We start from the raw sequence: 57671 nt of genomic DNA, 5'->3' as shown, positions 1-57671 counted from the left end.
CGCTTCTCGATAATCGCCTTGCTCGTAATGTTCCACGCCTGCGCCGTAAGCCGATCTTCCGTCTGCGTCCATGTGTGCGACCTCAAATCTGGTTAGAATAGGTTAGAATTTGCTGAAATGAAGGCTGTCCGGCTCTTCATGCTCTGAACATAACCATAACGCCGAATACATGTAACCGCCTCCATCTTCTCCCTATTTTTCTTATTAAACATTCGGCGGTCGTTCTCTACCTTCGGCTGCAAAATTCGATCAACGAATGCTTACAGCGGTTCTTTCGGTAAGCTCGAATCCGATTTTGTCGCGATCAATCTTGCTCTAACGGATCGTCATTCCGTTAGAGCAAGATTTTATTGCGTTTCGGATCGCTAACGGATCCTCATTCCGTTAGCCGCGCAAAAAGGGGCAAAAAAACCGAAAAAACCGCTGTTTTCCGTTCTAAGCGTCATCTGGTTCCGTTAGAATTCCGAAAAAGCCGAAAATCGGCTCTAAGCGTCGCCTCGTTCCGTTAGAAGCGAAGCATCGAGACAGACGCCGTTACGCCGCAAAAACAACAGCAAAAAGCCCGACCGGGAGAGGCCGATGCCTCGCCCGGTCGGGCTGCTGCTCTTATTCGTCGACCGCTGGGCTGTCGACGATGCCGTACCGTTCCCCGTCGACGGTTGCCGACTTGACGGGGGAAGGCAATTCCGCCGCGGGCCGATAGACGGCCGCATAGCGGTAATCGCTCGGGTCCGCCTGCGCGGCGGCGGACCCCGTCGATCCTTCGGCGCCTGCGGCCGCCGAAGCGTCGGTGCCGTCCGCGCCTGCCGCAGCGGACGAATCCCCCGGCGCGGCCGGATCCGCCGCGCCCGAAGCGTCCGAACCGGCGGCGTCGCTGCCGGTTCCGGCACTGCCGTCGGCACCCGAATCCGTGCCGACATCACCGTTCGTTCCGGCGCCCGCGTCGCCGGAACCGCTGCCCGCGGCCCCCGGATCGGCCGCATCGGTTCCCGTACCGGAAGTTCCGCCGGCTTGATCGCCGCCGGCCGCGCCTGCCCCGTCTCCGGCAGCCGCTCCGCCCGTACCGGTCGCATCCGAGCCGGTTCCGCCCGTTCCGTTTGCGTCAGTTCCGGCCGCATCGCTGCCGGTCGCACCGGAACCGGCTCCGTTCGCATCGGTTCCCGTACCGTTCCCCGCTTCGCCGGTCGTTCCGGCATCCGAACCCGGAGCCGGATCGTCTCCCGCTTCAAGCTCTGCCCGATCCAGCGTCGCGGTCGTGCCGTCTTCGAGCGTCAGCTCGATCGCGGACGCCGAAGCCAGAAAAGCATCACGCTCTTCCGCCGTGCGGAAATTGAACGCCAGCGCTCCGTCCTTCGCGTCGGCCGGAACGGTCAGCAGGAACTTCGGCTGCGCGGCCGCGTCGTCGGCCGGCTCCGTTTCTTCGTCCGTACCCGGCACGGCCGCGCTGTTCGCTCCGTTCGGATCGGAAACCTGCGCGGTTTCTTTCTCTCCGCCGAGCACGCCCGTGCCGTACAGCACGCCGACGGTCGCTCCGCCGACGATCAGCAGAGCGAGCACGCCCATCAGGAGCAGCGTCAAACCGCGGTTGCGGCGCATCCAGCGCACCAGCGGCGAAGCCTGCTGCGCCTGAATCTTGCGGTACACCGCCGCAAGCGGTCCCGGCGCGCCTTCGAAATAATCGCGCCGGTTGTTCTTGTCTTTGAACGCTTCGCGGTCATGCGCCGCGAAATAGCGAACGATCTCGGCTTCGTACGCCGGATCGAACTTGCGTCCATGCACGTAAGGCTCCTGCGTCGCCGTCCAAGCGAAGAACGTATACAGCGCTTCGCGCCCGCCCGAACGGGCGGTGTTCGTGCGCACGGATTCCACGAGCCGTCGGTAATCGACGTCTTCGCCGCCGCCGCTTAAGCTGCGCGAGAACGCCGGCAGCAACCGTTGATACCGCCCCGCCGCGATCTCCGCGGGCAGCAGGCGTTTGCCGAGCATCTGCACTTCGTCCATTTCCCGCATGCCGAGTTCTTCGAGCAGTCCCGCATCCGGCCGCTGCTGCGTGAACCACAGGTACGCGGCGCGCAGCGCGGCGTATTTGCCCGTTCCGCGCGGTCCGCGCACTTTCTTGCGGCGTTCTTCTTCCGTCTCGCCTTCGAACAGGAAACCGAGTCCGGTCACCTGCTGAAGCGTAACTTTGTCCCATTCCCATTCGTCCAGCAGATATTGGATCGCTTCGTCCGCCAGCGTGACGCACAGCGGATGGTTCATCAGCTCTTCGCCGACGGGACCGTCCACCGGATGCGCCATCGGGCCGCCGTCGCCGCGCAGCGTCTCGACCACGCCGCGCACCGCCGCTACCGGATCTTCGGCATGACGCAGCTTGCTGCCGAGCATTCTTCGGGACGTATCGCAGAAATGCTCGTTGTTCAGCAGCCCCGGATGATCGTCCGACCACTGCTGCACGATGCGGATCAGCTTCGAAGCGTCTTCCGCCGCCTGCATTTTCCGCTCCAGATACGGTTCGAACAGCATGCCCGCCGTCTGGCGGTTGCCGATCACGGTCGAGAAGAACATGTCCGCGAGTTCGGGATCGCTTTCGATGACCGCGTAATACGCCATGCCGCCGTCTTTGCGTTTCTGGCGCGTGACCATCGGCATCAAGATCAGCAGATAACGCATGACCTGCGCCGTCGCGCCTTTGCCTCCGACCCGGAAATAAGCCACGATATCGCGCAGCAGCTCCGGCTCCGGCACGCTGCCGCCCGTCAGATCCTGCATCTCCCGATCGAAACGGCCGCCGAGCAGATCGAACATCCGCGCTTTGAGCCGCGTGTTGCCCGCCCGTTCGATCCAGCGGAACAAGAGTCCCAGCACGCCTCGACGATCGTTCTCGTAAGGCGACTCGTCGCCTTCTTCGATCCGCAGCAGCCGGGACAGTTCCAGATACCGTTCGACATTCAGCGCGTCCGGCGTGCTGCCGAGCGCTTCGTCCGCGAACGCGAAGAAACGTTCCAACCGCTGAGGATCGCGCAGCCCGTCGTGCAGAAAGTCCGCCAGCTCCTGCAAACTTCCTCCTTCGGCCGCGTTGACGATCCGGCCGCGCGAGAAGTCGAACAAGAAATCTTTTTCGATATTCCGGTCACCTGGACGCATCGAACCCTGTTCCACGAACGTCAGATTGACGCCTTTGCGGCTGTGCGGTTCGCGCGAATACGTCAGGAATCCGAGACGTCTGCGGAATTCCGGCGGCAGCGCGGCATACAGCACTTCGAGCAGGCGCAGCGCGCGCTCGCTCGTCTCGGCGATCGGAGCGTTCAGCGTGACGTACACTTTGCGCCGTCCGCTGACCGATTCCATTACGGCGAGCAGCAGCCTTTTGAACGAAGCGCCGTCGATGCCCAGTTCCGCCAGCTTCTCCAGACCCGTTTTGGGCTGCGGAAGATCCGCGCGGATCGGCAGCGACTCCAGCTCGGGAAGCGTCCTGCCGCGAGCGGCTCCGGCGTTTCGTTCGGCGCGCGGCGAAACGTCGGGTGCGTCGCTGTCCGAGACGCGTTCCGCTCCGAAAGCGTCCATGCGCGGCAGACCGTCCGAAGCAAGATCGGTCTCCGCCGTATCGACGACCGTTTCCGCCCCGTTTTCGTAAGCTGCGTAGAGGAAATTCATGTACTCCGACGCCAGAAGCTCCGCTTTCTCCGCCGGCACGACATAGTTATGCGTGAAAAACGTGCTCCGCAGCCCCGTAAAGTCCGCCGACTTGTAGAGACTCCGTCCGAGCACGACATCGCCCGTCTCGAGCTGCACCAGATGCACCGCGTCCGGATAAGCCGCTTCTTCTTTGACTCCGGAAGCCGTCAGTTCGGCCGGCGCGTCGTAAGCGCAGAGCGGGTGCAGCGTTTTTTTGACGAATTGATCATCCAGACCGTTCGAACGCGCGATCGTGTCATAGCCTTCGGTATCCCGGAAAATGCCGCTGCGCGCGCGCGTGTACAACTGCTGGCCGATTTTGTGGGAGGAGAATGTACTCACCTGCTATTCTCTCCCCTCGATGTATTTCAATTTGTAGAGCAGCCAGATAAACGGTTCGTCGACGCGGATCGGACTGACCACGCCCTGAACTTTCTGTTCGACCGGATTGCTGCCGAGCGCCGATACCGCGAAATAGCCGGTCTCGTTGAAGTAGACGTCCATCGTGCCTTTGAACGGCCGATCGACCTTCTCGATGAAGCGCCGCACTTCGCCGTCGATATTGCCGAACTCGGTCAGATCGAAATAGTCGTGATGCTCCAAATTGTTGAAAATATTGCTGTTCGCGCGCAGGTAATCGCCGTCTTCTTCCGCCAGCGCGCGCAGCATGTCGCTTTTGGTCAGCACGACCGCGGTCGGGATATCGGTCTTGCCTTTCTCCTGATGCGCGATAAAGTCGCCGAACATGGTCAGTACCACGTCGCGCGGTTCGTCGTACACGCTGGTCCATTCGCCCGGCTTGTCGCCCTGCATGATGCGCAGCCGCTCGCGGATCGAACGGATCTGAAGCGGATCGACCATGAACAGGATGCCCGCGGAATTCTTGATATGTCGGCCGTGCAGATTCAGGTACTCCTGATCCACCATGCCTTCGCCCGCCACGTCGAAAAATACGAGCGTCAGCGGCGCTTTGCGTTCGTCCTTGAACACGAATTGGAAAATGAACGGTTCCTGCATCCGCTCCTTCTGCGTGGACGCGAGCAGATCGCCGCGTTCGAACAGCGGATCTTCGTAATTCATGCGGAACTTGCGGCTGATCTCCGCGTTCAGCGGCATGCAGGCGGCGTCGAAACGATCGGCCGTCGTCTGCTGAAGCGTATGGATCAGCGACGTCATGTAAACGGACTTGCCGACCTGCGACGCGCCCACGATCGAGATGATGTTGCTCGGCACTTTGCCAGCCGTGATCGGCAGTTCGTTATGGCAGTGCGGGCACAACCGGCGGCGCGTCGTTTCTCCGTAGCGGTCCGTCAGTCCCGTCAGCACGTTGTCCGTATAGATGCGGTGCTCCGGCAGGATATCCTGCGGTTTCAGAATCGCTTCCATATCGTACAGCGAATCCAGCCCGAACCGCGCCCGATACCGGTTCAGCGGCTCGTCTTCGCGCAGCGCGAAATCTTCGTCGTCCTCCCGATAATGCGACGCCCGGAAGACGACTTCTTCCGGCGAAAATTTGCTGAAGCAGTACGGGCAGACGATGTCGTAAAACAGCGGCCTCGGTTCTTCTTGAGACTTGCGCATAAAACGACTGAAAAAACCCATCCCCGTTCCCCCTAATGATTATTATTGATCCATCGAATCTGTGCGTTCGCCGCGCGCCTTATTCGGGCAGCAGCTCGTAGAGTTGGCCGTACTTTTTGCCGTCCGTGAAAAATACCCGGACATAATCGTTTTTGCCGACCTCGATCTCGGGCAGAGCCGTGCGTCCGGCCGGAAACGGCGCGGCGAACGGATAGACCGTGCCGTCCTGCGGGCCGGTCGGGTAAGCCCCGCTTTTCTTCACGTAGCAGAGCACGCCTTCGCCCAGCGGCACTTCGCAAGACAGTTCGATCCTTACCGTCTTGTAAGCGCGGAACAGCGGCTTCTTCTCCCGCACGGCGTAGCGGATCTTCGCTCTGCCCGCAGGCGTCTCCACCGTGTTCTCGCTTGGCGGCTGGCGTACCAATACCGGCTCGCCGGAACCCGGCAGCGCGGCATATACCGTATAAGCGTAACGTCCGATCCCGTCCAGACGGTCCCGGTAACCGCCGGAAGCTTTGTATTCTTCGCGCGTGTACAGCTTCAACTCGGAGATCCCGAAGTCTTCGCCCGCCCCGAAATTCTCGGGTTCCGCGGCTCCGAACGGCAGCGCCCCCGGGTTCGACGCTTCGGCATGGTGCGCGTCCAGCGCGCGGCGGCCGATATAAACCGAATCCGTGCCGACCGGCCAATGCCATTGCAGCGTGCAGACGTCCCCGCTCACGCGGCGCGTCAGTTCGCGAATGACCGGCGTGTCCGGACCCGCTTCGATATACCGCATCCCGGATGTCCCCTTTCGTCAACTTGTCTTGATTCGTCAACTTCCGATCGATCGGCAAGGCGTGGAATCCGTTACCGCCTCGGACGTTGTTTCTCTCTTCACAACTTCTCCCATTATAACACAGCCGGCTGCTTGCATCCCCCGCCTTGAGCCGGGGCCTCAAGCGGCCGGCCGCCATCGGCCGAACGCGTCTTCCCGCGCAAAAACGGCCGATTCCGGACAGCCTTGCTGTCGGATCGGCCGTCTGCGCGTTCGGGAGTTCGAAGCCGAAACCGCTCCGGCGAGTTGACCGCATTTCATCTAAGGTTTGAGCCTTTCGGAAACGCGCACGGTTCAAGCGGGTTTGCCGTAGGAGACTTCGTACACGGGTTAGGTACGAAATCTCGGGGGCGAAAACCAACATCTCAAGCGGTCAGCGTACTCGATTACGACTTCGCGCCTTGATGCAGCAGTCCCGGGATCGTCGACTCGAACGAAGGGAAAGCGTAGACCAGACGGTCCGCCTGCTCGGCCGTCAGTTTGAGCGTGATGACCGGCGTCAGCGCATTGATCACGTCCAGCGCTTCGCGGCTGTAGACGGCCGCGCCGACGATCCGGTCTTCGCTATCGTAGACCAGCGTCATATGCGCGTCGGTATCGCCGCGACCGGCGAAATCCCACTGTTTGCCGAGTTCGACCGGCTTGACCGTATAAGCGTCCGAACCTTCCGCTTCGGTCGGCGTCACGCCGATCTGCGCGATGCGCGGCAGCGTGAACGCGATCGTGGCGATCGGCGGATAATCGATCGGCGCGTCGGACGCGCCCGACAGCAGGCCGCCCAGATACTTCGCCTCGAAGACCGAAGTCGGCGTCAGGCGCGGCTGCTTTTTGTCGATCACGTCGCCGCTGGCATAGATATGCGGCTGCGACGTGCGTAAGTATTCGTCGACGACGACGCCTTTTTCCGTGTACTCGACGCCGGCCGCTTCCAGACCCAGTCCGTCCGTGTTCGGAATGCGCCCCGTCGCGTTGATGACCAGATCGGCGGATAGCGACAGTCCTTTTTCCGTGGTGACCGCGAACTCTCCGCCGCGTTCTTCTACTCGCAAGGCGCGGTCTTCGAAGTTAAAGTTCACGCAGTCTTCGCGCATCTTGTCGACCAGCTTATCGACATACGGCTGATGGAATTCCGACAGCGCCCGGTCGGAACTCTGCACCACGTCGACCCGCGAACCGGCTTTGGACGCGATCGACGCGATCTCCATCGCCACGTAACCCGCTCCGATCAGCACGATCCGTTTCGGCAGCTCGGGAAGATGCAGGAAGTCGTCGCTGGTCTTCAGCAGTTCCGCGCCCGGAATATCCGGCAGCATCGGACGCTGTCCGGCCGCGATGACGAATTTCTCCGCTCCGTAACGCTCGCCGTTGACGACGATCGTATGCGCGTCTTCGAAGGTCGCGTCGCCGCGCAGAATCGTCACGCCCGCGTCTTCCAGCCTTTTGCCCAGAAAATCGGGCAGCGGATCGAGGATCGAGTTCTTATGCTCCATCAGCTTGGACCAATCCAGTTCGAAGCGGCTGTCCATGCCGATGCCCCGGTATCGCTGCGCGTCTTCCATGACTTTGATCGGGCCGTCCAAGATGATCTTGGGATTGCAGCCGTAGGTGGTGCATACGCCCGCGATCTTGCGGCGCTCGACGAGCGCGACTTTCTTGCCTGCCGCCGTCAGCGGCAGCGCCGCGTTCCAAGCCGCCTGTCCGCTGCCGATAAACAATACGTCAAATGAAGTCATCTTGTCTCTTCCTTTCGGGTTCGGGATTCGGGTTGGGTGAAATCGGATTCGCGATACGCGTAAACGTGGCGAAATCCAACATTCGATAGGATGTCATTTAATTACACACAACATTCCTTACCCGTACCCGAAATCCGTCAACCGGAAAAGCGAGCGATTCTTGGCGGAAAACCTGTCGCGACCGGATCGGCCTTCCGTTCCGAAAACGAAACATCGAACACGCCGCCTGGCCTCGCCGAAAAGACAGAACCTTCCGCGGCTCCGCTTCGGCCGAAGATCAGAAGCCGCTGCTCCGGTCGCCCGGACGTCGTCCCATGCCGGCCGAAGGGTTCAGCTTTGCCCCTTTGTTTCCACGTTCGCGGCGGCGATGGTCGCTGATCGGGACGATCACGGTGAACAGCGCGATGATCGCGGCAAGCGTCAGATCCGCCAACAGTCTGACCGAAGGCGCGCCGAGGCTCTCGCCTTGCAGTCCGAATTCGAGGATCAATCCGGCGATCAAACCCGCGAACGCGCCGCCGATTCCGAAACTTTTGGCGAGGAAACGATTGTCGAACATCAAGCCCAGTGCCACGCCGAGCGCGGCTCCGATCAGCAGGATCAGCGCGATATGCAGAATCTGCAAATACGTGCTGGCCGCCGGCGCGCCGGTGCGTTCGGTGAGCAGCGTGTGATCGTCGAGATTGCGGTAGATGTCTTGGAACGCCAGCGAGATCTGGTCGGCGTTGGCGACATCCGTATAAGTTCCGCCGGTACGCTCCGCGATGTTCCGGAGCAGCGCGAAGTTGCCGGAACTTTCCGTACCGAGCCCGAGCGTGTTGACCGGAATGCGTTGGTCGCGATAATCGGATATCACGGAATCGATCTCGTTTTCCGTCGCGCCGTCGGAGAGCAGGATGACCATGGAACCGCTGTTCGAATCGCCTTTTTCCTGAATATGCTGCATGGTCTCGGTCAGGGCTTTGGCAATATTGGTTCCGTACATGGCCTCTTCGATATTGTCGATCTTGGCGTATACCTGCTGCTTCTCCGAGTCGGTTGCTACTGAAGCAAAAGGCTGCACCAGAAGCGGTACGTCGTCGAAAGCGACGACGGCAACCCGTTTATCCGCGTCCATCCGCGCGATCAGGTCTTTGGCAGCGGTAAAACGTTGATTATTCGGATCGTTCGTAAGCATACTCTCCGAATTGTCGATGACCAGCACGATGTCGTTCACCCGCTTCACGCCGCCCAGATCCAGCTCGTAGACGAACTCGAACAGCGAACCGAGCGCGAGAAAAGCCGCCAACGTCACGGGCACGATCAATTTCCACGACAATCCCGAATACCGTTCTCTCCACGATCGGCCGTTAAGCTTCGGCGAGATCATCTCCGCGACCAGACAGCCCAGTCCGATGCAGAAAGCCAGCACGCCGAAATAGATGCCGACCAGCAGAATGCTGGACATTTCTCCTTCATATCGGCTCAGCAGCCATTCTCCGATGCCGAATCCGACCGCGCCGCCGACAAGCGCCAGCAGCAGAAGAAGCAGATTGATCTTGCGCTGCATTCTTCTTCCCCCTTTTCTGTGTCTGAGTACCCTCTCAACTCTTGATCAGAGATTTATGCTTTCCTGCAACGCACACGTTTCAAGCGCGATTTAGGGGAGCGTAACCTTACCTGTAGTGTTGACAAGATACCGAGTCTTTGCGTACACCTTAATTCCTTAGCTGCGCTAAAGTTAAAGTGATTAAGTCCATAAATCCGCTTATTTCGCAGCCAATCGCCAGCTCAGAACGAATAAGGACTTAAATCCCTTTATTTCCGTCATTGAGTGCGTAAAAACCTCGGACGAGCCGAAATTAAGAGGATTCTTGTACTTATTTTCGATAAATGGCGGTATTCGATCAAAATAAGCGGATATTCGGCCTTATTTTGAACAAGGATTTTCGATTCCCCATGTTTCCGCAGCGCTTCCTTACGTTTTTTAGCACTTCATGCCTTCGCTTCGCTCCTGCCCTTATGCACTCACACTTCCGGCAGACTCTCCGCGTCGATCGCGTGGAACCGATAGCCGGCTTTGATATAAGCGTCGTAATAGACGCGGCCGTTACGGTAATACATCAAGTCTTCGATATGGAAACCGCCCATCAGGTTCAGCTTCTCGACGCCGTCGCTGCGGCGTTCATGGACGTAGCCGACGCGATAGATCCGCGACGTCTCTTCTTCGTTCAGCGCGTAGCGCATAAATTCGCCGTTCGCGTCGCCGAAGAAATACTTCTCTTCGTGGCGATGCTCCTGCGTGTAATCGAACAAACGCAGATTGATCGCCGCCCGTTCTTCCAGCGTCCGGTAGAGAATGCGGAACAAGTCTTCTTTGGTCATCGTCTCGCGGTTCTCGTATTCGACCGCCACGTTCGCCCGGCGCAGCAGCTCCTCCTCGTACGTCTGGACGAGCGGTTCCGCGCCCAACAGTTCGCGGGCGCAGAGTTCCGTCAGCCGCGCCAGCAGACGGCGCTCGCCGCCGTGCATGGCGGACAGTCCGGCTTCGCTCATGCCGGACAAGACGCCGCCCGGGTAAGCGCCGCCCGAACCTCCGCTGCCCGTCCCCGATGCGCCCGAATCCGCGCCGTACGCGTCTTCCGGACGTTCCGCGACCAGCGCCGCGAGGTCGCCGAGCCGGCGCTCCTCGAAGTAATAGTCGCGGCCCCGCCGGTCTTCGGCGTCGCGCATCAGATTGTCGACGACGCGTTCGTAATACGGCATCAGATTCTGCCCGATATAATCGTCGGCGCTCCGCGCGCTGTATTCCGCGGCGCGGCGCAGCCGCTCTTCGAGCTGCTCGACGCGGCGGACCCTCGCCTTGTACTGGCCGTGCAAAGCGATCAGCGCGTCTTCGTAGCGCCGGTACAGCTCGATCTCCGTCTCGAGCCGCAGGATGTTCAGCTTGAGACCGTAGACGGTCTCGAAGAAATACCGCGCGAAGTTGCGCACGTTCTGGCTGTCGCGCAGCAGCGCTTTGCGGAACGGCTGGTCTTCGACGATCCCGCCGTAGAGCCGGTCGAGTTCCTGTCGCGCGCCCTCGAGTTCCAGCATCGCCTCGCGCATCCGCTCGAGCAGCGCCTGCGCCGCTCCTCCCGCGGATTCGGCCGGATCGCTCCAAGCGGCGATCCGGTACAGCCCGTGCCGCGCGTCTTCCGCCGCGGCCCGGGCGGCGTATTCGCGCAGCCCTCGGCCGATATCGGCTTCGACCATGTTGCGCTGCGCTTCCGCCTCGAAGTTGCCGCGGAAGAAACTCTCCGCGGCCTTCCCGAACAGCGCTTCTTCCGCTTCGTACAGCGTCATCCGACGAATGGAGCCGTAGGACGCGGACGAACTCATGATGCCGTTCATGTCCTCCAGCCGCCCTTCGTCCGGCGCGAGGCGCGCCGCCCGCTCCCGCATATGCGGGCGGTCCAGTTCCAGCCGGGCGAGCTGCTCCGCGGCCGGCGTCTCGGGGATCTCGCGCATGCGGCGGTTCAGGCCGCGCGCGAAGTGGTACAGCACGGCCAGCGCGATCGAGCGGTCCGGCCGGGTCACCCGGGCGAATCCGCCCGAAGCCAAGCCGCGGCGTCCGGACTCGCCCGCCAACCCGCTCTTGAAAGCGGAGTTGTTATATTGGCCGGCGCCGGTCTTCAGCCCTTCCAGCGGCTGGTCTTCCGCGGTTCCCGCGGCTCCGGCGAGGCCGAGCGCCGACGAACCGCCGTCGCGGCGGCGGTTCTTGAGCAGATGCGCATGGCAGACGATCTCGTAGCCGCTCCGCAGCCCGCCCGGCTGGGCGATGCCGCGTTCGTTTTTGTCGGACAGGATGTACACAAGGTCGAACAGCGGCGACGGCGCGTGGTTCACGTCGATCTTCAGCCGGTTCTCCGTGACCTGAAGCGGCGCGGAGAACGCGTATTCCGGGCGCTGCATCCGATCCAGCTCCCGCAGGAAAGACACCCCGACCGAGCTGGAATACCCGAACGAATCGGATTGTTCCTGATCGCTGACCAGCACGTACAGATCGGTCTGGACCGATTTGAACGATTGGCCGAACACCGCGCCGGCGAGCATCGCGATCTCCGGCGTCAGCACGTTCATCACGTCGTCGGCATGCACGACGACCGACAGATGCAGCCGGTCGAACGACGCGAACAATCGGCCGTTCTCCGACAGCATCCGGCTGGCCCGGCGCAGATCCCGGTTCAATTCGAACAGATGGTCCGCGTCTTCGTCCAAGAACGCGCGGTGCAGATCGCGCCGCAGCGTATTCTCCTGCGGCTGCCTTCCGCCGAAAGCGTCCCAGCGGAACCGCACCGCCTGACGATGGCGGTCCAGCGCGTCCTGCGGCAGCTTCGCTGACGCGATATGGAAATACGCGATGCCCGCCGCGTTATCGTACTTGCGGTCGTTCAATTCTGTCAGGGCCGACGCCGCCTCGGCCGCCCGATCGCCGACGAACAGGAAAGCGGCCGGATAATGCAGGCCGCTTCTTCCTTCCGCGAAGCCGGGCAGTCCTTCTTCTCTGGCCGCGTACGCGGCCGCGAATTGCTCCAGCAGCTCGTTCATGTTATTTCAACCTTTTGCGCAGCTCGTTCAGCTTGGCGGCCGTTTCCCGGTAGAAGCGGTACACTTCTTCGCCGTTGACCAGCTCCATGCGCTCGTATTCGAGCTGCTCGCGCGCTTCGATAAACGTCTGATATAGCTCGTCCAGCTTGCCGACCAGCAGCGATACGTCTTCCGACGCCGTCAGCTCGGCCGAGCGGCGGGAAGCTTTGCGCAGCAGCGTCTGACGGTCTTTTTCGCCCAGCGAACGGAAACGGTCGTAGATCTCGAAGTGCGGATAGCTGCGGCTTTTCATCAGATTGACGAACGGCTCCCAGCTTTCTTCGTCTTCTTCGCGGTCGTAGACGTACAGCGCGCCTTTTTTGACGATGGTCTCGGTATACAGCGCTTCGAGGTATTGATCCAGCAGTCTTTCTTCGCCGGCATGCTGGTTCATCAGCGCTTCCAGCTCGGCGACTTTGGCCTGAATCTGTTCGTATTTCGCCAGTTCTTCGCGCACGCGGCGGATCTGTTCCGGCGAACGGATCAGGTTTTCTTTGGCCAGTTCTTCGTTGATGCTGCCGAAAATGTCTTTGACCGATTCGCGGCCGATGCCTTCGCTCAGCAGACGCTTGAGTTCGGCATACGCGCGTTTCACTTCGCCGAGGTTCGGCTTGGCGCTCTGAAGCTGCATATCGAAGCCCGACAAGACGGCGAACAGATCGAACGGCCGCGTCGTGACGACGGAATAGCGGCTGCTGGTCGTCTGGTCGATGTCTTTTTCCACGATGACGCCGAATCCGCGCGCCCGTTCGAATTCCCCGCGAACGCGTTCGTTATAGCCTTTCACGCGCTCGTTGCGGTACACGTCGCCCCACGACTGCTGCGGGATCGGCGACGGCAGATACGTCCAGTTCTCGCGCTCGGTCTGCACCAAGTGGCGTCCGACGCCTTCTTTGCCCAGAATGGTGCGTTCGTAGTTCTCTTCGTACACTTGCAGCGGCGTGTAGACGAACAGCGGCACCCCGTTGCGCGTGTTGAGCCAGAAGATCCGGTTCTTGACGCGGCTTTCTTTGACCGTGAAGTTCGATTTGCCGATCGCGTTCTCTTGGTAATTGCGAATCCCTTTGAGGATGCCCGGCGCTTGAACCGGCACGGACACGAAGCCCCACGACGGGAAATGCAGATTGCCCGAGCTGTTGCTCAGATGGAATACCGGAATCGCTTCTTCGTCCAGTTTGCCCGCGATGTTGCGTTCCACGAATTTCTCGATCGACTCGTCTTCGCCGAACTTCATCCGCAGGAAATCTTCCATCGACTGCGTGATCAGATCGCCGAATTTGCCGGTCAGGAAGTCCGAGATCGAACCGACGATATCGACTTCCTGCTCTTTGATCCAGCGGTCGGAATGGTCGAGCAGCTCCTGCGCGAAATCGCGGATCAGATCGTCGGCGTCGCGGCTTTCCATCAAGCTGGTGACGACTTTCGAGATATCCGGCACGCTGACCACGTTCCAGTAATACGTTTTGTTGCCCTTGTGATCGACCTGCTCGTCGCCGCGCGTCAGAATCTCGCCGTTGCGTTCGAAGATCGAGCTGAGCGCGTTCAGAATCTCGGTAAACACGCCGTAGATCCGGTTGTTTTCGCGGTTCAGAATCTCGTAGAAGTCTTCGTAGAACTCGATCATCTGCTCGGTGCGTTCCACGTCGGCGCGCAGCCAGTATTCGGTCATTTTGGCTTCGATATACGCGTTCTTTTTCTTCTCTTTGGAAACGAAAGCGCTCTTCGCGTCGCCCAGACGTTCGTTCGCCTGCTCTTCGGCCGCTTCGATGTCGCGCGGAATCCGCAGCAGGCTCTCGCGCAGATTTTCGATATACGCCTGAACCATCTTAAGCAGCGAGAAGCCTTTTTCCGTATAGATCAGGCGCGACACGTAGAAAGGACCCTGCTCCGGACTCAGGAAAGCGCGGCGCACCTGCTCCGAGAACCGCTCCATCATCTCGCCCGGAAGCTGCTTCTTCATCTTGATGTATTCTTCGCGCGCCCGCGTCAGGAACGTCTGCTCCAGCTCCACGTCCATGCTGACGTTCTGCATCTTGACCACGTTCGCGTAGCTCAGACGCTCGCTGTTCTGGTAGCCCGGAATCGGTTCCGGCACGCGGGACTCGAACGTTTTGAGCATCGAATCGGGATCGAGCATCAGTTTCTGCGCGAACCGTTCGATCTCTTCTTGGTTCGGCGCGTGCTGGAACATCTTCTCCATTTTCTTGAACAAACGGTACGCGAGGTAGGTGGTCATCTCTTCGATCGGCAGCACCGCCGACGAAGCGCCGATGATGTTGTAATCGTAGTTCGCCGGATACGCCTTCGTCATCTGCGCGATGTTCGTGCGGATATTGCTGATATAGTCGTGGATCGCGAATTCTTCGCCGGAAGCTTTCTCCTCGCTCGCCATGAAGTTGGTGATATTCTCGGCCGTCACGTTCATGCAGTAATCGTACGCGTTCTCCAACAGTTTGCCTTCGGTATTGGTCGCGGAGATCAGATGGCACAGGTTAAAAGGCGGCAGCGGCGAATTCACGGTCAGAATGCTGCCGTACTGCTGCTTGAACCGCTCCCCGCGCGCGTCGACGTTCATCCAGTAATCGAGTTCTTTCAGCGCGGCATAGCCGTTCTTCCGGACGTATTCGCGCGTATGTTCGCTGAGGCTTTTGTTCGACAGATTGACGTCCGGGGTGAACAAATAGCCGAGCATGTTGAGCCGGTCCACGCCGCCCGCGCCGTAATCGCGTTCGACGAGTCCGCGGATGATGTACGAGATATCGAGGAACGAACCGCTGCCCGTACCGCCGGACAATCCGGTCAGCAGGAACACGGTCAGTTTCTTGTTGGTGCCGACCGACAGCGTCTTGATCTTCTTGTCGATGGCCTGCACCACTTGGTTGATCTTCGTGAAAAGGAGCAGACGTCCCGCTTGGCGTACGCCGGCCGCGCCGTTCATGCCGTCGGTGATGCTCAGTTCGGGCGACAGCCATTCGGTGATATACGGCTCGAGGATGCTGCGGTTCTGAAGCAGTCCGCCGATCTCGGCGTTGGCGAGCAGCACGAATTCGTTGATCGGGTCCAGCCCGATCCCTTTGTAGCGTTTGCCGCGGTCCTGCTCGTTCGTCTCGAACGCGAGGAACTCGACGTTGGACGGCTTCTCCATTTTCTTCTTCGATACCGGATCTTCCGGCAGCTTGAAGCGGCGGTTGATCTGGTATTTAAGGCGCAGCAGGGCGTCGATGCCCGTGCCGCCGAGGCCGATGATCAGCATCGGGTTGTCGATGGTGTCGACCCGGATCTTCTCGCTGACGATCCCGCCTCCGAGCGAGACGTCGAGCTGTTGGATATGTTCTCTTACGATCGGTTTCATGGGTGGCTCCTTTCGGGATACGGCCCGCGCGTTTGAAACGGAGCGGGCCGGTTCGGGTCGCGTGCTGCACGACGACGTGCAGCACGCGGCATTTAAGTCTTCTAGGCTGCATTTTCATTTTAGTTTAGGCAATTTCGGCCGAGACCGACACCGCCTTGAGGCGGGGTTGTTGACGGAAAAGCAACTTTTCAGGTCAAAAATCAGATTTTTACAGCCAACGTGCGCAAAGGGTCAACCATTAAACTAAATACTCCACTTGGATCGTTTTTCCGGCTTGGGCCATCGGGACGGTGATCCGGTCGCCGCTTTTCAGTTCCAAGCCTTTCGACGTATCGACGACGCGGCCGGATTTCTCGATCGGGATGCCTTCGGCGCTGCTTCTCAGCACGATGCGGTCTTCGGAACCCGGCGTGAACACGATGTTTTCCGTGTCTTTGAGTTCCGGGGCAAGCTGGAGAAGCTGATGCAGATTAAGACGGCCTTTGTAGGTATTTAGTTTCTTATATTGCGGATAAGAGCGTTCGCCGGTGTTTTCGTCGCGGATCTCGATGACCATCTGGCCGACGAAGCCTTTGTTCGCTTTTTTCAGATAACGCATCAAGAAAAAGACGATCGCCGCCAGAACGAGCAGTCCCAGCACGCCGAGAATGACCGGAATCAGCGGGAAAGGCTTGTCTTCTGTCGGCTTGTCCGTTCCGGTACCGGCCGCGCCGGATACCGCTCCCGAAGCGGCGTCGACGGTAATCGGCGCGGATTCGCGGTAGAAACTGTCGGCTTCCGCGCGCACGATCAGCGTATACTTGTGCGCTTCCGGCAGTTCGTAGCCGACGTCGAACTGCGTGCCGTTCAGTTTCATCGGAACGTTCGTTTCGACGCCCGTGTTCTCGTCTTTGGCGACCAGCGTCGCTTTCATCGTCGCGTACAATTCCGCCGAATCCAGCTTGCTGCCGCCGCTGGTGAGGTAAGCGGAGACGTCGACTTTATCGCCTTTGGCATAGGAGGAAGCGGACAGCGGAGCGGTCGCCAGTTCAAGATCGTAGTTGAAGACCAGGCTGATATCGATCTGGTCTTTGTTCGCTCCCTGCACGCTCAGCGTCCAATCGCCTTCCTGCGGTTTGATCAGCTTCAAGAGCGAATACGTCTTCGACGTGGACAAAGTCACCGAATCGGAAGGAATCGCGATCTCTTTGCCGCTCGGATCTTTGAGTTTGAGCTTGACGGGCTTCGCGGAAGTGATCGATACGTTCGCTTCCAGCACGTTGGCGTTCGGCACGGAAATCTTCACGTCTTGGAACTGTCCGCTGCCGGTCAGCGAATCGACGGGCACGATATTGAGCTGCTGATGGCTGGCGAAGATCTCGCTCAAGATGCCCGGCAGATCGTCGGCGGAATTCGTCACGAACGATTTGCCTTTGGTATCGTCGGCGATCTTTTTCAATTCCGCCTGATTCAGCTTGCCGTCGGCGTTCAAGCCGATCGTGTACACCGGAATGCCGGCGTCGGCCGCTTTCTTGACCGAGCTTGCCAGTTCCTGCTCCGACTGCGTCAACGTCTTGCCTTTGTTGGAGTTGAGCTGCGTGTTGCCGTCGGCCAGCATGACGATCATCGGCTCGCGGCCGGACTGCGTGCTGCGTTGAAGCATGGTGACCGCTTCGGTCACGCCTACGGCCGTATCGGTGTAAGCGCCGCGGTTCAGCTCGCCGATGAATTTCTTCAGCTCGTCTTTGTCGGCTTGACTCTGAATATCGAGCAGCGCTTTCTCGCGCTGCACGACGTCCGTGTACGAGACGATGCCGACCCGGTCGCCCTTGGCGGGCAGCATGTCGATGAACAAGCGCATCGCTTCGCTGCCGAGCTTATCCGGGTCGCTGGTCGCCATCGAGTTGCTGGCGTCGAGCACCAGCACCGCGTCGATCGGCGCCGCCGCGCCGGCGTTCGCCGCCCCCGTCGTTCCCGTTCCCGAAGCGGCGGCAGAACGCGCGCCGGCCGGGAACAGCCCCGCGACCAGCAGCAAGGCCGCCAGCAGCGGATAGATCCACTTTCTGAATATCGATACCATTTCGGCAAAACCCCTTTGTGTATGCGATCTTGGCGGGTCGGTCGGCTCGCCGCCCTTATCCGGCGCGGCACATGCCGCCGACCCCGTTCTATCCCGGACGAATCCGGCATCGATGCGGCTTACGGCCGCGAACGGTATTCCAGCACCGCGATTCGGCGCGTCCCCGCCGGAAGAACCTCTACGCGTTCGCCGCTGCTTAGCGGCAGGCCGCCCGCGGCTTCGAGAAGCAGCCCGCCGCGCCGAATCTCCGCGTCGGCCGCGCGGCTGCGAAGAACCGGCGCGCCTCCGCGTCCCGGACGCAGCGTAACGCCTTCGGCCGCGCGGAGCTCGAAGCGTTCGCTCTCCGGCAGTTCTCCGAGCAGCCGGAGCAGATCCGTCCGGCCTCGCAGGCCGGTCAAGTCGGCCGCATGCGCATGCAGCAGTCGGCCCGAATGCTCGTCGACGATCTCGACGAGCAGCCTTCCGGCGAAACGCCGGTTCGCCCGCGCGATGCCGCCGACCAGAGCGGCGAGCGCCGCGACTCCGGCCGCGCCGAGCAGTCCCGGCACGGCCGGAGCCAACGCGGCCAGCGGCCGGAACTTCGTCTCGGCTGTTTCCGCAGCCTCGCGCGGAGCGCTGCCGCTGACTTCGACGCGAACCGGCTTCGATTCGCGGTAGAAGCTGGCCGATTCGGCGCGGACGGTCAAGTCGTAATTGTAAGCCCGGCTGAGCGTATACGAGCCGACGAAGCGGCCGTTTTCCAGCGACAGCGGAATTTTCTCTTCCGCTCCGCTTTCTTCTTCGCGCACGATCAGCGCCGCGCGGGCCGATCGGTACAATTCGGGCGAATTCAGCCGCCTGCCCGAACGTTCCAGATAAGCGGAGACGTCCAGCTTGCTGCCCCGTTCGTAATACGGTCCCAGCTTGCCGATCGCCAGCTCGAAATCGTAACTGAACACCAGCCCCATCTCCGGCGGCCGCGTTCCCGTTCCTTGGACGCGCAGCGTCCATGTTCCCTGCTCGGGACGAACCAGCTTAAGCAGCGCGTAAGCGGAAGATTCCGACAGCAGCGCTCGGTCGGACGGGATCGGCACGGTTCGTCCGTTCGGGTCCAGCAGTTCCAAGCTTCCGCGGGCCGCTCCTTTGATCGAAGCATTGGCTTCGATCACTTCGCCGTCCGGAATCTCGATCCGGAATTCGCTGAATGCGCGCGATTCACCGGAGCTGTCGGTTCGGCCGGATTCGCGAATTTCGGGTTTGACCGACGGAGCGGACGCGGCGACGGTCATCACTCTCGCCTGCTGATGGCCGGCGAAGATCTCGCTCAGAATATCCGGCAGGTCCGCGGCCGAATCCGTGACGAACGCTTTGCCGCCGGTTCGGTCGGAGACCTGCCGCAGCACGCCGCGGTTGAGCGTGCCGTCGGCATTCAGCCCGATCGTGTAGATCGGGATGCCGGCGTCTTTCGCCTGCCCCGCCGCTTCCGCCAGTTCGGCGGCCGAGTCGGCGCGGGTTCGGGTTCCTTCGCTGTCGAGCGACGTGTTGCCGTCCGCCAGCAGCACGATCATCGGATCGCGTCCTGCTTCTTCGCCGCGCAGCAGCATCCGGACCGCTTCGGTCACGCCGACCGCCGTATCGGTGAACGGTCCCCGGTCGAGCTGCCCCACGAAAGTCTTCAATTCCTGTTTGTCGCTCTCGCCGCGAATCTCCAGCAGCGCTTTCTCGCGTTGGACCTTGTCGGTATACGAGACGATTCCGACCCGGCTGCCCGAAGCGGGCAGCATGTCGATAAACATCTTCATCGCCTCCGCGCTGATGCCTTGCGGATCGCTCTCGTTCATCGAGTGGCTGGCATCCAACACCAGTACCGCATCGACGGAAGCCGTCCCGGTTGCCCGGGCTTCGGCATGTCCTTGCATGACGGCGGGCCATAACAGCGCGGCCGTCCATATTCCTGTCCATAATCCGGTCATACGACGTTTCATTCTCGGCAGCGCACCTCGCGATTTCAGTAGGTTTACAGAACTCCGTTCCTGTCCGGGTTGCCCGGTACTGCCTATTGTCGCATGTCCGCCGGCGTCGGCCCGCAGAACGGACGGACGCCGACGACACTATCATCATAGGCTTGTTTTCTGTGAAAATCCTTAATAATTGGTTAACAACTTCTGAAAAGCTTGTAACTTGACCGCTGTTTCCAAAATCCGAAACGTTCCTTCGACGCCGCGCACTCCCGCTCCGGCAAGCAACCGATTGTGCCCGGAGCCTTTTCCCGCTATGGTTAAGCAAGGCGGCACTCCCAAATTATAACGTAAACCCGCAGCGCATCATAACGTCTGCATTTCCGCGCGGGAAGGCAGACTCCTTTACATTATAGGCCCCTGACGTATCGAAGAAATCGGTCGGGAGAAGGAACGTGCCGCGATCCTCCGCGATCGGATGTTTCTCAATACGAACAGCTCGGAACTTTGTTTCTTTTTGCGATCTTCGAATTTTCTATATAATACGTATCTTGAAGCCGTTCCCTCGTCCCGCCAAGCCCACGGTTGCGCCCGCCGCCTTTTCGGGCTATCGTTAAGCAAGGCGGCACTCCCAGATTATCGCTTAACGCTCGCAGCGCCTTACAACGCCCGTATCTCCCGACAGCGGAGGATGCGCTTTTTCGCATGACGGAGTCCCGCCGCCTCAAAAAAATCGATTCAGGGAAGGAGAAGGAACGTGCAGTCATTGACTTCCTATTTCATATACCTCACTTACGGAATGCTGGGGATCCTATTTCTTTTTGCCGCGATCAAATCCCTTCTCTATATACGCAGCCCCAAACAAGCGCCTTCGCGGGCGGACATCGACACCAAGCTGCTCAACACTCTAAACGATCGGCGTGAACCCGAATGAAGACAAAAACAGCCGTTACGTTCAAGCCTTACGAACGTACCGAATATGCTTACGAGAAGCTCAGGGTCTGCCGCAAATGCGGCCATTATACCGTACTGTCGCATGACGTCTGCCCGGTCTGCGGCAAACATGCTTTGATTGACGTCGCGACCGCGGCCAGACGCGAAGCGCGCAAAAAGATGCAGTCGGAGCTGCTGTTCGCGGTGCTCTTGACGCTGCTCGCCATGTTCTTCGCCGATACGGTGCTCTGGATGGGCATCTCGGCGGCCGTCGGCGCGGCGCTGACCGCCATGCTGTGGTTCGCCCAGCGCCGTTCGCTCGAAGCGCAGCTTCGCATCCGGACGGACCGCATGTTCGCGCGGGACCGCGATCGGATTCGTCACGGGCTGATTCAGGACATCCGCGCCGCCGAAGCCCGGCTTCAATCCGAACCGGCCCGCGCTTACGAGATGCTGCGCGAAGTCGGCACGCTGCTGCGCAACGATCCGATCCGCGGCCTGCAGGCGGAACTGCTTCAGACGTTCGTGCTGCGCCGCGATATGGATCTGCTGCTCGAGCCGCTGATCATGGACGGCTTCTCTCCGCATCTGGCCGGGTATATCGGCGAAGTCGCGAAGCTGAACCGCGAGCTGATCAAAGAAAGCGCGATCCGCTACTGCCTGCGTTACGAACCGCAGATCCGCAACATGAACCGGGGCGAAGACATCCTTGCGGCCGTGGCGGGCGCGGCCGTACGGATGAAGCGTTATATCGAACTCTATCCGGAATTCATCCGACGCTACGTGCATAAGCTGCCCGAAGAACGACTGGAACGGCTGCGCGACCTGCTCTCGCAGCATGCCGGAAGTTTCCCGCAGCTTAAGCTCGAAGCGGACGAAGTCTATCGGATGCGCCATCGGGAACGCCATTCGCACGGCCGCATGCTTCCGCCGCGCGACGATCGGGGAGAGAGCTGATGACTCGCTCGTTCAAGAACGCTTTGATCACGATCCGCAATTTCCTGACTCTGCGCAATCTGCTGGCCCTGCTGTGCGCGGCCGCGCTGATCGCCGTTATCGTCAAAGGATTCCGCATCGAAGACAAGATCCGGCAGGTCGATACGGCCGACGCTTATTATGCGAATCACGAACGCCTATCGGCCGAGGCCGCTTACGCGAACGCGCTCGCCAATACCGTGATCCGTTACCGCGAAGATCACGTTCGCGAGCGGTTGGCGCAACTTGCGCCGCTCACCCGGATGCGCGAAGAACTGCTCAAGTCCAAAAGCGAACTGCTGGCGGCTCTGGAGAATCAAGATTTCGACGCCTATCTGGCCGCTTACGAGCTCTACGAGCCGTTCGAACGGCTGTCGCTCGAAGGCGAATACGCCGCCGAATACAAACAGCTCGACGCACGCTACCAGATGGACGGCATCGTCGCCGACGGCTTCGCCGATTTCCGGAGCGGCTTCGAGCAGGCGCTCGCCGGCAATCTGGACAGCGGCGATTACGGCGACGAATCCGCCAAGCCGAATCTGCTGCGGATTCCGGCCGTCTTTTTCGCGCCGGAGCAGCCTTCGGCCCGAAACGGCGCGTCCGCGCCGAGCGGCTCGTCTTCTCTGTCCGAATCGGAAGCCGAAACGCTCAAGACCGAGCAGCTGAACGCTTTGTTCGAAGACTATGATCGGCGCAAGCTGAAGAAGTTGGCGGCGGCGGGCCGATATACGGACATGCTCCGCGAAGCCTCCCGTACCCTGAACGATTACGGGCAGAGCGGCTTCGAAGCGCCGTGGGTCCGGCTTCAAGCCGAAGAGACCGTCGACCTCGTGCTGCGAAGCGATCTGGAAGCGAAGTCTTACGCCGATTTCGCCGCCCATGCGCGCAGCTTCGCCGACTTCGTGTCGCAAAACGGCCTTTCTTCCGATCTGACCGCTTGGATCGACAGCCGAGTCGGCGAACTGAATCGCCGCGCCGGCGCGCTGGTCGCGGACGGACGTTTCGAAGAAGGCATCGCGCTGTACCGCGCGCTGGACGGCTATGCCGATACCGAAACGCACGTCGCGCAGGCCGAAGACGCTTGGACCGAAGCCGATCCGCTGCGCATTTTGCGGTCGGCGGACGATTCGCACACGTACAAGTTCGCGATCAGCGGCAAAAACCGCTTCGGAGCCGATCTGTACGTCGCCGCGCTCGACGAGAACGGCACGCTGTACTTCGGCACGAAAAGCGAAAGCGGCACGAGCGTGAGCCGCGATGCCGCGCAGTTGGCAGGCGAGACGGTCCGCAGCTTGAAGCTGGACGAGAGCCTGTCCACGGACAGCACGCCGGTTCTCGTCGCCGAAGCCGAGTCGACCGTTCGCAAAGCCGTATACACCGCGCTGATTCCGCAGGAAGGCGGCTCGTTCGCCCAGATGTTCAAGATCGAAGCGGACGGCTATCGGATCGAAGACGGCGGCATGACGCTTCGGGCCGAGAATCCGTCCGACGCGGAGCAAGAAGGACAAACGGCGGTCTATACCCGCTACGCAGGGAGCGACGTGTTCGCGTTCTCCGCATTCGAAGGCGGCTATGCGGACATCGGGGACGCCAGTCCGGCGCTGTACCCCGAGCAGCCGGTACGCGCGACGATGACCGTGCTGCAATCCGCTTCCGGCAGCACGCTTGCCAGAACCGGCGACGGCGAACTGATGCTGCTTACGGGAGATTTCGAGTTCGCTCCGGGAACGTACCTCGTTACCGGCACGTTCCAAGGCCGGTACGAGCAGATCGAAGATCCCGACGCGGAGCCGCCCGAACCTCCGCAGGCCGACGATCCGGCGGCGTCGGATACGGAGACCGGCGCGCCGAATGCCGATTCCGACAGTCCGCCGAGCGTTTCGCCGGAGACGAACGATTCGGCGGCGGGTAATCCGGAAGATTCGGCGGGCGATCCGTCCGATCTCCCGTCGACGACGGAGCCGGAGACGGCCCCCGAGGCGGAAGAACTTCCCGAGGCGGAACCGCCTGCGCAGCCGATCCTGCGTTCCGTACCGGTATTCGAGGTCGAAGCGATCGAACCTGCTTAACGAAACGCAAACTTAGCCCCGGCGCGAAAAACGGCCTGCTTCCGATACGAAGCAGGCCGTTTTGTTATGCGGCTGACATCCCGATTGACAATTAGTCTAATTAGACTATAATAAAGCCACTAGTCTAATTAGACTAAATCATTCGTCAAAGGAGTATGCCCCATGTTATTCATTACGGGAGCAACAGGCAGCGTAGGCAAACGGATCGTCGAAAATTTGCACGGCCGAAAAACGGAATTCCGAGCGTTGACTCGCAGTCCGGAAAAATTGGCGGGGCTCGCCTCCGACGGCATGGAGATCGTCGAAGGCGATCTGGAACGACCCGAAGATTGGGCCGACCGGCTTCGCGGTACGGACGCGCTGTTTCTGATTCTGCTGAACGATGCCGAAAACGTGCTGCGAGCCGCCGCCGAACAAGGCGTCCGACGAATCGTGTTCTTGTCTTCCGGTTCCGTCAACCGCGATTCGCAAGACCGGAACCGGAACGCCGAAAAACACTTCGCCGTCGAACGACGCATCCGCGAATACGGCTTCGACTACGTGTTCCTCCGTCCGGAAGCTTTTATGCATAACGCGGTTTATTGGAAAGATCTCTTTCGCTATAATAAAGGCACGCTCGATTGGCCCGCATTGAACGCGACGCTCGCGAGCGTTCACGAACGGGACATCGCCGACGTCGCGGCGCTGGCGCTGACCGATTTCGACCGTTTCGCCGGGCAAATCCTGACGCTCGCCGGAGCGAACGTGCTGACCCAACGCGGCATGCTGGAAGAAATCGCGCGGCAGTCGGGGCGGCGGATCGATTTGCGCGAACAGCCGATCGAAGAATTCGCGGCGTACATGAAGAACTTTATGGCCGAAGAATACATTCAATTGCGAATCGACGATTGGCGGTATTCGCTGACGCATCGGATCGAGGTCAATTCTACGGTGTATGAACTTCTGGGGCGCGAACCGTTTACGTTCCGGGAATGGGTCGCCGAGCATCTGGAACTGTTCGAACCGTGATAAACGAGGAGGAACGACCGATTATCCCTTTATTGATTCTCGGATTGCTGAAAGATCGGGGACAAGCGAGCGCTTACGAGCTGCTCGGCTTGATCGACGAACGCGATTATCGTTACTTGATTCACGTCACCAAAGGCTCCTTCTATTACAATCTGCAAAAACTGGCGGAAAAAGAACTCGTGCGTCTGGTCAAAACGGTCAGCGTCAACGGTTATCCCGAGCAGCATATTTACGAAATCACGGACGCCGGCAGCGAGCATTTCGAGCAGTTGATGGGCAAATACGCGTCCCAGACCGACGATATTACGCTGGCTTTCTACATGACGACGCTGTTCGCCCACGAATACGATCCCGCACGCTACAGAAAGGCTCTCGAAGACCAGATCCGGCAGACCCGGCAGAAGATCGAAGAGATCGACCGCGCGCTGCGCGAGAAGCAGGACGTGATCTATACGACCGCCAAGTCCATGATGGAGAACGTCAAAGCCCATCACGAACTCAACTTGAAATGGTTCGAAGACCTGCATCGACAGACGAAATAAGAACGACATGCAGCCCGCTTTTTCTCTCGGCGCTTCTCGAAGCCGACAGAAGAAGAGCGGGCTTTTTTTCGCGAACGGCCGCTTTCCCCTTTGTAATCAGCGACCGACCGAGACAATAGGCGAAAAAGCCTTTATAATGAACGCAGAGAGCGCTTTTTCGGCCGAATTTCGACGTTTGGCGCACTCCGCTCGTTTCCTGCATCGGATTTTCTCTATGTCCGGCACGACCGGAACGAGTTTCGAATCCCTACGGTCCATCTTCTGATCTGGAGGAATCGCCTTGAATTATAAAACAAGACAATTGGTAGGCTTCGGCGGCATGTTCGCGCTTACGCTGCTCGTATTGGTCTCTACGGCCCTGCTGCTGCTGTCGATCAATCGCACCGTCAACATCGAGTCCGCCGAACGTTACGATAAATCGCAAGCCGCCGACGAACTTCGCAGCACGTTCTATCGCCTCGACGGAGAAATCGGCCGTCTGATCGCGGGCAGCGACCCGACGAACTCTCCCCGGCGCTTGATCGAAATCGAACAATATCGAAGCGATTCGCTGCGTCAACTGTCGAACGCCGAGCGTTTGAGCGTGAGCGAGCAAGGACAGAGCCGTCTGGCTTCCATTCGCACCGAATACGAAGCGTATCTGGAAGCCGCCGCCGAAGCCGTGGACAGTCTGGCCCAGAATCGGCGCGAAGAAGCCGCTTCGATCTGGACGCTTCGCACCGAAGAGAGCCGGGAAAGCCTGCTCGACCATCTCGACGCGTTCGTGGACGCCCAGCAGAACGCTCTGCAACGAGCGCGCGACGAGAATCAGCAGAACTTCAGAACGATCTTGATCATTCTCGCCATCGCCGCGCCGCTTCTGCTCGCCGCCGCTATCCTGCTTGCCCGCTGGACGATTCGCGGCACGACGCGCAGGCTCAAAAAGGTCACGAACGTGATGCGCAGCGCCGAATTCAATCATGCCGAGTCGCTCCCCCGCCTTCAGGCGGAAGCCCAAGACGAGATCGGCAATATCGCGTTGTCGTTCAACGAAATGGCCGAGTCGCTCGAAATGCATAATCGCATGACGCGCCAATTGAATCAGCAGCTCGAAGAACACACTTGGATCCAGAGTTCGCTTGCTCAGACTTTGACCGCGTATCAAGGATCGGGTTCCCTCGAAGAATTAGGACGGATCGTGTTGGAAAAAATCGTTCCGCTCACCGGTTCGGCATACGGCGTATTCTATGTCAGACAAGGAAAAGACGATTTCGTGCGTCTCGCTTCCTACGCGGATTACGCGAGCGAAGAAGCTCCGAACTCGTTCCGGACCGGCGAAGGACTGGTCGGACGCGCAGCGCAGAGCGGAGAAACGCTGCTGATCGAGCAGCTGCCGGAACACTATCTGCAAGTCGCCTCGGGCTTGGGCTATACGATTCCCCGAAGTCTGCTGGTCGCGCCGGTCCGTTTCGAGAATCGGGTCGAAGCCGTGATCGAGCTTGCCGCGCTGGACGCTTACTCGCCTCTTCAGCGCCGCCTGATCGAGCATCTGGCGGACACGCTGGGCATTACGCTGGACAGCGTATCGGGCCGCATGGAAGTCGAACGGCTGCTGCGCGAATCGCAAGGGCTCGCCGAAGAGCTTCAGACGCAGACCGAAGAATTGCAGTCGCAATCCGAAGAACTTCAGAATCAGACCGAAGAGCTGCTCACGCAGCGGGAGACGATGCGCCTTGCCAACGACCATCTGGAACAGATCAACGTGCAGATGGAAGAGAAAAATCTGCTGCTCGAACAAGCTCAACGCGACTTGATCCGCAGCTCGGAATTCCAATCCCAGTTCATGGCGAACATGTCGCACGAGCTGCGCACGCCGCTGAACAGCATCTTGATCCTGTCGCAGATCATGGCCGAGGATGCCGAATCTTCGAACGAACAAGAACGCGAATACGCGGCGACCATCTATCGATCCGGCCGCGATCTGCTGGCTTTGATCGACGACATTCTCGACTTGGCCAAAGCCGAATCGGGCAAGATGGACATCGTGGTCGAACCGTACAATATTCGGGAGCTGCCGCAGGCGATGAGTAACTTGTTCCGCGAGCTGGCAAACAAAAAAGGCGTCCGTTTCGAAGCGGTGACCGACCCGGACGTGCCGGAGCTGATCTGGAGCGACGGAAGACGGCTGGAACAGATCGTCAAGAATCTTTTGTCCAATGCCGTCAAATTCACCGCTTCCGGTTCGGTCCGTCTGCATATCTCGACCGAATCCGCGGTCGAAGGCGAGGAATCGGACGCGCTCAAGATCGAAGTCTCGGATACGGGCATCGGCATTCCCGAAGAGAAACGCGATACGATCTTCGAAGCTTTCCGTCAGGCCGACAGCACGACCGAACGCCATTACGGCGGTACCGGCTTGGGCTTGTCGATCTGCCGCGAATTCGCCAAGCTGCTCGGCGGGCATATCGGTTTGGAGAGCCGCATCGGCGAAGGCAGCATCTTTACGCTCTATCTGCCTACGGATATGCGCCGCGAAGACGAGGCGGATATCGAGCCTCTTTTCGTGGAATGGCCTTCGTCTTCGGAAGCGGCGGCGCAGACTCCGATCTTGTCTTCGCAAGCCGAATCCGGCCCGACGACCTTCGAACCGGCTCACGATCCGAAACTCTTTGCCGGACGCAGCATGCTGATCGTCGACGACGACACGCGCAACGTCTATGCGCTCTCTACCGCGCTCGAGAATCGAGGCGCCCGGATCGCGGTCGCCGAGAACGGACGCGAAGCGCTCGCGCTTCTGCGGCAGGACCCGTCGTTCGATCTCGTGCTGATGGATATCATGATGCCCGTGATGAACGGATACGAGGCGATGCGGGAGATCCGTTCGGCGGAACCGTTCAAGACGCTGCCGATCATCGCGTTAACCGCAAGAGCGCTGAAAGACGAACGCGAATTATGTCTGGCGGCGGGAGCCTCCGACTATCTCAGCAAACCGGTCGATATCGAGAAACTGTTCACGCTTATTCAAGTTTGGTTGTCCGATTAACATCACAAGCTTCGACTCGGTCCGCAAAAGACCGAATCGAAGCTTTTTTGTCTATTTTGAAACAAATTCCGTCTTCGGGCTTATTTTTGCTTGCCGCCTCGTTGCATTTTATTTAAAAGTGTGGATAATAAGAGATAGATAAGGCCGTGATAATGATTATCATTCCCGTACGGTATTCCACATTCAAAGGAGAACGAAATCGCATGCAACCTTCGACTTCCAGAGTAAGCCTAAACCTTGACGATTATTTGGATCTGCTTAATGTGGCCGTTCAGGTCGGCGACAAGAAATGGCAGAAAGAAATTACGCGTAAACTCGAGCGCATCGCGCGTTTTGAAGCGGCGAAAGCCTGATATAACGAATACGGCCCGTGCTCCGCACGCCGAAGAACCCCGAATCTCTCAAGAGATCCGGGGTTTTTGCCGTTCGCGCTTTTCACTTTTCAGGCGGGAAGCCGCGTTTCGGCTCAGTTCGCGGCCGCCTCTTCTTCCTCTCCCGCCGCGATCTGCGCGGTCGCGGTATCGCCGAACTCGGCTTTGAGACTGCCGTACGCTTTTTTGCCGACCAACTTGATCGCGTTTTGTCCCGCGGGCAGATCCAACGTCACAGAATCCGCCGCAAGCTTCTCGTCGGCCAATTTTACGACTTCGCCGCTCGGCAGCACATGCACCACTTTGCATTTGCCGTTCTGCACGCCCAGATCGAGATCCAACGTTACGGTAGAATCTTCCGAAGCGTTCACCGTCCATAACGTATGTTTGCCGGTAAACTGCCGGAAATCGAGAGCCGCTCCGCCCGCGTCCGACGTGCCTTCCCGGGATTTATAAGTATAGCTGTCGCCGCTCTCAGCGATCCGCTCGTTGCTTCCGTAGATTCTGAGCTGAGCCATCGTTTCTCTCACCGTCGAACAGCCCGTCAATGCGATCAACAGCACCGTCGCGACCAGCCCGAGCAGCACCGTTTTTCTTTTGGCCCGCTTGCGCCATTTCCGTCTAATCATGATAAAGCGCCTCCTTATGGGGTAGAAACCGACCGATCACTGTCAGTCTACACCATAAGAAAGCGCTTCAATATGACATTTCCCGCTTTGCCGGCTTCAGCCGGTGGCGGAGATCGAAGACGAAGAAGGCGCTGCGGCCGGCTCTTCGGGCATCAGCCCCAGTTCCGCGAACGCGCTCAGCAGTTCCGCGCGCAGCCGGGCTTTCTCTTCGGGCCGAAGGAATGCCGCGTCCGCTCCGTTAAGAATCAGCCCGGCAATCTCCGGAAGCGTGAAGCCGAACCGTTCGACCAGCACGCCGTATTCGCGGGCCAGCGAAGTGTCGGAAACCGTCAGATTGTCCGTGTTGATCGTCAATTTCAGTCCCGCCTCGAAATATTCCCGCACCGGATAAACGTCCCAGCTCTCCATCGCTTTGGTCTGGTGGTTGCTGATCGGGCACATCTCCAGCACGATGCCGAGATCGCGCACGGTTTCCAGCAGCTTAGGATTCTCGCGCAGTCTGACGCCGTGTCCGATCCGCGTCGCGCCCAGTCTCGTGACCGCTTCGTGGATATTCTCCGCTCCGCCCGCCTCGCCCGCGTGGATCGTGACCGGCACGTCGAGAAGCTGAGCGTATTCGAACACGGCTCGGTGCAGATGCGCGGGGAACGCCGCTTCGGGTCCCGCGAGATCGACGGCGACCAAGCCTTGGTCTTTGAATCGGGCCGCGGCCGCGATCACTTCCATGTTCATATGCGGCGAATGATGACGCAGGCAGGCCGCGATCGCCCGGGCGGTCACGCCGAACGTTTCTTCGCCGCGCCGCAGACCCCGAAGCACCGCTTCGATCGCGTCTTCGCAGGTCAGCCCTTCGGCGCGATGAAGCTGCGGACCGAAACGGACTTCGATATACCGGCAGTTCTGCTGCGCGGCTTGTTCGACCAGTTCGTAAGCGATGCGTTCCAGAACGTCCGCTTTGTGCAGGAAACCTGCCACAAAATCGAATTTAGCCAAGTATTCTACCAAACTCCCACATTCTCCCGTCACTCTCATGAGAGGATTCAATTCTTCCGCGCTTGCGACAGGCAGCTCGATGCCCTGCTCCGCAGCGATCTCCCACAGCGTGGATTCGCGGATGCTTCCGTCCAAATGCAGATGCAGATCGACTTTCGGCAGACGTTGCAGCATTTCCGACAGGCGATTTTCCGGCATAACAACTTCCTCCTTTTCGCTTCGAACGGATTTTGATCGGGATGGAACAACAGATCGACGATGTATGGATATTGTCATTTTTTATAACACAACGAACCTGACACCGGCAATAGGAATTTTTAAAAGGATGCGCAAAAAAAAGCACCCGCTCTAAGCGGATGCCTGTTCTTCCCCGCCGGCCGCCCGGCCTGCGAAGAAATATCGAACTTAATAATACGGAGCCATGAACAGATACACGACGACGCCCGTCAAGCTGACGTACAACCAGATCGGCATCGTCCAGCGGGCGATCTTGCGGTGTCTCGGAACCTGCATGGTCCAGCCGAACACCAGCGTGAACAGCGCCAGCGGCACGATCAGCGCGGCCAAGATGCTGTGCGAGATCAGGATGAAGAAGTAGATCGGACGCAGAATGCCTTCGCCGCCGTATTTCGCCGTCTCCGGCGAGACGTAGTGGAACGTCAGGTACGAGACGAGGAACAGCAGCGTCGAAGCGAATGCGGCCAGAACGAACGCTTTGTGCACCGGCACGTTCTTGCGGATGATCGCGATCAACGCGCAGACCAAGAAGATAAATGTAAAGCTGTTAAAGATCGCGTTCAGACGCGGGAAAATCGTGAGGTCGAAGTGAACGCTGCCCTGATAGCCGATCGGCGAGAAGAACAACAACAAAATGATGATGTTCGCAACGACAGAAACGGTAATGATCAGTCCGGCGAAACTTCGGGTGGTGGTCGGACGGTAGTTCTCGTTCTTGTTTTCGTTGGATGAGCTCATAAGGGCATATTCTCCTTAAAATTTGTCGTCAACTATTATATCGCGCCAAAGCTTTGATGTTAAGTGACAACAATTTGAAATATTCGCGAATTCCGCATCCCGTCCACTTTTTACTTTGCCTATCTAAAATGGTAAGGTAATAAGTATCGCACAAGTCGAAAGGGGATCATCATGTACTCGGCAAAAAGCAACCGCAATCGGCACTACCTGGCCAACACGCTGAAAGCAAGCGCCCTGTCGCTGCTGCTGCTCACGGCAGCCTGCACGTCGGACAGCGGAACGGCAAAAGAATCCGGCAACGACGCCAAGCCGTCGGGCGAAACGACGGAATCGGCGGCTAAGGTCTACGATACGGCGCTCGAACAGGCCAAAGCGTTGGAGAGCTACACGATTGCGTCGAAAACGAATCTGACCGCCGAACAAGCGGCGGCGGAAGGCGCGGAAGCGGCGGAACCGGTAGAGACCGCGATCGATATCGCCGGAGACGTCATCGCCAAACCGGAAACGCAGTACGGACTGAAGATCGATACGCTGTCGCAGGGCCAACAGAGTTCGACCGAACTCTACGCCGTCGGCGACCAGCTCCATGTCAAGAACGGATCGGGAGCTTGGAGCACGCAGAATCTCGGCGAGTCGGAAGAAGCGCTGGCGATCGCCACGGACATGCTCGACCCGGCTCCGCTGCTGGAAGACCTTAACGGCTACAAAGACAGCCTCAAGGTGAGCGAAGACGACAAAGCGTACACCCTGACGCTGGAAGCCAGCGGCGCGGAAGCGGGCAAACTGATCGAAAGCGCGCTGGGCACGCAGATGGGCGACGCTTCGCAAACGAGCGGCCTGCTGAAAAGCGGTTCGGAAGGCACGGTCAGCTATAGTCTGGTCATCGACAAAGCGACGCACCAGTTGAATTCTTCCAGCGTGAAAGTCGATACGACGCTGGACGTGAACAAGCAGTCGGTGCATGTCACCGCCAATTCGGATTACGCTTATTCCAAGCAAAACGCGGTCGGCGAAATCGCCGTTCCGGCGGAAGCGACGGCCGCGGAATAATTCGGCTCGAATCGAAGCCGAAGGCTGCGCCGAAAATACGTAAAAGAAAGCCCCTTTCCCAGCGGAAAGGGGCTTTCTGTTTTCGAGGCGTCGGCTGCGGCCGAGCCGCAGATAAGCCCATCTATGGTAAACGCCTAGGCCGGGGCGGCTTCAAGAAAGCATGCCGTTTTCGACCCGAAGGGCGATCATCGTCAGTACCGGCCGATGCGCCTCGTAAGGCACAAGCCGTTCGCGGCTCGGCGCGTACGTTCCGTCTTTGCGCCGGGCGCCGGCGTCATGCACGATCAGACTCCGCGTGCCGTCGTCTTCGACGCGATATCCGCAGCCGACGGTCCAATGGTAATCGAACAGGGGACGGCTGCGCCAACGCAGCGCAAACCATTTGTCGAACTTGACGGCGACGAGCCGGTTCGCGTCGATCTCCGCCCGATAGGCGTCGAAGCCGCTCAAACGACGGGTCTTCGCCTGTCCGGGCAGTCCGGCTTCGTCCAGCCGGGCGTTCAACCCTCGCCGCAGCGCAAACGCGAGCGCGGGCGCGCCCGTGCCGAGCGGCGTGCCGAAGCAGGCGGCATACATGCGGTTGACAGCCTCCGCCGGGTCGGCAGGCAGCCGATGCCGGAGAAGCGGCGCGCCGCCGGCGACGGAAAGGCGCTCTTCCCAGAAGCGAAGCAGAGCCGAAGCGGCCGTCGGGCCGCACGCGGAAGCGGGAGACCGGATACCGGTCTCCCACTGGGTATAAGGTTGAAAGGTCAGAACGCGCTGCTGCATGTCTCGCCCTCCCGAGGGAACGGAACGATTGGGTTCCCGCTTCCGCTGATGTTCCCGGCTTCGCCGGATGCTTCCTTTATCGGTACGTTGCCTTGTTCAAACGATTAGACGATATTCAGCTTCACGTCAATGTTGCCGCGAGTCGCTTTGGAGTAAGGGCAAACTTGGTGCGCCGCTTCCACCAGCTTGTGAGCCGTTTCGGCGTCTACGCCTTGCACGCTGACGTTCAGCGTCACTTCGAGCTTGAAGCCGCCGTCTGCCGCGTCTTTGAGGATCGACACGTCGCCGGTTACGCTTGTGCCCGTCACTTCTTTGACGCGCTGCGTGCGGATCACGAGGTTCAAAGCGCTGTCGAAGCAGGCCGAGTAGCCGGCTGCGAAGAGCTGCTCGGGATTCGTGCCGTCGCCGCCGGGACCGCCCAGACCTTTAGGTGTTTTCAGGCTGATGTCGATGATGCCGTCCGAAGAAGTGACTTTGCCGTCGCGTCCTCCTACTGCCGTTGCCGTTGCGGTATACAATGCGCTCATGTGAATATCTCCTTTTCGCTCTATCGTTTTTTGGGTACAATCGCAATTTCTTAATTCGATTGTTTACAATGTAATTGTATTCTATTTAAATGAGGTTGTCAACATTGTTTGCAATATAAAATTATGAACGTCCCGTCAACGCGGATCGGTTTTGGCGGCGCGCCGAAAACCCCGAGTCTCGACGCAAGTCGGTCTCGGGGCTTTGTTTTTCGTTTGCCGGATTACGACGCTTGACGCGACGATCGCCTTTATCCGCGGAACCAGACGTCCTCGTACTCGTCGGGTTTGCGTTTAAACAAAGCATTCGCGAACGGGCAGACCGGATCGATCTTCGCTCCGGTGCTTCGAGCCAATTCCACGACCTGTTCGACCAGACGATCTCCGGCATGTTGACCCCGCATGGATTCCGCCACGAAAGTATGATCGAGCAGCAGCACTCCGTTTTCGCTCGGCATATACGTGACTTTGCCTACCTCTTCACCGTTCTCCATCATTACGAAACCATGTTCTCTACGTTCGATTTCCGCCATTTCGAGGCCTCCCGTTCCGTTATCGATTTTTATTTCGCGCATGGGTAGATTTCGCGCTTCTTCGACGGCTCGCGACCGCCGATTCAGTACTGCGACTTGCCGCTGATGATCTTCAATACGTCCGAAGCGTCTCCCGGCTCGGAGCCGACCTGATACACCAAGTCGTAAGTCTCGGAGACGGCTCCGTTATCGGTGCGTTCGTCGGCCGTGATCGAGATGTAGACACTGACCGTGCCGTCGCCGTTCTCCACGCCCAGACAATGGTCGAGGTAGACGCCGAGCGTGTCTTTGTAACCTCCGGCGAAGTCTTCGTAAGACTGCTTCGCCTGCCATTTCTCGCCCAACAGTCCGTACGCCGCTTCGTAGTCCTGACGCGAGACCGCGTCGTAGAACGCATACAGCACGTCTTCGGCTTGGTATTCCAGTTCGGTTCCGTCGACCGGCACGTCGTCGTAACTGTCGTCGTAGCCGTCGTCCCCGTACTCGTCGCCGTAATAATCGTCCGCCGGGATATCCGATCCGTCGCCGTAATCGAGCATCGGAATCTCTTCCATCGGCTTATCGGACCATCCCTTCGCCGCTTCGATGACGCTGGTGACCGGAATGCTGAATCCGATCCCGCCTTCGTCCGTCACGGCCGAGTTGATGCCCAGCACTTCTCCGGTCGCTTGATCGACCAGCGGGCCGCCGCTGTTGCCCGGCGCGATCGGCGCCGATATCTGATACAGCCCTTCATAATAATAAGGCGCGATATCGAAGGTCCGGTCCACGCCGCTTACGATCCCCGTCGTGACCGTATTTTGCAGTCCGAGCGGGCTGCCGAGCGCCAACACTTGGTCGCCGATCTCGGCTTCCGCTTTCAGCTTGAGCTTGAGCGGTTCGACCTTTTCCAGATCGGGCACCCGAACCACGGCGACATCCGTCTCTTCGCCGATCCCGATAATCTTGCCGTCCATCTTCACGGAATCGGATGTCGTGACCGTCACGTCTTTATAACCCGCCACCACATGGGCATTGGTCAAGATGTCTCCCCGGTCGTTGTACAGAAAGCCGGAACCGAGCGAACCGTCTTCGGTCTCGATCATGACGACTTTCTTGCTCACGGAAGAGATGATTTCTTTCAGCGTAGGCTCTTCGGTCTTCCCGTCTTCGATGCTCTGCCCCGAATCTTCTTTGTTTTCGGTTCCGGAAGACGGATTGTCGGCATCGGCGTTTCCGCTCGGCGTTTCCGTGTTCGGGTCAGCGGAATCGGACTTCGAATCGCTTTTCGGCGTTCCCGCGGAATCCCCGGCGGCAGAGCCGGTCGAAGACGAAGCCGTAGAAGTTCCCGGAACCGTTCCGGCCAACAAAGCGTCGCTTCCGCCGCCTGCGGCATAGCTCTCATGAATGGCGTAAGCCCCGGCCGAACCGCCGGCCACGATAACCGCGCTGACGATGAGGCTGATTAACGATTGCTTCTTCAACGCCTTCCCCCCTTACTCTCTGTACCAACTGACGGAATCGACGACCACGATCGCTCCTTCTTCGGCGTCCAGCCGATCCGAGAACGCTGCCGTCTTGCCCGGAGCCAGATCGACGGGACGAACTTCGGTCCATCCTTCGCCCGCGAACTTGCCCTGCGCGTCGTACGAGCGGTATTCGACCAACAGATCGTACAGAGTCTCCGTCGACTCGTTACGCAGCGTGCCCGAGAATTCCAGCTTGCCGCCCTTTACGACCTGCTGCAAAGGTTCCATGCGCAATTCGCCCGTTCCCGACAACAGCTCGCAGCCCGAAGCTTCGAACAGTTCGGAAGCGGCATATTCGCTTTCCGCCGTGAGCGAAGCGAGACGTTTCTCCAGATCGATGAGACGCTGCGCTTCCGGCGCGTAACCGCGAGCTTCGTCCACGACCGCCGCCGCTTCGTAATAACTGCCGCCCGCGATAGCCCGCTCCGCTTCGTCGCCGCTGACCTCGACGATCCGGTCGGTAATCAGCTCGACGACCGGCTGCTGTTCAGACTCCGGATAGGCCGAAGCCGTCTTGAGCAGGCCGGTCAGCTCGGCCAGCGTTCCGGCTTTTTCCGCGCTGCCGCGAATATCCGCCAATTCCAATTTCGCGCGCAGCTTATCGAGCCGATCGCGCAGACGATCGTACGCCGTGCCGCTCAGACCGGACAGCTCGCGGTTCACCTGATCGAGTACGCCGGTCGCTCCGGCCGTGTCGGAACGGCTCAGCAGCCGCTGCGCTTCGGTCAGTTGATCTTCCAGTCGGCGGATGGTCTGCACGGTCTGAAGATCCGAACGGATGCCGGGATCGCGCGGACGCTTGTCCAGCGCTTGATCCAGCTTCGATTCCGCGATCTCGTAGTTGCCGCCGAGCGCGGCGTCCGCGGCCGAACGCTGAATCTCGGCGGCTTCGGCGCTGATGCCGCGCTCGTAATTCACCTGCCAGATCAGCGCGGCGGCCGCGCAGATGGCAAGCAGCGGCGGCGCGATCCATACGCGCGCCGACGAACCCCCGCCGTCGTTCTGACGGCCGCCGCGGCCGCGCTCCGCGCCGCCGGCGCGTCCCGAAGCGGACGGCGCAGGAACCGGAGGCGGCGCGAATCGGGACGCGCCGCGCGGCGCGTCGGCCCGCATCTGAGGCGGCTCGCCGCCCGCTTCGCCGGAGAATCCGGCATCCGCCCGGTCGCGGTCGCTGCCGGGAGAAGCGGAACCGCCGAGCTTCGTCAGCCGGACGGCCAGCGGTTCGCCGGGCTCGGGCGGCGGAGCGGCTTCTTCGCCGATAAGCGGACGGCCCTGCTCGGGCATGTTCTCGCGTTCGCTTCGCGGCTTAAGCGGCGGCTCGCCGATCCCCGGCAGCGCCGCGTCCGGAACTCTGCGCGCCTCCGGCCATGAGCTTTCCGCCGGTTCGGAGGCCGCGGCTTCCGGCTGCTTCGCGCCGCAGCTGCTGCAAAAGCGGCTCCCTTCCGGCAGTTCCGCTCCGCATTGTACACATTCCATCTTCTCTCCCCCTCGCTTGGCCTACAGGCATATCTGTCCGCCGCCGGGAAGCGGCTTTCTTGATGTTTAAGAATTAAACTTTATTACCCACAATCAAGGGAGACGGCGACGCGGGCGCGAAAGTTTATTTAGCTTGCCGGCGCAAGGCGGCGGAAAGATCCGCCGCCACGTTCGACGGGCCCCGCTGCGGACCGATCCGACACAAAGAAACGACCTCGTTCTCCGCTCTCGCGGACATCGAAGTCGTTTTGGCGCTTTCCTGTTAGCTTCTCGTTTCCGTTCACCGTCGTTCGGTTCGCCGCGATCTGCGGAACCCGCTGCGGTCGGCAGGATTTGGGCGCGACGCTCACACGCCCGTCCGCGCGATCCTCCGCTTCCATTTCTCGATCAGCGATTCCACTTCCGCCGCGAACAGCGGCTTGCTGATAAAGTCTTGAACGCCCGATTCGCGGCAGCGTTCCCGGCTCTCCCGATCGGCAAAAGCCGTGATCGCCACGATGACCGGCTCATCGCCGCCGGGCAGATCGCGAATTCGAGCCGCGGATTCGAAGCCTTCGCCGTCCGGCATCTGCATATCCATGAAGATCAGGTCGTAACGGCGGCGCGATACGGCCTGCACCGCTTCGCGTCCGTTCGCGACGGCTTCGAACACACAGCCGAAACGGGTCAACATCTCTCCGAGCAGGCGGCGATTCACCGGATGGTCTTCGGCGATCAGAGCCACCAACGCTTCGGGAGAAGCTTCGGGCGGAATCAGACTCGCGCGGATTTCCGGCGATTCGAGCCGATCGGCGCTGCCGCCGTCCGGTCCGGGCGACAGCACGCGCAGGTTCTCCTGCGTGCCGGCCGCCTCCGGCAATTCTTCGTCGGGCACGTTGAGCGGCAGCGTGAAGTGGAAGTTGGAGCCTTCTCCCTCGCGGCTGTGCACGCCGATGAACCCGTTCATCAATTCGACCAGCTTCTTGCAGATCGCAAGGCCCAGTCCCGTCCCGCCGTATTTGCGATTGATCGAAGGATCGATCTGGGAGAACGACTGGAACAGCAGTCCCTGCTTCTCGGGCGGAATGCCGATTCCCGTATCCCGCACCGCGACTTCCAGCGTCAGCGCGTTCGGCTGATGGAAGAAGCCCGGCTCGATCGTGATCGCCACTCCGCCTTCTTCGGTAAATTTGATCGCGTTGCTGATCAGGTTCACCAGAATCTGACGGAATTTGGCCGGATCGCCGATCAAGACTTCGGGGACGGACGGAGCGACTTCGGCCGTCAGCATCAATCCTTTTTCCGACGCGCGCGAAGAGAACAGATCCATCGCTTGATCCAGCACGTGGCGGACCCGCATCGGCTCGGGATTGACCGTCATCTTGCCGGCTTCGATCTTGCTGAAATCCAGAATCTCGTTCAGGATGTGCATCAGGTTCTCGCTGCTCTGCGTGATAATGTCCACGTAGTAGCGTTGGGATTCGTCGAGTTCCGTCTCGCCGAGCAGGGCGGCCATGCCGATGACCCCGTTCATCGGCGTGCGAAGCTCGTGGCTCATGATCGCCAGAAACTCCGATTTCGCCCGGTCCGCGCGTTCCGCCGATTCTTTGGCCCGGATGATCTCCCGTTCGCCCGTAATGTCGGTAAATACCACGACCGCTCCTTTGCGTTCGCCCTGATCGTACAGCGGCGTCACGCGGTAAGAAACGAGAAAACTCGATCCGTCTTTGCGCCAGAACACGCCTTCGCTATCCCGATGCGCTTCGCCGGTGCGCAGGGCATGCATCAGCGGCGAATCGTGCGGATCGTATTGAAGTCCGTCTTGGCTGATCTGTTGGATCTGCGACAGCGTCAGCGCGTTCAGCGCTTCGCTCGTACGGAAGCCGAGCATCTCGGCTCCCATCGGATTGATAAAGACCAGACGTCCCGACAAATCCATGCCGAAGATGCCTTCCGAGACGGAATTCAAGATCAAAGTATGTTCGTAGCTGAGCTTCTCGATCTGCGCGATATGCCGTTTGCGTTCCGTAATGTCGCTGGCGATCCCGTAAGCGCCCACGATACGTCCGTCGACGATGATCGGCGTATTGGTCACGCTGACATCGATTCGGCTGCCGTCTTTGCGAACGAGGCAGACCTCGTAGGTCTGCGCCTCTCCTCGCTTGACGCCCTCGAAGCCGTCGTCGACCCGCTTGCGGTGTTCGGGTATCGCCAACTCCACGATGGGAATGCCGATCAATTCGTCTTCCCGGTAGCCCGTCAAGCGTTCCTGACCGGCGTTCACCGTCACGTAACGCCCTTCCAGATCATAAGCGTATACGCCGGACGGATTGTAGTCGAACAAGGACTTATAGCGCTGCTCGCTTTCGCGAATCAGATTTTCGATCGTCGCCTGCTGGGTGACGTCCTGCGTCATTCCGATAATCCGGAGCGTTTCTCCGCCCGGTCCGCGCCACAGCTCGTATTGGCTGCGGATCGTCTTCACCGTACGATTGCGCAGAACGATCCGGTAGGTGATATACGGCTCCGCTTCCCCGCGCAGCATACGCTCCGTATAGTCGAGCAGCTTCGCTTGGTCCGCCGGATGCAGGATCCGCAGCAGCGACCTCGGATAACTCTCGTCCTGCAGCAGCTCGCCTTCGAAAATGCGCAGCGTCTCTTCGGAATAGTGGATGCGTTCTTCGGCCAGATTCCATTCCCAAGAGCCGATATGCGCGATGCGCTGCACTTCGTCAAGCATGTCTTCGTACATCTTGCGGGTCGTAATGTCGCGTCCCATGCCCATGATCGTATCTTCTTCGCCGGATCGTCCGTGCAGCACGCGAAACACCATCTCGAACCAGAGATAACGCCCGTCCCTATGGCGAACCCGGCGCATAAAGGTCTGTCCTTGCGCGTCGCTTAAAGTCAATCCTCTCGCCGCCTCCGAGTCTTCCGGATGGTAGAATTCCGAGCGATGACGGCCGATCATCTCTTCCGGCAAATAACCGAGCATCGCTTTGACGGAAGGCGAAGCGTAGAGCAAATAGCCGTCGAACGTGCTCTGCGTAATCAGCTCCCGGGTGCTGTCGATCATCAGCTCGTACGCTTCGCTGCTCTCCATAAGCTGCTGGCGGTTCTTGCGTTCGTTCGTCATGTCCAGCGCGTGCACGACGACCCGGCGTTCCGATTGCCCTTCTTCCCCTTCCAATTCGGACACGTGAAAAGAAACCCATACCAGGCTTCCGTCTTGCCGCCTGCACCGGCGTTCGAACTCCAGAGGCTCGTCCGGATATCGGATCGCTTCCATGATTCTGGCGTCCTCCGTACCCGGTTCTCCTTCGCCGGCCAGCAGATCCGCGAACGCGCGTCCGGTCAGGTCTTCTTCGCGGAAACCGAGAATCCGTCCGAACTTGGCGTTCGCGTATAACAGGCGTCCATTGTCCGCAACCAGAACGGCAATGCCGACAGGAGATTGCTTATAGATCCGTTCGAATATCTTATTATCCCGTTCCGGCTGCTTGGTCATCCGAATCCCCTCGTTTTGCCGCATATTCCGCTTCGGCAGCTCCAATTCGGCTGTCATCCCCATGAGCGGTCATTTACCAATAGTATACATTTATTTTTTTCAAATCCAAAACCTTTTATTTGGACGAATCGGAGCTTCTTCGGTCAAAGACGACGAACGCCAGCCAAGACGGCATCCGGAGATCGGCAGGATTCAAAAAATTCGCGCTCTGCTCTACTCCCCTGCCTGCTTATCGTCGATATATAAGGGAGAAAGTCCTAATCGATCGATCCGAAATCTGTTCGCCTCTGGTTCTTTCGTACGTAGACCGGGCGATTCCGATACCTTGTTGACAAAGAGAGTTGACTGCCATGTTCCTTTTGCAAGAACCGATTCTGTTCAACCCGTATTTCGCCGCAGCCGGACTGTTGTGCTCGATTCTCGCCTGCCTGATGATTCCTTTGCTGACTTCCGGAGGCATTCGTTCCTTGCACGAGCTTATCTCGCCAAGACGCTTATATCGCCTGCTGTTCATGGGTTTGTGTTTCGGAGGAACCGTTCTGTTCGGCATACAGGCGGCGCTTCCCGAACAATTCTTTACTTACGAGCTGCTCTACCTGCTGCTTCCGGCCGCCGCCGGACTGCTGCTTTCTCTGATCGCGCTTCGACTGACCCGCGACGGAGGCGGTTGGCGCGGCGGCGTTCATTTCGTGAGCAGCGCCGGATTGCTTACGCTTCTGATCATCGGGCTTTACTACGCGAACGTATACTTCCTGTTCGGCAGCGTCAATTTGCAGACCGAAGTGTTGTTGTTGTCCGGCATCGGCTTGTTTTCCACCTTGTTCTCGCTGCTGCGCCTTACTCTGCTCGTCTCGCGAAGAACCGGACGATTGCGATTGTTCGAGCGCTTTCCGCTGATCGGGCTTCTGTTCGCCTCGACGGCTGCCTCTTCCATTCCGTTCGTGATCACTCTTGCGGCCATACCGCCGGAGATCGATACGCTGTTTGACGGATCTCAGGACCGTTTCGCTCCGTACATTTTGCTGATCGTCATCGCGGTCGGGCTAATGATCCTGACGGACCGCTACCGGGAGGAAGACGCGGAGAAGCGCTATCGGGAACTTCACGAGAAAGAAATGCATTACATGTCGCTGTTCGCCCATAATCCCGATGCCGTGTTCGCGCTCGACGACGGAGGAAGAATCGTCGACATGAACGCGCACGCCCGGGAAATGCTGTCTCGCCTGCCCGAAGGAGCCGATCTGCACATGATCACGGAATGGACGACGGGCGAACAGCAGGATCTCATTCTTCAACATTACAGCAAAGTCATGGAAGGCCGCGCGGACGAGACCGAATTGACGGTTCAGATCGAAGGCCGAAATCCGGTCCATCTGATTCTGACCTCTCTTCCGATCTTGATCGAAGGACGTTTCGCCGGCGCTTACAGCATTGCCAAGAACATCACCGACAGCAAGAAGAATCAAGACCAAATTCTGCATCTGGCTTATCACGACGAATTGACCGGCCTCACCAACCGCAAATACGCTTTCGAACACGTGGACGGTCTGACGAAAACCAAAGCCGCTCTGCCGTTCCATCTCTTCTTCATCGACTTCGACCGTTTCAAGAAAATAAACGATCTGTTCGGCCACGAGTTCGGAGACAAAGTGATCCACTTTTCCGCGCAGAAGCTTCAGCAGGCGCTGCCGGAAGGCACGCTGCTGTCGCGTTCGAACGCGGACGGATTTATCGCCGTTCTGCCGCCCGGCTTGGATCCGCTGTACGCGGCGCAGCGGGTCGGCGACGAATTCTCGCTGCCGTTCCGCGTGGGCCAGCAGGCGATCAGCTTGACGGTCAGCGTCGGCATCTCCCGTTTCCCGGAAGACGGACGGGACGCCGACACGCTGTTCAAACACGCCGATCTCGCGCGGTTCGATGCCAAGAGCCGCGGCGGCGCGCGCTTTGCCTTTTTCGACCACGAACGCGCGATCGAGAACAACGAACGCCTGATTCTGGAACGCGATCTTCAGATCGCGATCGAACACGGCGAGCTGATGCTGTATTATCAACCGAAAATCGACCTCCGAACCGGAAGCCTGGTCGGTCTCGAAGCGCTCGTGCGCTGGCGGCATCCCGATCTGGGTATCGTGCCTCCGCTGAAGTTCATTCCGATCGCCGAAGAATCGGGATTGATCGTGCCGCTGGAGCGTTGGGTGCTTCGTACGGCCTGCCGGCAGACGAAGCATTGGCTGAACGAAGGTCACTCTCCCGTTCCCGTCGCCGTCAACATCTCCCAGATCCATCTGATCCAGTCCGATATCGTCGAACATGTCTTGTCCGCGCTCGAAGATCTGGAGCTGGACAGCAGCCTGTTGGAATTGGAAGTCACCGAGAGCGCCATGATGCATAACGAGGAGCAGGTCATCGAGATCTTGAGCCGTTTCCAGCAGGCCGGCATCTCGATCAGTCTGGACGACTTCGGGACAGGTTACAGTTCGCTGAGTTATCTGCATCTGCTGCCGATCGACTGCTTGAAGATCGATCGCTCGTTTATCAAAGGCATCACGACGAACGAGAACAGCCGGGCGATCGTCGAAATGATCCTGACGATGGCAAGGCAGCTCGATCTGCGCATCGTCGCCGAAGGCATCGAATATGCCGAGCAGGCCGAGCTGCTGCGCGAGCTGCAATGCTTTACCGCTCAAGGTTTCTATTACGGCAAGCCGGTTTCGGCTTCGGAAATTTTCCCTTTCGAAGAAACGGACCGCAGGTTCGCCTTGTAAACGATTGTCCGGTTGTTCCGTTCCGTTCGACTATGCAAAAGGCCGCCCGGCGTCTTCAGACGATCCGGGCGGCCTTTTCGCCGCTCTCATGCCGATCAGCAGATCACTTCGACTCCGCTGCTCTCCAGACGTTCCATCCATTCGTCCGAAGGGCGGCGATCCGTGACCAGATAATCGATCGACGTCAGATCGAACAATTTGACGAAAGCGACTTTGTCGAATTTGGTATGGTCGGCCAGCAGTACCGTCTTGCGCGCCTGAGCCAACATCCGTCGTTTCAATTCGCTCTCGGGTTCGTTGGAATCGGTCGCTCCGTATTCGGCCGATAACCCTTTGCAGCTGAACAAGGCGGTGTCCACCACGTATTTCGACACCGTATCGTTCGCGACGGAACCGACCAGAGAGTTCGAGTGAGGACGCAGCGTGCCGCCCGTCGAAATCACCGTATGTCCGAGCTTGGCATATTCGGAGAAGATGATGCTGGAGTTCGTGATCAACGTCAAATTCTTCTTGGACGTGCCCAACTCGCGGAGCGCTTCGAATACGGTCGAACTCGGATCGGCCATCAGCGTATCGCCGTCGGACACGAGCCGGGCCAGTTTGCGGGCGATGTCGTTTTTCTCCGGAAGATTGGTCGTGTGTCGGGTCTGGTAAGACAGATCTTCGTTCGTATGCACGTTCAGCACCGCTCCGCCGTAAGTACGCGTGACGATGCCTTCTTTCTCCAACTTCTCCAGATCGCGGCGGATCGTCTCTTCGGTGACTTCGAACAGCGCGCTTAGCGCGGCGACGAAGACTTTCTGGTCCCGACGTAGAAATTCGATGATCTTCTCGCGGCGTTCAAATCCTAACATGCCTATCCCCTCGATTCGTTCATTCGTCGACCGGCCCGCGTTTCTGCGTTTCGGACGTTTTTTGTTTGGGTTTTCTGCTTTTAAGTATAGTGGAAGATAGGGGAGGCAGGGAAGTCCCGCCGGAAAAAGAAGCCCGGTTCGGATCGCCGCTCTCCGCCTTCCGTATCCGCAGCCAAGGCAGAGTCGCCGAAAAACCGGCTGCCGCGCGCCAAGCTTTCCGCCGCGGTCGCCGCGATTTCGGCGCACGCCGAAAAGACAAGGGATCGATACGATCGCCTTGTCTTTTCGCGACTTCCGATTTGCGACTTTCGAATTCGCGATTCGGGCTTCCGACGGTCAGCCGGGGCGAAGCCCGCGACCGCGCCGCCGTCTATCCGTCCTTCGAAATTAAAGCTTTTTCCGTTTAAGCTTCGAAAGCTTTCGTCAACACCGGCACGATCTGCGATTTGCGGGAAACGACGCCTTTGAGCAGCGCTTTGTTGTTCTCCAGCTTCACGTCGTAAGCGCGTTCCACGGCGTCGGTCTTGCCGCCGAGAGCGATCGCCACGGAATCGTTGTTCAGGATGTCCGTGATCGCCAGAACGAACAGGTCGAGGCCTTTGGACGCGATCACGCCGTTCAGCGCGGCTTCCAGTTCCGCCTGCTGCTCCAGCACTTCGTTCACGTCCACCGCGTTGATCTGAGCGATCTCGACTTTGCTTCCGCCCATCGTGAATTCTTTGGCGTCGATGGAGATCAGGTCCTGCGCCGTCTTGCCGCTCAGGTCCGCGCCGGCTTTGAGCATGTCGAGGCCGTATTGGTCGAGATCTACGCCTGCAATGGCAGCCAGCTCTTTCGCTGCGGCTACGTCCTGCTCCGTGCAGGTCGGCGATTTGAACAGCAGGGAGTCCGAGACGATCGCCGATACCATCAGGCCGGCGATTTCTTTGCGGATCTCGATGCCGTTCTCTTTGTAGAGCTTGTTCAGGATCGTCGCCGTGCAGCCTACCGGCTCGGCGCGATAGTACAGCGGATGAGCCGTCTCGAAGTTCGCGATGCGGTGGTGGTCGATGACTTCCAACACATGAGCTTGTTCGATATCCGACGCGCTTTGTTGACGTTCGTTATGGTCGACCAGAATGACGCCTTCCGATTGATCGGCTACCGTTTCCACGAGACGCGGAGCTTCGACGCCGAAATGCTTCAGCGCATACGCCGTTTCGCCGTTTACTTCGCCCAGACGGACCGCTTCCGCGTCCACGCCGAGCTGCTTCTTCAATTCCGCGTACGCGATCGCCGATGTGATCGTGTCCGTGTCCGGATTCTTATGACCAAAAACCAATACTTTTGCCATGGTTTACGCCTCCTCGAAATCTATCTCCTGAATTCCGATGCTAATTATATCATTAATTCCAATACGGAAACATCTTTTTGATCGGTCGTTTTGCAAAAAATGAGCGGGTTCGGCCTATTCGGACTGGTCTTCGGACTCCTATTCGGCCGCCTCTTCCGAAGATTCATCCGTACCGCCGGGAGCGGGCTTCAGTCCGCCGAAGATCACCGCTTCGTACGGACGAAGCGTACGGGGCACGCCTTCGCCTTCGGGCGGATAATTGCCGAGCAGCCGATAAGCGGAATCCAGACAGATATGGATGTCTTCCGGTAGTTCGAACGAAGCTTCCCGATCCGAGAAGTTCAGCAGCGTCAAGCCCTGCCGCTGTTCGTTCCGGCGCACGTAAGCCACGATCTGCTCGTGTTCTTCCAGAATCGGTACGTATTCGCCGTGCACGATCACGTCGGCATGCTCGCGGCGCATGGCGATCAGGTCGCGGTAGTAGTTCAAGATCGAATGGGGATCATTCTCCTGCGCCTGCACGTTGATCTCGCGGCTGTTCGGATTGACCGGCAGCCACGGCTGCCCCGTCGTGAATCCGGCCTGCCCGCTTCCGTCCCACTGCATCGGCGTGCGCGCATGGTCGCGCGTGCCCGCCAGCAGCCTTTGCTCCACGTCGGCAGGGTCTTCGCCCATTTCCGTGCGGGAACGGTAATAATGCCGCGCCATCTGATCGTCCAACTGCTCGACCGACTCGAACGGATAATCGGTCATCCCGATCTCTTCGCCCTGATAGATGAAAGGCGTTCCCCACAGCGTATGCACCAGCGTCGCCAGCATCTTGGCCGACTCGACCCGGTATTTGCCGTCGTCGCCGAAAGCGGAGACCTGACGCGGATGATCGTGGTTGCTCGCGAACAAACCGTACCAACCGACGTTCAGCAGTTCTTTTTGCCAGCGGGTGATGATTTCTTTGAGTTCGGTCAGTTTCCATTCCCGCTTCTTGAACGCGTCGTCCGGATCGGTGCCGATACTGAGCGATTCCATCATGAAGATCATGTTCAGTTCATGGCGGTGGGGATGCGTGTACAGCGCCACGTCTTTCATCGAGACCATCGAGGCTTCGCCTACGGTTATCGTGCCTTCTTTTCGCGAAAAAGCCTTGTCGTTCAATTCCCGCAGATACTTATGGATATTCGGACCGTTCTTGAAATGTTTGTAGCCGCTGCCTTCCAACTTATGTTCGTCCGTATCGGGCAGACCGCTTTCTTTGGATACCACGTTGATTGCGTCCAGCCGGAAGCCGTCGACGCCTTGATCCTGCCAATAGCGAATCAGCTTCACGATCTCCTCGCGCACCTTCGGGTTATCCCAGTTCAAGTCCGGCTGCTTCTTATTGTACAAATGCAGATAATATTCGTCGGTGCTTTCGTCGTACGTCCATGCGCTGCCGCCGAGGTACGAGGTCCAGTTGTTGGGCGGCCCGCCGTCTTCCGAACCTTCGCGCCAGATATAATAATCGCGGTACGGGTTGTCTTTGTCGCTGCGGGAACGCTTGAACCAACGATGTTCGTCGGACGTATGGTTCAGCACGAGATCCATCCACAGTTCCATCCCGCGCGCATGCGTTTCCCGCAGCAGCGCCTGCCAATCTTCCATATCGCCCATCAGGTCGTCGATCTCGCGCTGATTGCGAATATCGTACCCTTGATCGACGCGAGGCGATTCGTACACGGGACTCAGCCAGATCGTATCGACGCCGATCGATTTGACGTAATCCAGACGCGAAATGATGCCTTGAAGATCTCCGTTTCCGTCTCCGTCGGAATCTTGGAAGCTGCGGGGGAAAATCTGATAAACGACTTTTTCTTTCCACGATTCCTTCTGCATGCGCGGTGGCTCCTTTTCATGGGGAGAGATAAGAAACGTCCGATCGGACGGAACGCTCCGCTTTGTTTCGACGCTTGTCGACTGCCCGGCCGCTTGAGACCGCACGATCGTCGCCTGCATTATTTACCCGCGGAAGCGAACGTTTCAAGCAATTCACCGCGATCCGTTTCCCAGGCGATTTGCATCTGTTAGACGAACCTTTTGGTCATGCGAATCTTTGCCGGAAAAAGGATCGAATTCTCGCGACACGCCGAAAAGGACGATCGGGAATCGATCGTCCTTCAAGGTGCGGATGTGAAAGCACTTCTTAAGTCTTAACGGACCGCCAAGACGGTAACGGACATCGGCGGCAGCGTCACGGACAGCGCGCCGTTCTCGCCGCGCTCGAAGCCTTCGAACGCTTGCGGCGTCACGTTATTCAATTGGTCGAACGTGTTGTGCGCGTCCATCTTGTCCGCCGTCAGCACGCGTCCGCTGATCGCTCCGTCCGCTCCGATGCCGCGCAGGTCCAGCGTTACCGCCGCTTCGGACGACGGATCGATATTGCACAAGCTGACATGCACGACGCCGTCTTTGCGCGAAGCGGATACGCTCACCTGCGGCAGCGAATCGCCGTTCAGCTCGTAGCGATCGGTGCTCACGGACATTTGCAGCACGTCGGCGTCCTGATGCACTTTGAACATCTCGAACACGTGATACGTCGGCGTCAACAGCATCTTGTCGCCTTCGGTCAGAATCATCGCTTGCAGCACGTTGACCATCTGCGCGATATTCGTCATTTTGACCCGTTCGTGATGATTATGGAAAATATGCAGATGGATGCCCGCTACCAGCGCGTCGCGCAGCGAGTTCTGCTGATACAGGAAGCCCGGGTTCGTGCCCGGCTCGTTCAGGAACCACGTGCCCCATTCGTCGACGATCAGCGCCACGCGTTTCTCCGGATCGTATTTGTCCATGATCGTCGTGTGGCGAGTGATCAGCTCGTCCATATGCATGGATTTCTTCATCACTTCGAACCAGCCCGCTTCGTCGAAGCCGAGCGCCGATCCCTTCTCTTCCCAACTGCCTTCGATCGTGTAGTAATGCAGGCTGAGTCCGTCCATATGGCGGCCGGCTTCGCGCATCAGCACTTCCGTCCAATGGTAATCGTCGACGTTCGGCCCGCCCGCGATCTTGAACAGTTTGTTGTCGCCGTAGTTGCGCGAATACGTCTGGTAACGGCGGTATTCGTCGGCGTAATATTCCGCTCGCATATTGCCGCCGCAGCCCCAGTTCTCGTTGCCGACGCCGAAATATTTCAGCTTCCACGGCTTCTCTTGCCCGTTCTCCTGACGCCACTTCGCCATCGGGGATTCGCCGTCGAAGGTCATGTATTCGATCCATTCGGACATCTCCTGCACGCTGCCACTGCCGACGTTGCCGCAGATGTAAGGCTCGGTCTCCAGCAGCTCGCACAGACGGAAGAATTCGTGCGTGCCGAAATGGTTGTTCTCCACCACGCCGCCCCAATGCGTATTGACCATCCGTTTGCGGCCTTCGCGCGGGCCTACGCCGTCTTTCCAATGGTATTCGTCGGCGAAACAGCCGCCCGGCCAGCGCAGCACCGGAATGCTCAGGTTCTTCAGCGCTTGCAGAACGTCTTTGCGGATTCCGTCCACGTTCGGCATGTCGGAATCTTCGCCTACCCACATGCCTTCGTAGATGCAGCGGCCCAGATGCTCGGCGAACTGTCCGTAAATATTGCGGTCGATCTTGCCCAGCGCCACGTCGGCGTTGACGATTACGGATGCTTTGGTCATTTCGGTTCCTCCTTGGAGTGTATGTAAGAGCGGGTGTCGGATTGTACGTACAATAGCTTGCGAAAATGATCGGACGCGTGTTGGGTGTCGGGAAAAGTTTCGGTCATTCGGCGAAACGCCGCCTGCGACCGTTCACGCCGGAGCGGGTTCAGGCGTCAAACGACGGATACGAAGTTTGCGGTCATTCCATTCGGCTTGCGAGCCGATGTTTACTCCATACGCGCGACGAACGAATGTGTACGAGCCGGACGAATGTGTACGAAAAGTCAACATTTTGCTCGAAAAATCGGCGTTTTTCCGGAAATATGTGCATTTCGTCAACAATTTCGGCCTTAAAAGCCTGTTTAGGCTGTTTTTATCGGAAATTGTGTGCAAAACGTCAACATTCGCAGCGAAAAATGGCTGTTCGAGCAAAAATGTGTGCGTTTCGTCAACATTTTCGGCTTCGATCGTCCAAACCACTCGCTCCTTCCCAAACAGAGCAATAGGAACGCTCCGGCAGCGCTTCGCGAAATCCAAAGCGATGGCCGGAACGTTCCTTGCTCGGTTCTGGGCGGTTCGAGCGAACCGGGACGCTATCCTCGAACGTTTAGCCCTGCTTGCGCAGACGGATCACGTTCCACGAAGCTTTCGCCAGACGTCCGCTCACGATGCCGTCTTTGAGTTCCGAAGCGCCGCGGTTGTGCGGAGCGACTTTCTCGCTGTCGGCCGTGTTAACGGCTTTGAGGTCGTCGTTTTCCAGCACGAGATGCTCTTCGATCGCGTATCCCTCGAAGCTGCGCACGTCGCAGGTCAGATCGAGCGCTTCGCTCAGGTGGCGGTTCAGCGCGAAGATCGTCAGCGTGTCTTCTTCTTCGTTATGCACGACGGCGGTATCGAGGTACGGCACGTCCGTATAGTCCTGCGCGTCGTATTTCGGCGAATCGACGACCGGCTTCAGCGACACGCCGCGGCCGTAGATCGAAGCATGCAGGTACGGGTAGTAGATGGTTTGTTTCCACGAGCGGCCGCCCGTTTCGGTCATGATCGGCGCGATGACGTTGACGAGCTGAGCCATGCAAGCCGATTTGACGCGGTCGGCGCGGCGCAGGAACGTCATCAGCATGCTGCCGACGAGCAGCGCGTCTTCGAAGTTGTAGACGTCTTCGAGCTGCGGCGGCGCCACGCTCCACGGATTGCGGTCGATCTGAGCGTCCGCTTCGTTGGAGTGGTACCATACGTTCCATTCGTCGAAGCTGAGTTTCATCGTTTTTTTGCTGCGTTTCTTGGCTTTGATATAGTCCGTCGTCGAGATGACCGTATGGATAAAGTGGTCCATGTCCATCCCGCGCGCCAGATAGTTCGCCGTATCGCCGTCGCGGTTGCCGTAATATTGGTGCAGCGAAACGAAGTCGGCCACTTCGTACGTGTGGTCGAGCGTCTCGGCTTCCCACGAAGGGAACGTCGCCATGCCGGTGCTGGAGCTGCCGCACGACACGAGTTCGATATCCGGATCGATCAGGCGCATCGCTTTGCCCGTTTCCAGCGCGAGGCGTCCGTATTCTTCCGCCGTCTTGTGTCCGATCTGCCACGGTCCGTCCATTTCGTTGCCGAGGCACCACATCTTGATCTTGTGCGGTTCCGCGAAACCGTGCTGCTTGCGCAGGTCGCTGTAGCGGCTGCCGCCCGGATGGTTGCAGTATTCCACGAGATTGCGGGCGGCGTCGATGCCGCGCGTGCCGAGGTTGACCGCCATCATGACGTCCGTTCCGGCGTCTTTGGCCCAGCGCATGAATTCGTTCGTGCCTACGTAGTTCGGCTCCAGTGTTCTCCACGCCAACTCCAGACGTTTCGGACGATCTTCGACCGGACCTACGCCGTCTTCCCAATCGTAACCCGATACGAAGTTGCCGCCCGGGTAGCGCACGATCGGCACTCTCAGGTCGCGAATCAACTGCTTCACGTCGCCGCGGAATCCGTATTCGTCGGCCGTTGCGTGACCCGGATCGTAGATGCCTCCGTATACCGCGCGTCCGAGGTGCTCAATAAACGATCCGTAGATCCGTTCGTCGATCTCGGAGATGCGGAACGACTTGTCGACGATCATTCTGGCTTTGAGGTTAGATGCTGTCATGCGATTCATTCATCCTTTCCTTCTGCAAAATATAATGAAGGCCCGTCCCGATAGAACGCTTACATTTAAGGTTTTTTCAACTCTTAATCAAAGGATTGCGTGCTCTCAAACGGACGCGCTTGAGGTACGTTTGAGAGCACGCAACCTTACTTATCATGTTGACAAAACCTATTAGTCGAACCGTAAATCCGGACGTTCTGTTTCCTGCGCCGGTCCCCGGTTGTACGGGCGGAAGAACCTTTACGCACCCAATGTATCACGCATGTCCGTACAAGTCAATTCTTATGTGAATCATTAATGTTTATATTATTAATATGGGTCTGAACACCTCTCTGATCGCGGTACAGACCACGTTGCAGATCGCCTTGTAGATCACGGCGCATAACGGAACGTCATTCCGTTACAGCGTCGTTTTCCTACCTATTTCCGCGCTAACGGAACCTCATTCCGTCAGCCGTCCAAAAACGGCCTCAAACCCGCTCCAAACCGCCTTTTTTCCTGCCTAAGCGTCTTCTCGTTCCGTTAGAATTCTGAACAGCTCGAAAATCCGCTCTAAGCGTCGCCTCGTTCCGTTAGCGATCGGACACTCCTCGTATCTTGAACGATACGAGGTTAGGCGAGGCCCTACCGAAGCGCAAACCTCGGATTGCATTCGGTCAAGATACGAGGCTCCTCCTTTTCGATTTCTATCGTTCGCGTCAAAAAAACGGCTATCCCCGTTCCCCGAGGATAGCCGTTTTCTTACTCCTATTGCGTTTTTCCCCGCTACTTTTAACCCAACCGATAAATCGCCGCCTCGTAAGGCCGCAGTTCGAAGTCGCTGCCCTGCGTCACGCCCGGCTCGTAATTGCCGAAGATCAACTCGCGCGGACGTTCGCACAGCCGCTCGGGGCATTTGAACGTCGGCGTGCCGGAGAAGAAGTTCAGCACGATCATCAGCGTCTCGTCTTCGAACGTGCGCGTGAACGCGTAGATGTCCGTATCGAGCGGCAGCAGCAGGCGGTAATCGCCGTACAGCAGCGTCTGGCTGACTTTGCGCAGCTCGATCAGCTTCTTATAATAATGGAATACCGAATCCGGATCGGCGACCGCCCGTTCGGCGTTGACTTCTTCGTGTCCCGGCGACATGCCGATCCAAGGCTGTCCGGTCGTGAACCCTCCGTTGGCCGAAGCGTTCCACGGGATCGGGGTCCGGCCCGCGTCGCGCGTGTTGCGCCTCGCGATCTTGAGCGCTTCTTCTTCGTCCATGCCCGTCTGTTTGGCGTGATGCAGGAAGTTCAGCGTCTCTTCGTCGCGGAAATCTTCCGCCGTATGGAACACGCCTCCGCCGACCAGCCCCAATTCTTCCCCTTGATAGATGGAAGGCGTGCCTTGCAGCGTCATGAGCAAGGTCGCCAGCATCTTGGCCGACAGCTCGCGATACTCGCCGGTATGCCCGAAGCGGCAGACCGCCCGCGGCTGGTCATGGTCGGCGAGATACGTCGCGTTCCAGCCTTGTTCGTGCAGCACGGTCTGCCAATGGCTGATCGCCTGCTTCAGATTGAGCAGCGTCCACGACTTGGTCGTCCAGCGCCCGATGCCCTGCGACGAATGGGTCAGCAGCATATGGTCGGAATTGAGCACCAGATTGGCTTTGCCCGGATCGTCGCCGATAAAGTCGAGCGTCTGCGCGGGATCGAGCCCGGCCGCTTCGCCGACCACCATCAGATCGTAATCGGTGCCGTCTTCTTTATGCAGCCTTTTGACGATCGCGTTGACTTTGTCCAGACTGGAGAACATCTGGTAAGCCCGTTCGACCGGCAGGTGCTGCGTATTCCCGCTTTCTTCGTCATGGTTATGGCCTTCGGTCTTGACGATATGGGCGATCGAATTGAAATGGAACCCGTCCACGCCTTTGTCCGCCCACCATTTGACGATCTCATACGCTTCTTCGCGCACTTTCTCGTTCTCCCAATTCAGATTGGGCTGGCGGCTGCTGTACAGATGCATATAATATTCTTCCGTCTCTTGATCGAATTCCCAGACGGAGCCGCCGAAATACGAACCCCAGTTGTTCGGGAAACCCGACCCTGGGCCTTCGCGCCAGATATAATAATTGCGTTTATCGTTTTTCTTGGAAGATCTCGATTCTTCGAACCACGGATGTTCGTTCGACGTATGGTTCAGCGGCATCTCCAGCATGATCTTCATGCCGCGTCCGTGCGCGTCTTCGAGCAGCCGGTCGAAATCGTCCATCGTGCCGAACCGTTCCATGATGCTCCGATAATCGCGGATATCGTAACCGCCTTCATGGTCGGGCGAGTCGTAGATCGGGGTCAGCCACAGCACGTTCACGCCGAGTTGTTGCAGATAATCCAGTTTCGACCGAATCCCCGCCAGATCGCCGACGCCGTCTCCGTTTGCGTCCATGAAGCTTTTGATATAGATCTCGTAGATGACGCTTTCTTTCCACCATTTCGGATTCACTGCAGGTTCCTCCTCCCGGTTTGGCAAAGCCAAAGAAGCGGAAAGGCTGCCCTTTTCAAGACGCCTTTCCGCTTCCCCTCATTTACATAGAGCGACCTTACCCTTTCCCTCCCTGAAAAGAAGGGTATTTGGTCATGCCTCCGTCGGCAAACAGCGTGATACCCGTCACGTAGCTGGATTCCGACGACGCGAGCCAAGCCGCCACCGCGGCAATCTCCTCGGGTTCGCCTACGTAACCCATCGGAATCATGCTTTCGACTTGTTTTTTCTGCTCGGGATCTTCGAATTTCTTCTTGTTGATCGGCGTGTTGATCGCGCCCGGCCCGATCGAGTTGACCCGGATGCCGTGCGGCGCGTACTCCAGCGCAAGGGTCTCGGTCATCATCTTGACGCCGCCCTTGCTCGCCGCGTAATGCACGAAGTGAGGCCACGGAATGATCTCATGGACGCTGGACATGTTGATGACCGTGCCTTTGACGCCGTGCTCGAGCATATAGGCGATCGCTTCGCGGCTGCCGAGAAAATATCCCGTCAGATTGAGTTCGATGACTTTGTTCCAGTCTTCGAGCGAGAGTTTGTGCGATTCGACTTCGTTCTCTTTGCCGGCATTGTTGATCATGACGTCGAGGCTGCCGAACGTGTCGTGCGCGGCCTGAATCAGCTTCTTCACGCCGTCCTCTTCCGAGGTGCTGGCTTGAACGGTAATCGCCCGTCCGCCCGCCTGTTCGATCTCTTTCACCATATCTTCGATGCCTTCGCTGTTGCTGTGATAGTTGATGACGACGTTCGCTTTTTCTTGGCCCAATCGCAAGGCGATCGACTTGCCGAGTCCCGACGCGGCGCCGGTCACGATCACCGTTTTTCCTTCCAGGTCCGGATACATAACCATCCCTCCTTCTCTTTATTTGTACACCCGAAGGCGGAAGGATAAACTTTTTCGGACACATTTGCGCCATATAAAAAATCCCCCTCGCTTAAGCTTGGGTTAAGATTTCGCGTGTATAGTAAAAGCAGAAGGAGGAGCGACGCTCCCTTTCGACCCTACCCGCGGACGGACGAGCCGTATTCCCGATTCACCCTACATCGACCTGAGACCGCCGGATCGACCGGCGCACATAACCGATCTGACGAAGAAAGAGAGGAACGACCATGAAAACCGCAAAACCCAAAACCGACAAGACCAAGACGGCCAAAGTTAAGCAGGCGAAACCTGTGCTGCAAACCGCCGAATTCCCTTCCAAGACCCGCATCCGGTTAAAACGGATCTGGATCGTCGGCACGCTGGCGCTCGGCATCACGCTCGGAAGCGGCCTTGCCGGAGGCAAAGTGGAAGCCGAAGCGGTCTACCGCGAGACGCCGCCCGCTTCGATCGACGAGATCCGCAGCGGTCAGGATACTTTCCTGCATGCGCTCGGCACGGCTTCGGAGCAGGAAGTCTACGATCTGATGTACGAAGGATTGTCGCTGCGCGAGATCGCCTCGATCCGCGGAGGCAGCGAACGCGATCTGCTCGCTCTTCAAGTCCGCGAGCTGGAGCAGCAGTTGGAGCAGCGCTTGGCGGACGGCCAGATTACCCGGGAAGCCTACATAGCGTACAAGGCCGAACTGCCGGAGATCGTGGCGGCGAGTCTGGACAGCCGTATGGAAGCCGATTGACCGGCAGACGAATAGCAGCAGCAAGAACAGCAAAAAGACGAACTGCGGCGCTGCCGGGTTCGTCTTTTCTTTTGATCAAACATTTCGAACAATCGCTTCAAGCTTCCACCGCTCCCGGCTGCACCAGCCGGATGCCGAGCCGCGCCGTCAATCCGTCCATGCAGTCGGCCATCACCCGATTGTGGTTCCAGACGAACGCGGGCCGGAAAAAAGGCGCCCATACATTCATCCAACGTTTCTTCGTCCGCACTTCCCACGTATAACGCACGCGTGTGCAGTCTCCGACTTCTTCGAATTCGAGCCGCCCGCTGCCTTCGAGATGGCCGTCGGCGCGAAGCTCGATCAGATGCGGCCTGCTTTTCTCCACGATCCGCGCGGTAAAAGACAGCTTATACAGCATCCGCGTGCGGACCACCGTCAAATATTCGTCGCCGATCCCGTCCCCTTCCGGGCCGGCTTTGAGTTTGCAGATCGAACAGCCGCGCCACCAATCCGCCCGTTCGGGCTCCTCGATCAATTTCCATAGTTCTTCCGCGCTCGTCTCCAGCATCCAGTCGCTCACGAATCGATATCCGTTCATCTGAATTCGCTCCCTTGCCGGTAAGGTCTTTCTTTCCATTAAACACCGGGCAAGGTCGTTGAACAGCGGGTCAGCGAAAAAAGAAAGTCTTTACTCGAAGACCCGTTCCCGCCGAGGTTCATCCGACAAAGCATGGCTCCGCCGGTACGCGCTCGGCGACATTCCGTTATGCTTGTTGAAGATCCGGTTGAACTGCGAGAAGCTGGCGAAGCCGCAGCGTGCCGCGATCTCCGTGATCTTGTCGCCGGAGTTCAGAAGCTGCTGCTGCGCATTGCGGATTCGCGTCATCTGAACGTATTCCGTGAACGTAAATCCGGTCACTCTGTTGAACTGGCGGGACAGATGATGGGCGCTTATATAGAAATGCCGGGCGACCTCGCCGAGCGACAGTTCCTGACGATAATGGCCGTGAATATACGAAGCGACCGCATACATCCGGCGAGAGATCGAAGAACCCGTTTCTTCCCGCACGTATCCGTTCTCCGCCGCGTACCGATGAATGCCGCACAGAAATTCGACGAACTGATGATGGATCGCCATCGCTTGAACTGTCGAAGACTGCTGCGACCACGCGAAGATCCGATTAAGCGGAGCCAGAATCTCGCTGCGGCGCTCCTCGGAGAAACGGAAGATCGGAATCGGCTCGTCGAAGATCGCGAACAGCGCTTGATGATCCGGCTCGAGTCCGGGCAGCAGGTTCGGCACGGCGAAGCGGATCATCAATCGTCTGGGCGGCGTTCCGCGCGGATATTGGGTCTTATGCAGCAGAGAAGGACGCAGCAGCACGATATCGTAAGGCTGCATCCCGTACAGATTGCCTTCGATAATATGGGCGGCGGTATGATCCAACAGAATGCAGATCTCGTAGAAATCGTGAAAATGCTGAAATTCCATATTCAACTCGTAAGAACGCTCGTCGTAATCCAGATGGTAGAACAGCGGATCGCCCGGTCGATTCACCCGAATCGAATACCCTTGCTCGTAAGATAACGCCCATGCAACCATCGCTCGGCTCCTTTCCGGTTGATTTCTCCTTTTACTTTAGCATGAAATGCAACAAAAAACGGGATTCCGCGCATGAAGCACGTAGTTCTCCGCCTCTCCGATTTGTTATGCTGGAGCTAAAATGTAAGCGCAACCTTACCTTTAGTGTCGACAAGATAAAAATAACCGGCAAGGTGGGAATCCGATATGAAACCGAACTCTTTATCGACTCGAATCCATGCGATCCTTACATATCTGGAAAAGGCACGCTTGACCTCTCGAACCGACATCCCCGAGCTGTATCAGCAAGAAAGCGGCTATCACGGTTGGGATCTGGTGCACGAAGACCCTTCGGATTGGAAGATTTTCCGCAAAGGAGACGGTTGGGGCGGCCGAGACGTCCACAGCTGCTTCAAGACGCGCATCGCGATCCCCGAACATCTCGCCGGCAAAAAAGTCGTCTGCGCCGTCGAGACCGGAGCCACCGATATTTGGAACTACGACAATCCGCAATTTCTGGCTTTCGTGAACGGCGAATTGGTCTGCGGGCTGGACGTGAACCATACCGAGATCGATCTGACTTCGGATGCCGCTCAGGGCGAAGAATTCGAATTGGCTCTGTATGCC

38 protein-coding genes (2 of these 38 running past the window's edge) are annotated in these 57671 nt (G+C 58.7%); 10 read left to right on the top strand and 28 right to left on the bottom strand.

Features of this window, described 5'->3' with window-relative positions; translation table 11 throughout:
* The 10 genes from CDO73_RS26710 to CDO73_RS08500 form a co-directional block, all read right to left on the bottom strand.
* A protein-coding gene (locus tag CDO73_RS26710) for a hypothetical protein (RefSeq protein ID WP_179218629.1) crosses the window boundary here: on the bottom strand, positions 1-72 show its 5' end (the start). Its footprint begins 321 nt before the window's first position; the window shows 72 of its 393 coding nt (coding positions 1-72); its start codon is at positions 70-72; the stop codon falls past the left edge of the window.
* A gap of 534 nt (positions 73-606) precedes the next feature.
* Positions 607-4017 carry a GAP1-N2 domain-containing protein gene (locus tag CDO73_RS08540; RefSeq protein WP_088488102.1) on the bottom strand — a complete coding sequence of 1137 codons (3411 nt, stop codon included), beginning with the start codon at positions 4015-4017 and terminating at the stop codon, positions 607-609.
* Positions 4018-4020: 3 nt separating this feature from the next.
* Positions 4021-5277, bottom strand: coding sequence for a TRAFAC clade GTPase domain-containing protein (locus CDO73_RS08535; protein ID WP_088488101.1), 1257 nt, complete (start codon positions 5275-5277; stop codon positions 4021-4023).
* Positions 5278-5335: 58 nt separating this feature from the next.
* Positions 5336-6034, bottom strand: coding sequence for a beta-mannanase (locus tag CDO73_RS08530; RefSeq protein WP_088488100.1), 699 nt, complete (start codon positions 6032-6034; stop codon positions 5336-5338).
* Positions 6035-6459: 425 nt separating this feature from the next.
* On the bottom strand, positions 6460-7806 hold the full coding sequence (locus CDO73_RS08525) for a dihydrolipoyl dehydrogenase family protein (RefSeq protein ID WP_088488099.1): 1347 nt from the start codon (positions 7804-7806) through the stop codon (positions 6460-6462).
* A gap of 277 nt (positions 7807-8083) precedes the next feature.
* Positions 8084-9355 carry a vWA domain-containing protein gene (locus CDO73_RS08520; RefSeq protein ID WP_088488098.1) on the bottom strand — a complete coding sequence of 424 codons (1272 nt, stop codon included), beginning with the start codon at positions 9353-9355 and terminating at the stop codon, positions 8084-8086.
* Positions 9356-9813: 458 nt separating this feature from the next.
* The gene (locus tag CDO73_RS08515; protein ID WP_088488097.1) at positions 9814-12375 is read right to left on the bottom strand and encodes a transcription initiation factor TFIID; all 2562 of its coding nucleotides are present in this window, start codon (positions 12373-12375) and stop codon (positions 9814-9816) included.
* Between the two features lies 1 nt (position 12376).
* A complete protein-coding gene (locus CDO73_RS08510) occupies positions 12377-15766 on the bottom strand; it encodes a tubulin-like doman-containing protein (protein ID WP_088488096.1) in 3390 nt (1129 codons plus the stop codon).
* 238 nt (positions 15767-16004) lie between these two features.
* Positions 16005-17825: a vWA domain-containing protein gene (locus CDO73_RS08505; protein WP_088488095.1), complete on the bottom strand. Its 1821-nt coding sequence runs from the start codon at positions 17823-17825 to the stop codon at positions 16005-16007.
* Between the two features lie 119 nt (positions 17826-17944).
* Entirely contained in the window at positions 17945-19789 is a 1845-nt protein-coding gene (locus CDO73_RS08500; protein ID WP_088488094.1) for a vWA domain-containing protein, read from the bottom strand.
* 903 nt (positions 19790-20692) lie between these two features.
* Here CDO73_RS08500 and CDO73_RS08495 point away from each other — a divergent pair.
* From CDO73_RS08495 to CDO73_RS26705, 6 genes are all read left to right on the top strand, one after another.
* Positions 20693-21652, top strand: a complete 960-nt coding sequence (locus tag CDO73_RS08495; protein ID WP_088488093.1) for a hypothetical protein — start codon at positions 20693-20695, stop codon at positions 21650-21652.
* Positions 21652-23739 (top strand): hypothetical protein, encoded by a 2088-nt coding sequence (locus CDO73_RS08490; protein WP_088488092.1) that lies wholly within the window; start codon positions 21652-21654, stop codon positions 23737-23739. The genes CDO73_RS08495 and CDO73_RS08490 overlap by 1 nt, the downstream gene beginning before the upstream one ends.
* Before the next feature lie 162 nt (positions 23740-23901).
* Complete coding sequence (locus CDO73_RS08485; RefSeq protein WP_088488091.1) at positions 23902-24747, top strand: NAD(P)H-binding protein; 846 nt, start codon at positions 23902-23904, stop codon at positions 24745-24747.
* The gene (locus CDO73_RS08480; protein ID WP_179218628.1) at positions 24744-25289 is read left to right on the top strand and encodes a PadR family transcriptional regulator; all 546 of its coding nucleotides are present in this window, start codon (positions 24744-24746) and stop codon (positions 25287-25289) included. The genes CDO73_RS08485 and CDO73_RS08480 overlap by 4 nt, the downstream gene beginning before the upstream one ends.
* A 280-nt stretch (positions 25290-25569) precedes the next feature.
* Positions 25570-28311, top strand: coding sequence for an ATP-binding protein (locus CDO73_RS08475; protein ID WP_143536097.1), 2742 nt, complete (start codon positions 25570-25572; stop codon positions 28309-28311).
* A 203-nt stretch (positions 28312-28514) separates the two neighbouring features.
* Positions 28515-28664 carry a hypothetical protein gene (locus CDO73_RS26705; RefSeq protein WP_179218627.1) on the top strand — a complete coding sequence of 50 codons (150 nt, stop codon included), beginning with the start codon at positions 28515-28517 and terminating at the stop codon, positions 28662-28664.
* Positions 28665-28777: 113 nt separating this feature from the next.
* Here CDO73_RS26705 and CDO73_RS08470 read toward each other — a convergent pair whose 3' ends face one another.
* The 3 genes from CDO73_RS08470 to CDO73_RS08460 form a co-directional block, all read right to left on the bottom strand.
* The gene (locus CDO73_RS08470; protein ID WP_088488088.1) at positions 28778-29311 is read right to left on the bottom strand and encodes a hypothetical protein; all 534 of its coding nucleotides are present in this window, start codon (positions 29309-29311) and stop codon (positions 28778-28780) included.
* Between the two features lie 96 nt (positions 29312-29407).
* On the bottom strand, positions 29408-30502 hold the full coding sequence (gene add, locus CDO73_RS08465) for an adenosine deaminase (protein WP_088488087.1): 1095 nt from the start codon (positions 30500-30502) through the stop codon (positions 29408-29410).
* A 207-nt stretch (positions 30503-30709) separates the two neighbouring features.
* Positions 30710-31279 (bottom strand): DUF420 domain-containing protein, encoded by a 570-nt coding sequence (locus tag CDO73_RS08460; protein ID WP_088488086.1) that lies wholly within the window; start codon positions 31277-31279, stop codon positions 30710-30712.
* A 171-nt stretch (positions 31280-31450) separates the two neighbouring features.
* Here CDO73_RS08460 and CDO73_RS08455 point away from each other — a divergent pair, with 171 nt between their 5' ends.
* Complete coding sequence (locus CDO73_RS08455; protein WP_088488085.1) at positions 31451-32329, top strand: DUF6612 family protein; 879 nt, start codon at positions 31451-31453, stop codon at positions 32327-32329.
* 150 nt (positions 32330-32479) lie between these two features.
* On the opposite strand, the gene CDO73_RS08450 is transcribed toward CDO73_RS08455, so the two are convergent.
* The 6 genes from CDO73_RS08450 to CDO73_RS08425 all read right to left on the bottom strand — a co-directional run bounded on the left by CDO73_RS08450 (position 32480) and on the right by CDO73_RS08425 (position 40625).
* Entirely contained in the window at positions 32480-33097 is a 618-nt protein-coding gene (locus CDO73_RS08450; RefSeq protein ID WP_088488084.1) for a cysteine peptidase family C39 domain-containing protein, read from the bottom strand.
* Between the two features lie 104 nt (positions 33098-33201).
* Positions 33202-33624, bottom strand: a complete 423-nt coding sequence (locus CDO73_RS08445) for an organic hydroperoxide resistance protein (RefSeq protein ID WP_088488083.1) — start codon at positions 33622-33624, stop codon at positions 33202-33204.
* Between the two features lie 248 nt (positions 33625-33872).
* Positions 33873-34154, bottom strand: a complete 282-nt coding sequence (locus tag CDO73_RS08440) for a GNAT family N-acetyltransferase (protein ID WP_373446975.1) — start codon at positions 34152-34154, stop codon at positions 33873-33875.
* A gap of 83 nt (positions 34155-34237) precedes the next feature.
* Complete coding sequence (locus CDO73_RS08435; RefSeq protein WP_088488081.1) at positions 34238-35617, bottom strand: S1C family serine protease; 1380 nt, start codon at positions 35615-35617, stop codon at positions 34238-34240.
* A gap of 12 nt (positions 35618-35629) precedes the next feature.
* On the bottom strand, positions 35630-37138 hold the full coding sequence (locus CDO73_RS08430) for an FxLYD domain-containing protein (protein ID WP_088488080.1): 1509 nt from the start codon (positions 37136-37138) through the stop codon (positions 35630-35632).
* A 346-nt stretch (positions 37139-37484) separates the two neighbouring features.
* Positions 37485-40625: a PAS domain S-box protein gene (locus tag CDO73_RS08425; RefSeq protein ID WP_179218626.1), complete on the bottom strand. Its 3141-nt coding sequence runs from the start codon at positions 40623-40625 to the stop codon at positions 37485-37487.
* A 350-nt stretch (positions 40626-40975) separates the two neighbouring features.
* Here CDO73_RS08425 and CDO73_RS08420 point away from each other — a divergent pair, with 350 nt between their 5' ends.
* Entirely contained in the window at positions 40976-43390 is a 2415-nt protein-coding gene (locus CDO73_RS08420; RefSeq protein ID WP_088488078.1) for a putative bifunctional diguanylate cyclase/phosphodiesterase, read from the top strand.
* Positions 43391-43485: 95 nt separating this feature from the next.
* Here CDO73_RS08420 and CDO73_RS08415 read toward each other — a convergent pair whose 3' ends face one another.
* The 7 genes from CDO73_RS08415 to CDO73_RS08375 form a co-directional block, all read right to left on the bottom strand.
* Entirely contained in the window at positions 43486-44244 is a 759-nt protein-coding gene (locus CDO73_RS08415; RefSeq protein WP_088488077.1) for a DeoR/GlpR family DNA-binding transcription regulator, read from the bottom strand.
* A 403-nt stretch (positions 44245-44647) separates the two neighbouring features.
* Positions 44648-45577, bottom strand: coding sequence for a manganese-dependent inorganic pyrophosphatase (locus CDO73_RS08405; RefSeq protein WP_088488075.1), 930 nt, complete (start codon positions 45575-45577; stop codon positions 44648-44650).
* A 138-nt stretch (positions 45578-45715) separates the two neighbouring features.
* Entirely contained in the window at positions 45716-47446 is a 1731-nt protein-coding gene (locus CDO73_RS08400; RefSeq protein WP_088488074.1) for a glycoside hydrolase family 13 protein, read from the bottom strand.
* A 314-nt stretch (positions 47447-47760) separates the two neighbouring features.
* Positions 47761-49245 (bottom strand): alpha-N-arabinofuranosidase, encoded by a 1485-nt coding sequence (locus tag CDO73_RS08395; protein WP_088488073.1) that lies wholly within the window; start codon positions 49243-49245, stop codon positions 47761-47763.
* 589 nt (positions 49246-49834) lie between these two features.
* Entirely contained in the window at positions 49835-51358 is a 1524-nt protein-coding gene (gene arfA, locus CDO73_RS08385) for an arabinosylfuranosidase ArfA (RefSeq protein WP_088488142.1), read from the bottom strand.
* Between the two features lie 771 nt (positions 51359-52129).
* Entirely contained in the window at positions 52130-53824 is a 1695-nt protein-coding gene (locus CDO73_RS08380; protein ID WP_088488071.1) for a glycoside hydrolase family 13 protein, read from the bottom strand.
* 97 nt (positions 53825-53921) lie between these two features.
* Positions 53922-54707, bottom strand: a complete 786-nt coding sequence (locus CDO73_RS08375) for a glucose-1-dehydrogenase (protein WP_088488070.1) — start codon at positions 54705-54707, stop codon at positions 53922-53924.
* A gap of 266 nt (positions 54708-54973) precedes the next feature.
* Here CDO73_RS08375 and CDO73_RS08370 point away from each other — a divergent pair, with 266 nt between their 5' ends.
* Entirely contained in the window at positions 54974-55480 is a 507-nt protein-coding gene (locus tag CDO73_RS08370) for a hypothetical protein (RefSeq protein WP_088488069.1), read from the top strand.
* A gap of 97 nt (positions 55481-55577) precedes the next feature.
* Here the strand turns inward: CDO73_RS08370 and CDO73_RS08365 are convergent, their stop codons facing one another.
* Positions 55578-56060, bottom strand: a complete 483-nt coding sequence (locus tag CDO73_RS08365) for an SRPBCC family protein (RefSeq protein WP_088488068.1) — start codon at positions 56058-56060, stop codon at positions 55578-55580.
* Positions 56061-56150: 90 nt separating this feature from the next.
* Positions 56151-57065 carry a helix-turn-helix transcriptional regulator gene (locus CDO73_RS08360; protein ID WP_088488067.1) on the bottom strand — a complete coding sequence of 305 codons (915 nt, stop codon included), beginning with the start codon at positions 57063-57065 and terminating at the stop codon, positions 56151-56153.
* Positions 57066-57251: 186 nt separating this feature from the next.
* Between CDO73_RS08360 and CDO73_RS08355 the strand changes: the two genes are divergently transcribed.
* On the top strand, positions 57252-57671 hold the 5' portion of the coding sequence (locus tag CDO73_RS08355) for an alpha-mannosidase (protein ID WP_088488066.1). It continues 2778 nt past the right edge of the window; the window shows 420 of its 3198 coding nt (coding positions 1-420); it begins with the start codon at positions 57252-57254; its stop codon lies beyond the right edge, outside the window.

It is taken from the genome of Saccharibacillus sp. O23, assembly GCF_002205895.1.
Taxonomy (GTDB): domain Bacteria; phylum Bacillota; class Bacilli; order Paenibacillales; family Paenibacillaceae; genus Saccharibacillus.
This window is presented reverse-complemented; position numbering and strand designations above follow the sequence as displayed.

Bases quoted from the DNA above. Each gene is read 5' to 3' on its own strand.
- CDO73_RS08535 (WP_088488101.1), bottom strand. From the start codon at position 5,277: ATGGGTTTTTTCAGTCGTTTTATGCGCAAGTCTCAAGAAGAACCGAGG.
- CDO73_RS08530 (WP_088488100.1), bottom strand. From the start codon at position 6,034: ATGCGGTATATCGAAGCGGGTCCGGACACGCCGGTCATTCGCGAACTG.
- CDO73_RS08525 (WP_088488099.1), bottom strand. From the start codon at position 7,806: ATGACTTCATTTGACGTATTGTTTATCGGCAGCGGACAGGCGGCTTGG.
- CDO73_RS08520 (WP_088488098.1), bottom strand. From the start codon at position 9,355: ATGCAGCGCAAGATCAATCTGCTTCTTCTGCTGCTGGCGCTTGTCGGC.
- CDO73_RS08515 (WP_088488097.1), bottom strand. From the start codon at position 12,375: ATGAACGAGCTGCTGGAGCAATTCGCGGCCGCGTACGCGGCCAGAGAA.
- CDO73_RS08510 (WP_088488096.1), bottom strand. From the start codon at position 15,766: ATGAAACCGATCGTAAGAGAACATATCCAACAGCTCGACGTCTCGCTC.
- CDO73_RS08505 (WP_088488095.1), bottom strand. From the start codon at position 17,825: ATGGTATCGATATTCAGAAAGTGGATCTATCCGCTGCTGGCGGCCTTG.
- CDO73_RS08500 (WP_088488094.1), bottom strand. From the start codon at position 19,789: ATGAAACGTCGTATGACCGGATTATGGACAGGAATATGGACGGCCGCG.
- CDO73_RS08495 (WP_088488093.1), top strand. From the start codon at position 20,693: ATGAAGACAAAAACAGCCGTTACGTTCAAGCCTTACGAACGTACCGAA.
- CDO73_RS08490 (WP_088488092.1), top strand. From the start codon at position 21,652: ATGACTCGCTCGTTCAAGAACGCTTTGATCACGATCCGCAATTTCCTG.
- CDO73_RS08485 (WP_088488091.1), top strand. From the start codon at position 23,902: ATGTTATTCATTACGGGAGCAACAGGCAGCGTAGGCAAACGGATCGTC.
- CDO73_RS26705 (WP_179218627.1), top strand. From the start codon at position 28,515: ATGCAACCTTCGACTTCCAGAGTAAGCCTAAACCTTGACGATTATTTG.
- CDO73_RS08470 (WP_088488088.1), bottom strand. From the start codon at position 29,311: ATGATTAGACGGAAATGGCGCAAGCGGGCCAAAAGAAAAACGGTGCTG.
- add (WP_088488087.1), bottom strand. From the start codon at position 30,502: ATGCCGGAAAATCGCCTGTCGGAAATGCTGCAACGTCTGCCGAAAGTC.
- CDO73_RS08460 (WP_088488086.1), bottom strand. From the start codon at position 31,279: ATGAGCTCATCCAACGAAAACAAGAACGAGAACTACCGTCCGACCACC.
- CDO73_RS08455 (WP_088488085.1), top strand. From the start codon at position 31,451: ATGTACTCGGCAAAAAGCAACCGCAATCGGCACTACCTGGCCAACACG.
- CDO73_RS08450 (WP_088488084.1), bottom strand. From the start codon at position 33,097: ATGCAGCAGCGCGTTCTGACCTTTCAACCTTATACCCAGTGGGAGACC.
- CDO73_RS08445 (WP_088488083.1), bottom strand. From the start codon at position 33,624: ATGAGCGCATTGTATACCGCAACGGCAACGGCAGTAGGAGGACGCGAC.
- CDO73_RS08440 (WP_373446975.1), bottom strand. From the start codon at position 34,154: ATGGCGGAAATCGAACGTAGAGAACATGGTTTCGTAATGATGGAGAAC.
- CDO73_RS08430 (WP_088488080.1), bottom strand. From the start codon at position 37,138: ATGGAATGTGTACAATGCGGAGCGGAACTGCCGGAAGGGAGCCGCTTT.
- CDO73_RS08425 (WP_179218626.1), bottom strand. From the start codon at position 40,625: ATGACCAAGCAGCCGGAACGGGATAATAAGATATTCGAACGGATCTAT.
- CDO73_RS08420 (WP_088488078.1), top strand. From the start codon at position 40,976: ATGTTCCTTTTGCAAGAACCGATTCTGTTCAACCCGTATTTCGCCGCA.
- CDO73_RS08415 (WP_088488077.1), bottom strand. From the start codon at position 44,244: ATGTTAGGATTTGAACGCCGCGAGAAGATCATCGAATTTCTACGTCGG.
- CDO73_RS08405 (WP_088488075.1), bottom strand. From the start codon at position 45,577: ATGGCAAAAGTATTGGTTTTTGGTCATAAGAATCCGGACACGGACACG.
- CDO73_RS08400 (WP_088488074.1), bottom strand. From the start codon at position 47,446: ATGCAGAAGGAATCGTGGAAAGAAAAAGTCGTTTATCAGATTTTCCCC.
- CDO73_RS08395 (WP_088488073.1), bottom strand. From the start codon at position 49,245: ATGACCAAAGCATCCGTAATCGTCAACGCCGACGTGGCGCTGGGCAAG.
- arfA (WP_088488142.1), bottom strand. From the start codon at position 51,358: ATGACAGCATCTAACCTCAAAGCCAGAATGATCGTCGACAAGTCGTTC.
- CDO73_RS08375 (WP_088488070.1), bottom strand. From the start codon at position 54,707: ATGTATCCGGACCTGGAAGGAAAAACGGTGATCGTGACCGGCGCCGCG.
- CDO73_RS08370 (WP_088488069.1), top strand. From the start codon at position 54,974: ATGAAAACCGCAAAACCCAAAACCGACAAGACCAAGACGGCCAAAGTT.
- CDO73_RS08365 (WP_088488068.1), bottom strand. From the start codon at position 56,060: ATGAACGGATATCGATTCGTGAGCGACTGGATGCTGGAGACGAGCGCG.
- CDO73_RS08360 (WP_088488067.1), bottom strand. From the start codon at position 57,065: ATGGTTGCATGGGCGTTATCTTACGAGCAAGGGTATTCGATTCGGGTG.